This is a genomic window from Rhodanobacter sp. C01, from assembly GCF_002001045.1.
In the GTDB taxonomy this organism is placed as follows: Bacteria; Pseudomonadota; Gammaproteobacteria; order Xanthomonadales; family Rhodanobacteraceae; genus Rhodanobacter.
The window spans coordinates 115,344-172,423 of sequence record NZ_MUNR01000012.1 but is presented as its reverse complement, the minus strand read 5'-3'; the positions used below and the strand labels follow the sequence as shown (position 1 = coordinate 172,423).

Below are 57,080 nucleotides of genomic sequence, written 5' to 3'. Positions count from 1 at the left end.
GTCGCCGATCACGAACACGTCGGGATGCTGCGGCAGCGACAGGTCGGGTGAGACCAGCACGCGTCCGGCGCGATCACGCGGTGCACCCAGTTGCGCGCCCAGCGACGATGCGGCGACACCGGCAGCCCACAGCAGTGTGCGTGCCTCGATGTGCTGGTCGCCCATCTGCACGCCAGTGTCGCCGACCGCCGTGACCGCTGCGTTCAAATGCACATGCACGCCCATGCATTCGAGCTGGCGTTGCGCTTTCGCGGACAACGCCGGCGGCATCGAGGACAGCACGCGCGTGCCGGCTTCGACCAGATGGATCTGTGCCGCACGCGGATCGGCCACGCGAAACTCGCTGGGCAAGGTGTGGTGGGCGATCTCCGCCAGCGTGCCGGCCAGTTCGACGCCGGTGGGGCCGGCGCCGATCACCACGAAGCTGAGCCATGCCGCGCGCCGTGCGGGATCGGGCTCGCGTTCGGCGGACTCGAACGCGTCGAGGATGTGCCGGCGGATCGCCAGCGCATCGTCCATGGTCTTCATGCCGGGTGCGTGGCGCTCCCATTCGGCATGGCCGAAATAGGCGTGGCTCGAACCGGTTGCCACCAGCAGGTAGTCGTAATCCAGCGTACCGCCGGCCAGCGTCACCTGCCGCTGCTGCACATCGATGCTGCGCGCCTCGTCCATGCGTACGGTGACATTGCGCTGCTTGCGCAGGATGTGGCGCAGCGGCGCCGCGATATCCGGCCCCGACAATCCGGCGGTGGCCACCTGATACAGCAACGGCTGGAACAGATGATGGTTGGTGCGATCCACCAGGGTGATGCGCACCGGTGTCGTACTCAGCGCCCGCGTCGCCCACAGGCCGCCGAAGCCGCCACCGAGGATCACCACATGCGGTATCGCCTGCGTTGTACTCATTGTTGCCTCGTCCTCCATGCACCTGATGATGGGACGCATCGGGCGTCGATCCCGTGACGACTGTGCAAGCCACCTGCCTCGAACAACACGGCAAGCGTCAATGCCAACACTCAGCCCAGCGTCGCCGCGTAGTAATCACCATGCCGACTGACCTGCACCGGCATGCCGAAGGTGGCAGACAGTGCAGCATCGGTGAGGGTGTCGGCCTTGTTGCCCTGCTTCAGCATCTGGCCATCGCGCAGCAGTACCACATGGTCGATCTCCGGCAGGATTTCCTCGACGTGGTGGGTGACCAGCAACAGCGTGGTGCCGGTGCGCGCCAGTTCGCGCAGGCTTTCCAGGAAGTGACGGCGACTGGCCATGTCCAGCCCCGCGCATGGCTCGTCCAGCAATAGCGCGCGTGGACGATGCACCAATGCACGTGCGATCAGCACGCGCCGCGCCTCACCGGTGGAAAGGCTGGCCATGGGGCGGCCCACCAGATGCATCGCATCGACGTGGGCCAGCGCCTCGCGTGCACGTTCGCGCATGGCGTCCGTGACGTGGTGGTTTCGCGCCACGCCGCGGGCGGCAAAGAATCCCGACACCACGGCATCGAAGACTTCCACCGGCGTGTCGCTGGTGTAGTCCAGTTGCACGGCCGGCGACACGATGCCAAGCAGGCGGCGCAGCTCCGACACCGGCCAGCGCTCGCGACCGAAGATGTGCACCGCGCCGCTGCCGTCACTGCGAGCCAGCGGATAGAGCTGGCGCGCGATCAGTTTCACCAGGGTGGACTTGCCCGAACCGTTGGGCCCGAGGATGGCCGTGTGCTGGTGTGCTGCGATGCGCAGGCTCAGCCGGTCGAGCACCAGTCGATCGCCCTGCATGACGCTGGCCTGGTCGATCTCCAGCAAGGCCATGTCGGCGGCGGGGGAATGGGAGGTCATGTCGGTATGCATGACCTCAACCTTGCCTGCAGTCGCCGCGAACGGCAACACGACCACTCATCGCATCCACCGGTACTGCGCGAGCGACCGAGCAGCGCAAGCGTGACCTCCTGCCCTTGCTGTCCGCGGCATAGAGGCGAATAATCCGCATGTTGCGATGCACAACCCCGCGCATCGCTGCCTGAGGCGCCCGTATTCCGACTCGCCAGCCCGTGTCGGAGGCAAGCGTCTGCTCCAGGAAACTGCTCGTGAATTTGTCGAACATCGAGGAAAAGGCGGACGTCGCGGCCATCCCCCAGCCAGCCACGCTCCAACCGGCATTTCCCGACTACCGCGTGACCTCCCTGATCGTGGCCTGCGCCATCTTCATGGAGCAGCTCGACGCCACCGTGCTCGCCACCGCGCTGCCTGCCATGGCACGCGATTTCCATGTCACGGCGCCGGCGATGAGCATCGCGATGACCATCTATCTGCTGGCGCTGGCGATCCTGATCCCGGTCAGCGGCGCGGTGGCCGACCGCTACGGCAGCAAGCGGGTGTACGGCGTCGCGATCGGCGTGTTCGTGCTCGGTTCGATCCTGTGCTCGCTGACCCACAGCTTGCCGATGCTGGTGGCCGCGCGCCTGCTGCAGGGCGCGGGCGGCGCGATGATGGCGCCGATCGGGCGCTTGATCCTGCTGAGCACGGTGGAGCGACGCAACCTGGTTTCGGCCATGTCGTGGAGCCTGGTGCCGGCCTTTCTCGGCCCGATGATCGGGCCGCCGCTGGGCGGCCTCATCGTCACCTACCTGGACTGGCGCTGGATCTTCTACATCAACGTGCCGATCGGGCTGCTCGGCTTCTGGCTGGTGCGCCGGTTCATTCCGGAGATTCCGCGGGCGGCGCAACCGGTGCGCTTCGATCTGCACGGCTTTGCGCTGTGCGGAATCGGTCTGGGTTGCCTGCTGTTCGGCTTCGAGCAGATCGGACAGAACGCCGACCTGGGCCACGCCTTGACCTTGCTGGCCGTGGGCAGCGCTGCCTGCCTGGGCTACCTGTGCCACGCGAAGCATTGTGCGGCGCCACTGCTGGATCTGTCCCTGCTGAAGATCGACTCGTTCCGGCTGTCGGTGATCTCGGGCTCGCTGATGCGGGTGACCCAGGGCGCCCAGCCTTTTCTGCTGCCGCTGATGTTCCAGATCGGCTTTGGCCTGTCCGCGGTCCGCAGCGGCCAGTTGGTCCTCGCCACGTCGCTGGGCGCGGTGCTGACGCGCACCGTGACGCCACGCCTCCTCCGCCGGGTCGGCTTTCGCCGGGGGATGCTCTACAACGGCATCCTGGCCAGCCTGGGCTATGCGGTCTGCGCGCTGTTCCGGCCGGACTGGCCGTTTGCCGTGATGTTCGGGCTGCTGATGTGCTGCGGTGCCTTCATGTCGTTCCAGTTTGCGGCCTACAACACCGTGGCGTATGAGGCCGTGCCGGCAGCGCGCATGAGCTCCGCCAACGGCTTCTACACCACCTTGCAGCAACTGATGCTCTCGGTGGGCGTATGCAGCGGCGCGCTGATCCTCAAGCTCAGCATGGCCGCGGGCCAGCACAGCGAGCCGCAGTTGCACGATTTCTCGCTCGCCTTCCTGATCGTCACCGTGATCTCGCTGAGCTCGACGTACTGGCACTTCGGATTCGCGCACGACGCGGGGCACGAGTTGAGCGGACACCGGAAAAAATAGGCCGGGCCATCCATGTGCCGCCTTGCGGGTTCACCCGCGTGGCATGCCGACGACCCGCTTTATTCCCGCTGCACGGCCGGAACAGGCAAAATACGCGGCTGGCCACGTGCGACACCCTGCCACCGGCATCCCGCACTGCCCTACTCGACCACGGATAACGCTCTTGACCACCACGCCCTTGCCCGATGACACCGACACCACGCTGCTGGAGCGGCTGCGCGCTGCCGCGTCGCTGCTGGAATCGGTCGCCGCTGATCGGCAACTGCTGGATGCGTTGCCGGCGGAAGATCGCCAGCGCCTGCACCAGGCCGTGGCGCAGGTCTATCACCCCGATCCGGGCCAACGACGCATCAAGCTGAAGGCAGCCGAGAAGGCGCGGCATGCGTCGAAGATCCAGGCCGAGGATGCGGTACTCAACCAGACCGGTATCCGCGAGCTGCGCCGCCGACCGGTGTTCACCACGCCTAATGTGCATGCCCCGCTCGGCTTCGAGCCCCACGACATCCATCCGCAGGCCGATGCCGCGCAGCCACGCGAGTCGATCGAGCCGAAACACTGCTATGTGTGCAAGCAGAAGTATTCAGCGATCCACTTCTTCTACGACCAGTTGTGCCCGACCTGCGCGGCATTCAACTACGCCAAGCGCACCGAGCTGGTCGATCTGCATGGACGCGTCGCGCTGCTGACCGGCGGTCGCGTGAAGATCGGCTATCAGGCTGGCCTGAAGCTGCTGCGCGCCGGCGCGGAACTGATCGTCACCACGCGCTTCCCGCGCGACTCGGCGGCGCGCTATGCCGAAGAGCCTGACTTCGGCGAATGGGGCCATCGCCTGCAGGTGTACGGACTCGACCTGCGCCACACGCCGAGTGTGGAAGCGTTCTGCCAGGAGCTGGTCGCCACGCGGCCTCGACTGGATTTCATCATCAACAACGCCTGTCAGACCGTGCGTCGTCCGCCGGACTTCTACGCGCACATGATGGACGGCGAGACGGCCGCGCTGCACGACATGCCGGAGCACGTGCGCAAGCTGGTCGGTCATTACGAGGGCTTGCGCGGTTCGAACATCCTGCCCGAGGCCGGTGCTTCGACGAACCTGCTGGCCGGTCGCACGTCGGAACTGCCTGGCCTGACCCGCGCCGCCGAACTGTCGCAGGTGCCGTTGCTGCCGGAAGAACTGCTGGCACAAAGCCACCTGTTCCCCGAGGGCAAGCTCGACCAGGACCTGCAGCAGATTGACTTGCGCGAGCGCAATTCATGGCGGCTGCTGATGGCCGAGGTGCCGTCGGTGGAATTGCTGGAAGTGCAATTGGTCAACGCGATCGCACCCTTCATCATCAATGCGCGGCTGAAGCCGCTGATGCTGCGCACGCCCGAGCGCGACAAGCACATCGTCAACGTGTCGGCGATGGAAGGCCAGTTCTACCGCAACTTCAAGACCACGCGACATCCGCATACGAACATGGCGAAGGCTGCGTTGAACATGATGACGCGCACCTCAGCCACCGATTACCACAACGACGGCATCCACATGAACAGCGTCGACACCGGCTGGGTGACCGACGAGGATCCGGCGGAGCTCGCCGCGAAGAAAGTTCTGGAGGAACGTTTCCACCCACCGCTGGACATCGTCGACGGCGCCGCGCGCATCGTCGATCCGATCATCAGCGGCATCAACACCGGCGAGCATGTGTGGGGACAGTTCCTGAAGGACTACCGGCCCACCGATTGGTAAACCCGGGCGCCGCCACGGCCATCCACCGGCGGATCACTTCGCTTCGGTGCCTGGACGCGTGAAATCGCTATTGGGCTTCCATTGCGGGAACGGTGTGGTTCCGGTCGAGAGCTTGCTGCCGACCATGTAGAGCAACCGCAGGTCCTGCACCATGCCGCGCAGGTCCCAGTTCGGATCGAAGGCATCGCCGGGCTGGTGATACCGGTTCGCGATGTAGTCGGCATAGGCCTTGCGCCCGGCGCTCACGCCGCCATCGACCAGATCGAGCCCGGAGCGCGCATACAGCACCGGCACGCCGGCCCTGGCGAAATTGAACTGGCCCGAACGCGCGAAGAATCCTTGCGTCGGTGCCGGGCCCGGCGTCAAGGCGCGCCCTTGCGTTCTGGCTGCCTCGGCGAGGTAGCCGTCGAGCTGCGACTGGCCATAGCCGATGACCGCGATATCGCGGCTGGGTCCGATCACCGTCAACGCATCCATGTCGATATCGGCCATGGTCAGGTCGAGCGGCACCACGGGATGGTTGACGTAGTAGTGCGAGCCGAGCAGGCCTGACTCCTCCAGTGTCAGCGCCAGGAACAGGACCGAGCGCACCGGCTTGGGCTTGCGATGCGCAAACGCCTCCGCGATCTTGAGCAGACCGGCCACGCCCGAGGCGTTATCCACGGCGCCGTGATAGATCTTGTTGCCATTTCGGCCGAGATGGTCCCAGTGTGCGGAATAGATGATCGCCTCGTAGGGACGCAAGCTGCCCGGCAGTTCGCCGACCACGTTGTTCGACTGACCATGCGTGATCGTGCTGTCGATCGCGATGCTGGCCTTGGCGTCCAGCTCGACTGGCTTGAAGCCACGCGCGTCGGCACTTTTCTTCTGCGCATCGAAATCGACACCGGCATCGGCGAACAGCTTTCTGGCCGCCGCCGTGGTCAGCCAGCCGGCGATCGGCAATCGTGGCGCCGGATCCTCGCTGGTCGGCAGGCTGAACTCCGGGCCGCTCCAGCCAGTCTGCACCACGTTCCACGGATAACCCGCCGCCTCGGTGTCATGCACGATGAAAGCCGCAGCGGCACCACGGCGTGCAGCAGCCTCGAACTTGCGCGCCCAGTGGCCGTACCAGGTCAGCTCGCGCCCCTTGAACAGCATCGGATCCTGGCTACCCCAGCCCGGATCGTTGACCAGCATCACGACGGTCTTGCCCTTGAGATCCAGTCCTGCGTAATCGTCCCATTGCTGGTCAGGCACATCGACGCCGTAGCCGACGAAGACGATCGGCGAATCCTTGACTTCGGCATGCAGCTGGTTCGCCGGAGAGCCGACCACCATCTCGCTGCCGAAAGCCAGCCCGGATTTGCCCTTGCTGCCGTCAATGGCGAGCGTGGCCTGGTCGGCATGCTGCAGTGTGGCCTGCACGTACGGCACTGGCTGCAGCCAGCTGCCGTGGTTGCCCGGTTGCAGACCGATGCGCTGGAACTGCCGGATCAGGTAATCAATGGTGCGTTGTTCACCCGGGCTGCCGGGCGCACGGCCCTCGAACGCGTCGGAAGCGAGCACCTTCACGTGCGCGCTGACATCTGCTTCGGTGATGCCGGGTGAGAACGTCGCGTCGGACTGGCCAGGGTTTCTGCCGTCGGCCGAATGATGGTGGCAGGCAGCCAGAAGCAGGCTGATGACAGCGGTCAACCACAGGCGATACACAAACGCTTCCCCCGAAGACGAGGGAGCGAATGTACTCAGGTGTCTCTGCTGGCTGCAACAGGCGCGAATACCGCAAGATATTGCGTCAGATCAGGAACCTCGATGCCTTGCGGCAACGACAGTGCCCGACGACCCTGCGCATCCCTCGAACAGGAAAATCCTGCTCAACCGAAGGCCGCAAACAACGGCGCGATATCCGCGGTGCGGGAACGGTCACGACCGCGACGCCAGCCATCCAGGAACGTGCGCAGCTTGCCGCCGACGACGGCCACCACCGGATATGCAGACAACCGGATGGCCGGGAAAGTACCGGGCGACATGGCCAGACCGATCTGGTGCTCGGCGCGCATCCTTGCCGCCTTTGCCGCAAACCAGGCCTTGGGCCCCGCCAGCAACACGCCAGAATCGGATTCCGCCTGGCGCGAGCTCTCGATGCCGCGGCGCAGATGGGCCAGATGGATCTCGTTGAAGGCGTGGCCCAATTCGGCGACCTTGAAGGGCGACGTGACAAATTCGTCGAGCATGCTGCCGAGCATGGCCGCAACGCGCAGCGCAATCCGGCGATTGGCATGCACTACCTGTTGCGTTGCGCCGGCTGGCGTCCGGTAAGCGCCCTCGATGGCGTCGACCAGAGTATGGAATTCCGCCTGGTTGAGCGGACGCTGATCCAGCAAAGTCTTGCGCCGATCGATAAGCCACGCCTGATCGACCGCCGGCAGGGCATGCGATCGATGCGCTGCACGATGGCGCGCATCCTCGATCGACAGGCCGTCAGCCACCAATTGTGCTGCGAGGGCCTCCCGTGTCAGTGGCTCCGCTCGCGCAGAGCCGTCACCGTCATACCAGCGACGATGTTCCAGTGTGCTCGCGTGAAAGAGTGCTCGCGGCGGCCGCACCAAGGCACGTGCCTCGGCGGCGTAATCGAGTGCCGGCGCGATCGGACGCAGCCCGGCAGAATGGGCCGCCAGCACACGTCCGAACAGCACTTCGGCGCTGACCAGGTGCTGGTGATAGGCCGAGTACCGCTCGTTGTCGGCAGCTCCCGGGAAATAGACAAAACGCAACCGGAGGCCGCGTTGGGCGTTGCGTGGCTGTCCGAACCCCTGCTGCTGGACACCCCGGCGCCCGATCGGGGGCGCCCGGTGTGCGGTAGGCAAATCGGCCAGCATCGCGTCGATGGTGGTGCGAGGGAAAAACGGAGACTTGGCCGGCAAGGCCGCTTGCAAACTCACCTCGAATGCTACTGCTCGCACACTGCAACCTTCTTCGCTGATGCGGTTGCGACGCTGGTCTCCGCAAGCGCCACATTTCGCAGGAAACACTCTGGACAACCACCCATTCCGGCTGGTTTCGACGCTACCTTGGCATCCCCCGTGGCCTGAAAGTGTGAACCAGAAAGCAGTATCGAAACCTGGCCGTGGCGGAATGGCGATCTTGGCGAAGGAGGTGCTTGGCTCGATCCGGCAACAGTCCGTTCCGCCATGGCCCCTGTGTTCGCCCGTGCATCGGACCTATCTTGGTGGCTTCAGCCACCATTGCGGAAACCATCACCATGATCGAACGCAGACCCTTTGACAGCCTGGGTGGAGCCGACCACGGCTGGCTCAAGGCGAAACACCATTTTTCGTTTTCCAGCTACCACGACCAGAAACGCATGGGCTGGGGTGCGCTGCGGGTATGGAACGACGACACCATCGCCGCACAGAGCGGCTTTCCGCCGCATTCGCACGCGGACATGGAGATCATCACCTATGTCCGCGAGGGCGCGATCAGCCACCGCGACAGCCTCGGCAACGCCGGTCGCACCGCCGCCGGTGACGTGCAGGTGATGAGTGCGGGCAGTGGCATCACCCACAGCGAATTCAACCTGGAAACGGACACCACCCGCATCTTCCAGATCTGGATCATCCCTGACGAGCAGGGACGCCCACCGTCATGGGGCGAAAGGTCATTCCCGGTCGGCGACCGCTCCGGCCGCTTCGTGGCGCTGGCCAGCGGCTTCAGCGAGGACGCCGATGCCCTGCCCCTGCGCACCGATGCGCGCGTGCTCGGCGCCACGCTCAAGGCTGGCGAAACCACGGAGTACACGATGGCTCCCGGTCGCTACGCCTATCTGGTGCCGGCAAGGGGATCGGTCGAACTCAACGGCGTGAAACTGGATGCCCGCGATGGTGCAGCCATTCATGGTGAAACCGTGCTGCGGGTAACCGCGCTGGACGCCGCCGAACTGGTGCTGGTCGACACGGCGCCCTGATCAACTGACGGTCATGCGACCGCGGAGCCACACCATGTCCACCATGCAAGCGATCGAGATCACCAGGCCCGGCGACGTACATGTGCTGCAGCTGACTCAACGGCCGATTCCGCAGCCAGGCCCGGGCGAGGTGCTGATCAAGGTGGCCGCTGCCGGAGTCAACCGGCCTGACGTGTTCCAGCGCCAGGGCAACTACGCACCGCCGCCAGGCGCATCGGACCTGCCGGGACTGGAGGTGGCGGGTAGCCTGGTCGAGGGCGATCTGACTGGCGACAATCCGTTCGACCTCAAACTTGGTGATGCCGTGTGCGCCCTGCTCGCCGGCGGCGGGTATGCCGAATATGCGGTGGCACCGTTGGCACAATGTCTACCCATTCCGGGCGGATTGTCGCTGGTCGAGGCGGCCGCGCTGCCGGAAAACTACTTCACCGTGTGGAGCAACATGTTCGACCGCGGTCAGCTCGGTCGCGGCGAAGGCGGTGCGCACGAAACCCTGCTTGTACAAGGCGGTTCCAGCGGCATCGGCGTCACTGCGATCCAGCTGGCACGCGCGTTGGGCCATCGTGTGTTCGCCACCGCCGGCAGCACGGAGAAATGCGCGGCATGCGAGAAACTCGGCGCGGAGCTGGCCATCAATTACCGCGAGCAGGATTTCGTCGAGGTGGTGAGGCAGGCCACGGCCGGTCGCGGTGTGGACGTGATCCTCGACATGGTCGCCGGCGATTACATACCGCGCGAGATCGATGCTCTTGCCGATGGCGGCCGGCTGGTCTTCATCGCGACGCTCGGCGGAGGCAAGGCAACCATCGATGCGGCAACGATCATGCGACGGCGGCTCACCCTGACCGGATCAACCCTGCGCGTGCGTCCCATCGCGTTCAAGGCCGCTCTGGCCCGCAAGCTGCACGAAAAGGTCTGGCCACTGCTGGAAGCAGGCAAGCTGCGCCCGGTGATCCATCAGGTGTTTCCTGCCGCCGAAGCCGCCAGTGCACATGCCCTGATGGAAAGCAGTGCACACATCGGCAAGCTCGTGCTGCAATGGTGAACCGAAGCCGCATGTTTTCGGGATTCACGAATTCGAGCGCAAGAGTCGGAGTGTTTCCTGCACCAGCGATGCGTAACTTGGGCAGCACGAGATAAACCGCTGGAAGGAGCACTCATGAAAGCCTCCGTCAAAAATGCCGAACTGGCCACGGCCATCCACAACGATCCACGCTGGGCTGCCGTGCAGAGCCGCGATGCGCGTGCCGATGGCACATTCTTCTATTCGGTCAGGACGACCGGCGTGTATTGCCGTCCGTCCTGCGGGGCACGCCCGGCGCGGCCCGAGAACCTGGCATTCCATGCCACGGCGGCCGAGGCCGAGCGCGCCGGCTTCCGCCCATGCAAGCGCTGCAAACCCGACCAGCCCTCGCTGCCGGAGCAACATGCGGCCATCGTCACTGAAGCATGTCGCTGGATAGAGAATGCCGAGACGGAACCGACGCTGGAGCAATTGGCGAAGCAGGCCGGATTGAGCACGTTCCACTTCCACCGCGTGTTCAGGGCCGTGACCGGACTGACCCCGAAACAGTACGCCGTGGCACACCGCACCCAGCGCGTGCGCAGCGAACTTGACCGCAGCGATACGGTGACCTCGGCGATCTACGATGCCGGTTACAGCTCCAACAGCCGTTTCTACGAAACCGCCAACCAGATGCTTGGCATGACACCGTCCAGCTATCGCGCCGGCGGCATCGACAACGATATCCGCTTTGCCATTGGCGAGTGTTCGCTCGGCGCGATCCTGGTTGCGCAGAGCCAGCGCGGCGTCTGCGCGATCCTGCTGGGTGACGATCCGGAGGCGCTGGCCCGCGACCTGCAGGATCGCTTCCCGAAGGCGAACCTGATTGGTGGCGACCGTGCATTTGAACAGCTGGTGGCGCAGGTGGTCGGCTTCGTGGAAGCCCCCGCGATCGGTCTCGACCTGCCGCTGGACGTGCGTGGCACGGCGTTCCAGCAACGCGTGTGGCAGGCATTGCGTGATATCCCGGCAGGCAGCACCGCGAGCTACAGCGAGATTGCCCGGCGCATCGGCTCACCACGAGCCGTACGTGCCGTGGCCCAGGCCTGTGCGGCGAATGCACTGGCAGTGGCGATCCCGTGCCATCGCGTGGTGCGTAATGACGGTGGCCTGTCCGGCTACCGCTGGGGCGTTCAACGCAAGCGTACCCTGCTGGATCGCGAGGCCTCGCGGTGAATGTACAGCTACACCGCATGCATGCAGCCGCAACCGCTGGCGCCGATGCGCGGCTGCAGGTATTCGACTGGGTCCGCGTCACCGGTGAACTCGACGCGCAGGGCTGCACGATGCTCGAAGCGTTGCTGTCACCGCAGGAGTGCCAGACCCTCGCCAGCCTTTATGCCGATGAGTCGCCGTTCCGCAGCCGCATCGCCATGGAGCGGCATGGTTTCGGGCGCGGCGAGTACAAGTATTTCAGCTATCCGTTGCCGGCATTGATCGCCAGTCTGCGCGAGGCGTTCTATCGGCACCTCGCACCGATCGCAAATCGCTGGAATGCAGCGATGGGCATCGCCGTGCATTATCCGGCCACGCATGCAGAATTCATCGATCGCTGCCATGCAGCCGGCCAGTCACGCCCTACCCCGCTGCTGCTGCAATATGGTGCAGGCGACTACAACTGCCTGCACCAGGATCTGTACGGCGTACATGTATTTCCACTGCAGCTGGCGGTCCTGCTGTCCGAGCCGGGACGCGATTTCAGCGGTGGCGAGTTCGTGCTGACTGAACAGCGTCCGCGCATGCAGTCGCGTCCGGAAGTCGTGCCGCTACGCCAGGGCGATGCCGTGATCTTCGCCGTGCATCATCGTCCGGTGCAGGGCGTGCGCGGCAGCTATCGGGTGAACCTGCGCCACGGCGTGAGTCGTGTGCGCTCTGGCCATCGGCATACCCTCGGCATCATCTTCCACGACGCTGCATGAATACGGCGGACCTGTTCGGCAACGTGACCAGCCCAGTACGCTGGGACGAACCGCTGTGCGATGGCGCGGTGGTGTTGCGCGGCTTTGCACTGGCCGATGAGACTGCGCTGCTGCACGCGCTGGACGCGGTAGTCATGCAAACGCCGTTCCGCCATCTGATCACGCCTGGTGGCTTTCGCATGTCGGTGGGCATGACCAACGCCGGATCGCTCGGCTGGGTCAGCGACCGCCGTGGCTATCGCTACGATCCGGTCGATCCGCTCAGCGGCAAGCCCTGGCCCGGATTGCCGGAGGCATTCCTGCAGCTGGCCACTGCCGCGGCGGCGCACGCCGGGTTTGCCGGCTTTGTGCCGGATGCCTGCCTGATCAACCGCTACGAAGCTGGCACACGGCTGAGCCTGCATCAGGATCGCGACGAGCATGATCTCGGACAACCGATCGTGTCGGTTTCACTGGGCATGCCAGCGGTGTTCCTGTTCGGCGGCAGGCTGCGCAAGGATGCACAGGTCCGCGTGCCGCTGGCACATGGCGACGTGGTGGTCTGGGGTGGTCCGGCGCGATTGCGCTACCACGGCGTGATGCCGCTCAAGCCGGGATATCACGAAGCACTCGGCGGAGTCCGCATCAACCTGACGTTCCGCAAGGCGGGATAGGGCCGGGACAGGCCCGGCTCGACCAAGGCGCAAGTGCTTCCCCCTGCGCGACTTGCTAACCTCGCCGAATCGACTCATCGCGAGGCAGGCATGACCGTCCACGGCATCCACACCATCGACACCGGTTTCGTGCGGCCACGGTTTGATGCGGCGTACCTGATCGTCGAGAACGGCCGTGGCGCATTCATCGACTGCGGCACCAACCATTCCGTGCCACGCATGCTGGCTGCACTGGTGGATGCCGGGATCACCGCTGCCGATGTGGACTGGCTGATCCTTACCCATGTACATCTGGACCATGCCGGCGGCACGGGCGAGCTGATCGCACGGTTGCCGAATGCCCAACTGGTCGTGCATCCGCGCGGCGCGCGACACATGATCGATCCGTCGGTGCTGTGGGCCGGTGCCAGTGCGGTATATGGCGAGGCCGTGATGGAACGGGAATATGGACGGCTGCGACCGGTGCCCGCCGAGCGCGTGGTTGAAGCTCAGGATGGGTACATCGCAAGCCTGGCCGGGCGGCCCCTGCACTGCCTCGACACCCCCGGTCACGCCAAGCACCACATCGCCATCCACGACAAGCAAGCGGATGTGTGCTTCACAGGCGACGTCTTTGGCCTTTCCTATCGCGAATTCGATACCGCAAAGGGGCCGTTCATCCTGCCCACCACCTCGCCGGTGCAGTTCGATCCGGAAGAGCTGCATGCCTCCATCGATCGCCTGCTCGCCTTGCAACCCGTGGCGATGTACCCCACCCACTTCGGCCGTATCGAGGACGTCACCCGACTGGCCGCCGACCTGCACGTGCAGATCGACGCCATGGTGGCGCTTGCGCTGGAGGCGGACGCTGGCCCTGACAGGCACGCCAGACTGGTCGATGGCCTCACCGAGTTGTATGCCGCGCGTGCACATGCACACGGATGGAGCCAGGGGCATGCGGTGCTGGAGCAACTGCTGCACATGGACATCGAGCTGAATGCGCAGGGGCTGGAAGTCTGGCTGGATCGCGTCACTCGTTGAATCGCCGCGTCAGTCACGACAACACCAGCCATCGCAGCCATTACCTGATCATCGGGACACCGGCACCGGCTATTGACCACGATCCCGAAATGGATTCCTCTTGGGCACCGCCTCGACAAGTCAGTGACCTGCGCCATGCCAGACACCGCCGCACCATTCAACGAGCCTGCTGCCGCGCATCGCGCTGGCACGCGGATCGAGGCCGATCCGCCGGTACGCCGGATCGTCGTGGTCGGTGGTGGCACCGCCGGCTGGATGACGGCACTGACGCTGGCCAACACGGCCTATGGATCCAGGCTTGAAGTCACCGTGATCGAGTCGCCGCAAGTCGCCACGATCGGCGTCGGCGAGGGTTCGACACCGTTCCTGCGCCGCTTCTTCGAGGACCTCGGCATCGAGGAAGCCGAATGGATGCCCGCCTGCAACGCGACCTACAAAAACGGCATCACCTTCGACAAGTGGTCGACACGTCCGGGTTTCGAGAGCTACTTCCACGCATTTGCGTCGATGCTCGACAACCTGACCATGACGCAATTCATCAACAACGTGCATTCGCGCCTGAACCATGCCGACGTGTACGCACACCCAGACCGATTCTTCATCGCCAGCCGTCTGGCGCGCGACTGCCGGGCACCCAAACCGGCGCACAGCTTCCCGTTCGACATCTGGCATGGCTACCACTTCGATGCCACCCTGCTTGGCGCCTTTCTGCTCAGGAAAGCGCTGGAGCGCGGCGTGCGCCATGTCGCACGCCACGTGAACGAGGTGATCCTGAAGGACAATGGTGACATCGGTTCCCTGCGCCTCGAGGGCGACGAGATACTGGATGCCGACTTCTTCATCGACTGCACCGGCTTTGCCTCGCTGCTGATCGGCAAGGCACTGAAGACACCGTTCGTTCCCTACGCGGAGAACCTGTTCAACAACGCGGCGATTGCCCTGGCGACGCCCATTGACGGGCCGATCATGTCGCAGACCGTCTCCACCGCGCTCAAGAACGGCTGGGCCTGGAAGATTCCGCTGACCAACCGTTACGGCAATGGCTACGTCTACAGCACCGATTACTGCTCGCCCGAGCAGGCCGAGACGGAATTGCGTGCGCATCTCGGCGTGCTGGATGCGGACGTGCCGGCACGCCACCTGAAGATGCGTGTCGGCCGCGTCGCCGAAAGCTGGAACCGCAACTGCCTCGCGGTAGGCCTGGCGCAGGGGTTCATCGAGCCGCTGGAGGCCACGACCCTGCTGTTCGTCCAGAGGACCGCGTACATGTTCGTCGCGGCGCTGGAAAAGGGCGACCTCGGTGCCGAGGCGCGGGCAAACTTCAACCAGACGATCAACGTCCAGTTCGAGGGTACCCGCGACTACATCGTCACCCACTACAAGACCAACACGCGCACCGACACCGATTACTGGCGCGCAAACGCAGCCAACACCCACTTGTCGCGCCCGCTCCGGCATTTGCTGACCACCTGGCTAGCCAGCAAGCCGATCATTCCGGGACTGAAAAAAGGTGTCTTCGGCCAGGGCTATCCGACGATGTCCTGGTACAGCCTGCTCGCTGGCGTGGGACTGTTCCCGGATCCGCAGCACATGCGCCCGCCCACGTCCGAAGAGGCACAGCATGATCTCGCCCAGATCGACAACCTGCTCGAACGCAGCGCGATGAATTACCCCGACCAGCGCGAGCTGTTGCAGCGGATTCCGCTCAAGTCGAGGGAACCATCGCTGCAGGTCTATCTCTGGTAGGCAACCGTTTCGGCGGCGAACGCCGCGTGCTCAACCCAGCCATGTGCCGTTGGGTACCGGCCGCTTCAACGCGCTGAGCACCACGTCATTAGCTGAGCACCACGTCATTATCCGTGGAAAAACCGACAAGCGGGAACTGCGAGCGAAACGGGCAAGCTGCACCAGCGGATCGAAGCGATGGTGACGAAATGGGTAACGCAGCTGACTCACGCATCAAGCAACTTGGTATAGGCGTGCTGGGTTTTCCGATGGACATAGACCAGACGCTGGTAGAACGGATGCGACTGGAATCGTGTCACATTGGAACGCACCCAAATGGCGTCGAATCCCTGCTGGCGTGCCCAGTGTTCCGCATCGCTCACCAGCACGTGCCCGATACCGCTGCCCCTGGCTGCGGTATCTACCACCAGGCCGACGATCTCGATGCGTTCGCCGGATTCAAGCGTGAGCCGACGCTCGACGGCAATCCAGCCGAGCAACCTGCCGTCGTCAGCTTGCGCAACCATCACATGCTGTTGCGGTTGCGGCAGCAGTGCAGCGAGCCGGACGGTCATGGTCTGTGTCTCGGCCGGATAGCCAAGCTCGCCGGCCAGTCGTGCGATTTCCGCAGCATCCTCGGCACAGGCACGCCGCAAACAGGACGCATCCCGCATGTCAGGCCAACCGGGTACCGTTCGGCACCGCGCGCTCGATCGCCGTGAGCACCACGCCATCATCGGTCGGGAACCCGGTCAGCAGGAATTGCGAGCGGAACGGGCCGATCTGCTTCTCCGGAAAATTGATCACGCCAACGATCTGCCGGCCGAGCAATTGCTCAGCGCTGTACAGCGCCGCAATCTGTGCACTGGTCTTCTTCTCGCCGTAGGGACCGAAATCCACCCAGACCTTCCAGGCTGGCTTGCGCGCTTCCGGAAATGGTTCGACCCGGATCACCGTACCGGCGACGACCAGCACTTTCTCGAAATCCGCCCAGCTTATTTCATCCACTTGCTCACTCATCCTTCCACCCTCGTCTTCAACCAGTCGCGCCCCTGTTGCCACCAGTAACTCGCCTGCGCGCCAAGATAACCGAACGGCCGGTGCGTGCTGTCCAGACCATAGTCGGCGAACTGCTTCCAGCCATCGTCGCCCGCGGCAATCGCTGCCGCCAGCAGTTCACCGGCGGCACACGTCGGCGCCAGGCCATGTCCACCGAATGCCTGTCCCCACCATAGCCCGTCCCCGCTGCTGCCTATTTGCGGCATCTGGTGGCGCGCATAGCTCATCAGGCCCGACCACGCGTAGTCGACCTTCACTCCCTTCAGTTGCGGAAACACCCGCAGAAGGTCCCGCGTCAGCAACCGCTGCACCGCGTTTGGCGAACGATTGCGGATCGATATGCGTCCACCCCACAGCAAGCGCGTATCGGGCAATGCGCGGTAATAGTCAAAAGCGAAGCGACTGTCATAGATCGCCGCGCGGGTGTGCAGGCATTCATCCAGTCGGTGATCCAGCGGTTCGGTCACCATCACGTAAGTGGCGATCGGCAGGATCGCGCGATCGATCGATCGCCGCAGCCCCGCCAGATAGCCGCCACAGGCCAGCACGACCTGATCGGCCAGCAGTTCACCCTGGGCGGTGCGCAGGCGCCATTGCAGGCCTTCGCGGCTCAGGCTGCGCACGCCGCTGTTTTCATGGATGCGTAGACCGTGCGCGCCTGCGGCAGCCGCAAGCCCGATCGCGTAGTTCAGCGGATGCAGATGCAGCGCATCGCGTTCGTACAAACCATCGTGATAACGCTCACTGCGGACGAGCCCGCGCAACTCGTCCTGCGGCAGCCATTGCCATTGCACACCATACTGCTCGGCCAGCAGCTGCTGGCGTTGGCGCAGCACGCCCGGATCGCGGAACCAGTTGGCCCAGATCACGCCCTGATCGACCGCATCGCAGGCAATCGAGTAATCGATAATGCGCTGGCGAATGCGCTGCACTGCTTCGGTGGTGAGCTTGAACAGGGCCTGCGCACGCGCTGGCCCCAATTGCCCGAGCAGCGACTGCTCGCCAAGCGAGTAGCCGCCGAAAACGAAGCCTCCGTTGCGGCCCGAAGCACCGAAGCCGACCTGTTCACGCTCCAGCAACACGACATCGCGCACGCCGCGTTCGGCCAATCCCAGCGCCGTGTTCAATCCCGCATAACCGCCACCTACGATCGCGACGCGCGCATGAGTGCGGCCCTGCAATGGCGCAAAGGGCTCGTACGGCGTGGCCGTGGCGCGGTAATAGGAGCTGGCCGAAGAGGGTTTCATGCAGCCGTTGTGACTCCAGCCTGTAGCTGTTGCCGATCAAGCATGACCGGCTCCCGACCTCACCAACCTTTGCATCGATGCACACGCTGCATGACCGTGCGCATCATGGCGGATGGTGCAGTGATTCAGAGCTGATCGAGGAAAGCGCGTACCGTCGGTGCAAGCTTCGGGTCCTGCATCGCCATGTGCATGGTTGCACGCACCAGACCTGCCTTGTTGCCACAATCGAAACGGATCCCCTCGAAGCGGTAGGCGAGTACCTTGCCCTGCTCCTTCAGCAATGCATCGATGGCATCGGTGAGCTGGATTTCGCCACCTGCACCAGGCGTGGTCTGCTCCAGCAACTGGAAGATGCGGCCAGGCAGCACATAACGGCCGACCACCGCCAGGTTCGACGGCGCATCGGCAGGCTTGGGCTTCTCCACCATATGGCGGATCTGCGCACTGCGTTCGTCGATCTTCTGCGCATCGACGATGCCGTATTTGTCGGTTTCGCTGTGCGGCACTTCTTCGACCGCGATTACGCCAGCATGCTGCGATTCGGCGAGTTCGGCCATCTGCCGCAATGCACCCTTGCCCGTGCCGATCGCGCCGTTCCAGATCAGGTCGTCAGGAAGCACCACGCCGAAGGGTTCGTCGCCGACCACTGGCTTGGCGCACAACACGGCATGGCCAAGGCCGAGTGCCTCGGGCTGGGTCACGAAGATCGCCCGCACGTGCCGTGGCAAGGTGCCCTGCACGAGGGCAAGCAACTCGTCCTTGCCCTTTTCCTGCAGCTTCGCCTCCAGCTCGTAGGCCTTGTCGAAGTAATCGGCGATCGCGTGCTTGTAGCGATTGGTGACGAAGATAAGCGTGTCGGCGCCGGCATCCACCGCCTCGTCCACGGCGTACTGGATCAGCGGCTTGTCGAGTACCGGCAGCATCTCCTTGGCAACGACCTTGGTTGCCGGCAGAAAACGCGTGCCGAGTCCGGCCACGGGAAACACGACCTTGCGCAGAGGCTTGCTCACTTACTGCTCTCCAGTTTCGTTACGACGGATCGACACCACGTTGTCCGGCTGCGCGGACTCGCTCCAGCGGAACGAGGGCAGCAGGCTGGACACGCAGCGTCGAAGCTCTTCTTCATCGAATACGTCGACCGCCTCGGTTGCCTTGTGCAACAGCGCCTGCAACAACTCCCACGATACTTCACGGTACTGTGCCAGAAAGATCTTGGCATGCGCGGTCGCGGTGTAGTTCTCGAGCGGATGAAACAATTCCTCGAACAGTTTTTCACCGGCGCGCAGTCCGGTGTAGACAATCGGAATCTCGCTGCCCGGCTTCTTGCCGGCAAGACGGATCATCTGTTCGGCCAGATCGCGGATCCTCACCGGCTCGCCCATGTCGAGCGCAAAGATCTCGCCACCGTGGCCGATGCTTGCCGCCTGCAGGATCAACTGGCAGGCCTCGGGGATCGTCATGAAGTAGCGCGAGATTTCCGGATGGGTCACGGTCACCGGACCGCCTGCGTGGATCTGCTCACGGAACAGCGGCACCACCGACCCGGCCGAATCCAGCACATTGCCGAATCGCACTGTCATGAAACGGGTGTCGGCATGCGCGTTGAGGTTCTGGCAGTAGATTTCGGCGACGCGCTTGCAGGCACCCATCACGCTGGTCGGATTGACCGCCTTGTCGGTGGAGATCAGCACGAAACAGTCGACCCCGACCTCGCGCGCTGCGTCGGCCACCGTGCATGTGCCCAGTACGTTGTTGCGGAACGCCGCGCGCAGTTGTCCCTGCAACATCGGGACATGCTTGTAGGCCGCTGCATGAAACACCACCTGCGGCCTGGCTTCGGTGAACACCTTGTGCATCGCAGCCTGATCGCCACAGTTGGCAAGGATGCCCTCGAGAATCAACTCGGGGAAATCCGCGCGCAGTTCCTGGGTAATGCGATACAGGTTGTATTCGCTCTGCTCGACCACGATCAGCGAGTTTGCACCCAGCCGGGCCACCTGACGGCACAGTTCCGAACCGATCGAGCCGCCGCCGCCAGTGACCAGTACGCGGCGCATGGTCAGGGTCTCGCGGATGGCGGTCCAGTCCAGTTCCACCGTGTCGCGACCGAGCAGATCCTCAATCGCCACTTCCTTGATCTGGTTGAACTGGGCCCGACCAGCGACGACGTCTTCCAGTCGTGGAACCGTCCGGTACGGCAGATCGGTCGCATCGCACAGCGACACTATCCGGCGCATTTCAGTGGTCGTGGCACCCGGCAGGGCAATCAGCAACATGTCGACCGCAGCTTCACGTGCGATTTCGGGCAACTGCTCGAAACGACCCAGCACCGGATGACCGTTGATGCTGGCACCGCGCAGGCTGGCCTTGTCATCGACGAAGCCGACTACGGCATAGCGGTTGTCGCGACGCAGGTCGCGCGACAGCGCCTCACCTGCTCCATCCGCGCCCACGATCAGGACACGCTTCACGACCTGATTGTGCAACAGGTCGTTGCGACTGTCCTTCCAGTAGCGGTAGATCAGCCTGGGGCCGCCGAGCAGCACTGCCAGCAGCACCGGATAAAGCAGCATGACCGAGCGCGGCACGCCGTCGAGGCGGTTGTACAGGAACAGGGCCAGATAAATCGCCACTCCCCCCATCACCACGGCGCGCAGGATGTTCCAGAGATCCGGCAGGCTGGCAAAACGCCAGACGCTCTTGTATAGCCCGGTCCAGCGAAAAATCAGTCCTTGCACCATCAGCACGATCGGGAGTTCGAACAGCTGATAGCTGACGATCTCCTCGGGTTTCAACGCATAGCGCAACAGCTTGGCTATCCACCACGCCAGCGCCGCCATCGCCAGGTCGTGCAGCACGACCGCGATGCGCGGATGAATGAAACCGACAAGTTTACGCAACGACATGGCGGACCTTGAAGGGAGGGCGTCGCAGACAGCGACGTTTCAGTGAAAGCCACAGCACTGCCGCAGCAAGATAGGCCATCATGGTAATCGGCAGCGCCAGCTGCGGATGACTGCAGGCCAACCAGGTCAATGGCGTGGCGATCAACAGATTCCAGCTCAGGTATGTCACATCCGCACCGGCATGCGTCCCCCCTCGACGCACCAGCCACTGGTACAGATGTTCGCGATGCGCAGTGTACCAGCGGCGCCCGCGCCACATGCGCGTGAACAGGGTCATGCTGGCATCCGTCACGAAGGCCGACGACAACAGCAGCGCAGGCCACAGCAAGGCATGCTCGATCCGCCACAGCATGGCGCTGAACGCAAAGATCAGCAGGCCGACGCTGCCACTGCCGACATCACCCATGAAGATCCGCGCCGGTGGCCAGTTGTAGCACCAGAAACCCAGGGTCGCTGCCGCCAGGGACGCTGCCGCCAGGGCCAGCATCGGCTGTGCCGTGATCCACGCCAGCCACGTCAGACCACAGGCCACGAAAATGACCTGTTGCGCCAGCAGCCCATCGATGCCATCCATGAAATTGTGCAGGTTGATGCTCCAGACCCCACCCGCCAACAGCAATGGCAGCCACCAGAACGACAAGCCCGTGGCCAGCATGGTGGCGGAAAATCCGAATACCGCCAGTAGCTGCATCGCCAGTCGTGGCAGCACCGGCAGCGAGCGGTGATCGTCCCACCAGCCCGCGAGTGCCACGACGGTCAGCGCAGCAAGCAGCCCAACGATCACGCTGGCAGGCCACGTCGCCGGGAGGCTCCACCATATGCCAGGCAGACAGACCAGCATCGCCAGCACGATGCCGATGCCGCCACCGCGTGGCGTCGGCATCGTATGCGAGCGGCGTTGCCCCGGCTGATCGAGCATGCCACGTCGATGCGCATAACCGATCGCGCCGCGTACCAGCAACAGCGTGAACAGAAATGCGAAAAGCAACCATCCAATGGCCATCGCGATCCTCATGTCATTCGCTGGCGACGCCATGGATCGGCCGGATCGTGCTCCAGCTCTTGCAACTGGGACATTGCCAATGATGCGCCTTGGCACCGAAACCGCAGCGGCTGCAGCGGTACATGGCCTGACCCTCCAGCAGCTTGCGCGTCAGGTCGCGCAGGATCAGGAAATTCTCGCGTGCCTCGCCCTCGATCTTGTCCATGGTCGCGTCGATCAGCGCCATCAGACCACGCACGGACGGGCGCAGGCGCAGCTGCGAGGTGAGGAAGTCGATCGAGGCGCGTTCGCCGTCACGTTGCCGGTACAACTGGGTCAACGCCAGTACCGGCGAAACACCGTGATAGCGGCTCAGCATTTCGCGCAGGAAAACTTCGGCACGCTCCATCTGCTGCGAGCGCGCATAGCTGTTGAGCAGCGGCGGCAGGATTTCCGGGGTGAACGCGATATCGGCCTGGATCGCTGCCTCGTACGCAGTCACTGCCTCGACATGCTGGTCATCCTCGGCATGCAGTCGACCGGTCAACATGAAGGCACGCACGCAGTCCGCCTGGCACTTGAACGCCTGACGCAGGTAATCGCGTGCCTCGGCGCGCGCGCCATGCTGGCGCGAACGTTCGGCCAGCTCGCAATAGAACTGGGCAATCATCGGTGCCTCGTCCTCGCTGGTCATCACTTCCAGCCGGCGCGCATGCTCGATCGCCTTGTGCCAGTCGCGTTCGTGCTGGTAGATCGCGATCAGATGGCGCAGTGCCGATGGCGCATGTGCATCCATCGCCACGAGGTCGGAAAAGAGCGCTTCGGCACGATCGAGCAGGCCGGCACGCATGTAGTCCTCGCCCAGCTCCAGCAAGGCCACCGTCTTCATTGCATCGGACAGGCCAGGTCGCGACACCAGATGCTGATGCAGGCGGATCGCGCGGTCCACCTCACCGCGCCGGCGAAAAAGGTTGCCCAGCGCAAGGTGCGTTTCCACCGTGTCGCGGTTGTATTCGGCCAGCTTGAGAAACACCTCGATAGCCTTGTCCTGCTCCTCGTTGAGCAGGTAGTTCAGGCCGCGGAAATAATCCGAGGAAAGTTCGCTGACTTCGGCCCCGGAGCGGCGCGCACCCACCCGGCGCGATGACCACCAGCCAAGGGCAAACGCCGCTGGTACCAGGGGGACCAGCACAGACATGAGATTCATGGTTTCGACGACAGTTTCTTGTCGGCGTGCAGTTGCCGGCGGCGCAGGCGGCGCTGGCCCATGCTCACGCCCAGCCATGCGGTAAGGCCGCCAAGCAGCCAGCCGATTACCAGAGCGCCCAGCAAGGCAGCCCCTTTCGGCAAGTGAACCTGGGCAAACGCGAGGTCGTAACCGACCAGATCGGCGTTGAGCGCACCCAGCACCACGCCGGCCGCGATGAAAATCACAAGGATGAGTATGGCGAGCAGTCGCATGCCGAGACTTTACCCGATTGACCACGACTGGCACAGGCGACGCCGGCAATCAGTGCGACAGCGATTCATGGAAGCACTCTCCGAATCCCAGTTGCGTGGTCAAAAAAAGAGAAGGCAGGCCGACTCGCGTCGCCTGCCTTCGATAAACCTGCAACTGCCGGCTCAGCCGGCTTGCTGATCCAGATCAAGATTGACGCGTTCGCGCAATTCCTTGCCTGGCTTGAAATGCGGCACATGCTTGCCAGGCAACGCCACAGCATCACCTGTCTTCGGGTTGCGACCCATGCGCGGTGGGCGGAAATGCAGCGCGAAGCTGCCAAAACCACGCACTTCGATGCGCTCGCCCTGAGCCAGGGCCTGGCTCATCTGTTCGATGACGCTCTTGACGGCCATCTCGACATCGGCAAACGCAAGATGGGTCTGGCGCCTGGCCAGCGCCTCGATCAATTCGGATTTGGTCATGGGACCCCAATGTCCGTGACATGAAACAGCGGGGCGGCGATATGCCGCCCCGCATCAGTCTGCAACGTGTGATCAGTCAGCCTTGTCGAACTGCTCTTTGAGCAACGCGCCAAGCTTGGTCGTGCCGGTCGATGCCGACGCGTAGTCGACGGCAGCCACCTCAGGCACATCTTCCTCATCCTTAGCGCGGATCGAGAGTGCCAGCTGGCGACCCTTGCGATCCATGCCAGTGAACTTGGCTTCGACCTTGTCGCCCACCTTCAGATGCAGCGTGGCATCCTCGATGCGCTCCTTGGCGATGTCGTTGGCGCGCAGGTAACCCTCGACGCCCTCGCCCAGATCGATCACGGCGCCCTTCGCATCGACTTCCTTGACAGTGCCGTTGACGATGGTGCCGCGCGGATTCGCCGCCATGAACTGGCCGAACGGATCCTGCTCCATCTGCTTGATGCCGAGCGAGATGCGCTCGCGCTCCGGATCAACCGCCAGCACCACGGCCTCGATCTCGTCGCCCTTCTTGAAGTTGCGAACCAGATCTTCGCCGGACATCTGCCAGGAGATGTCGGACAGGTGCACCAGACCGTCGATGCCGCCGTCTAGGCCGATGAACACGCCGAAATCGGTGATCGACTTGATCTGACCGGAGACCTTGTCGCCCTTCTTGTGCATCGCTGCGAAGGCTTCCCACGGGTTCGAGCGGGTCTGCTTGATACCCAGCGAGATGCGGCGACGCTCCTCATCCACGTCCAGCACGGTGACTTCGGTCTCGTCGCCGACCTGAACCACCTTGGCCGGGTTGACGTTCTTGTTGGTCCAGTCCATCTCGGACACGTGCACCAGGCCTTCCACGCCCGGCTCGATCTCGACGAAGCAGCCGTAATCGGTGACGTTGGAGACCTTGCCGAACAGGCGGCTGCCGACCGGATAACGGCGGGCGATCGCGACCCACGGGTCGTCGCCCAGCTGCTTCAGGCCCAGCGAAACGCGGTTGCGCTCCTTGTCGTACTTCAGCACGCGCACGTCCAGCTCGTCGCCGACGTTGACGACTTCGGACGGATGGCGCACACGCTTCCACGCCATGTCGGTGATATGCAGCAGGCCGTCGATACCGCCCAGATCCACGAACGCGCCGTAGTCGGTCAGGTTCTTGACGGTGCCCTTGACCACCGCGCCTTCGGTCAGGCGCTCAAGCAGCTGCTCGCGCTCGGCGGAGAACTCGGTCTCGACGACGGCGCGGCGGCTGACCACCACGTTATTGCGCTTGCGGTCGAGCTTGATGATCTTGAACTCGAGTTCCTTGCCCTCGAGGAACACCGGGTCGCGCACCGGACGCACGTCGACCAGCGAGCCCGGCAGGAATGCGCGGACGTCCTTGATGTCGACCGTGAAGCCGCCCTTGACCTTGCCGGAGATGAGACCAACGATGGTTTCTTCCTTGTCGAACGCGTGCTCGAGGTCGTCCCACACCATCGAGCGCTTGGCTTTCTCGCGCGACAGCTTGGTTTCGCCGAAACCGTCTTCCAAAGCTTCGAGGGCAACCTTCACCTCGTCGCCTACCTGCACCTCCAGTACGCCCTCTTCGCTCTTGAACTGCTCGATCGGGACGATGCCTTCGCTCTTCAGGCCTGCATTGATCACGACGACGTCATTGCGGATTTCCACAACGATGCCGGTGACGATGGCGCCGGGCTTCAGCTTGGAGATGGCCTGCTGGCTCTGTTCAAACAGTTCGGCAAAACTTTCAGTCATGTTGATTCCATAGTGGGAAAAGACCGTTGTACGTTGCGCTTGCTGATGTGTTGCGCACGGACTTTCCGGTCCACCGGTTGGGGGTGTCTTCAGGTGGTTCCTCGGAACCGACCGTCGTCACCGTGGGTCAAAATCCCCTGCCGCGGCAGGAGCGCAGAAACCGCCGTGCAACCCAAACTTAAGGCTGCACGACGGCAAGTACTTTCGCGACGACCTCGTCGATGCCCATCCCGGTGGTATCCACCAGCACGGCATCTTCGGCAGGCTTGAGCGGCGCGACCGCACGCGATGCATCGCGGCTGTCACGCGCCTCAATTTCGCGCTGAAGGCCGGCTAGTGTAACGCTGAGTCCCTTTTCCTTCAACTGCTTATAGCGCCTTTTCGCGCGTTCGGCGGCGCTCGCGGTAAGGAAAACCTTGAACGCGGCATCCGGAAAGATCACCGTGCCCATGTCCCGCCCGTCGGCGACCAGTCCAGGCGACTTGCGGAAGCCCAGCTGCAGCGCCACCAAGGCTTCACGTACCGATGGCATCGAGGCAATCGCTGAGGCCGCCGCGCCGGCGGTTTCGGTGCGCAGTTCGTCGGTGGCATCGTGTCCGTTGACCATGACTCGCGTCGCACTGCCATCCGGGGCCGCGCGAAACTGGATTTTCGTGCCGTGGGCGCAACGGGTCACCGCCTCCACATCGGACAGGTCCAGCCCGGCCATGCCGGCGGCATAGCCCACCGCCCGGTACAGCGCGCCCGAATCCAGCAGCCGCCAGCCCAGATGCTCGGCCACCAGTGCGCTGATGGTGCCCTTGCCCGACCCGGATGGCCCGTCGATGGTGAGTACGGGAACGGGCACGGCATGGCTCATGGCAAGATCCTGGCTGAACGGAAGAATGCGGAAGTTTAACGCGTTGACCCTGCTCGGAACGCGTGCTATCTAGCCGTTCTTCTTACACTGCAAGTCAGCCCGATCCGCCCTATGACCGATCTTCGCCGCGATTTCGAACAAGCCGCCGAGGACATCCAGCGATTGGGTACGCGCCCCGACAACGACACTCTGCTGAAACTGTATGCCCTGTACAAGCAAGGCTCCGAGGGCGACCTGCGCCGGACCCAGCCGGGCTTCTTCGACTTTGTCGGCACCGCCAAGCACGAGGCGTGGGCGCAATTGAATGGCGTGCCCGAAGAGGAAGCCATGCGCCGCTACGTCGCATTGGTGCATCAGCTGCTGGCCTGAGCCGGTTTCTACCCACGGCATGACCGCCACAAGCACGCGGTGCTTGCTTTTGCGCCCCAAACACCGGCACATTCATACGATCGTTTGATCCGGTGCAGGTCGCATGAATTACCCGAAACTGTTCGCCCCGCTCGATCTGGGCCATGTCACTCTGCCCAACCGCATCCTGATGGGGTCGATGCACACCGGGCTGGAGGACAAGGCCAGCGACTACGACAAGCTGGCGGCCTATTTCGCTGAACGTGCGCGTGGCGGCGTCGGTTTGATGGTCACCGGCGGCATCGCGCCGAGCATCCGGGGCTGGCTGAAACCGTTCGGCGGCCGGCTCACGATGCCATGGCACAAGCCCCGGCATCGCAAGCTCACCGACGCTGTACATGCCGAAGGCGGCCGTATCTGCCTGCAGATCCTGCATGCCGGGCGTTACGGCTATCACCCGCTGTCGGTGGCACCGTCGAAGATCAAGTCGCCGATCACGCCGTTCACGCCACAGGCACTCTCTTCGCGCGGGGTGGAGCGCACCATCAGCGACTTCGTGCATTGCGCGAAGCTGGCTCAGGACGCCGGTTACGACGGTGTCGAGGTGATGGGTTCGGAAGGCTATCTGATCAACCAGTTCATCGCTGAACGCACCAACCAACGCAACGACGCCTGGGGCGGCGACACCACCCGCCGCATGCGCTTCGCGATCGAGATCGTGCGGCGCACGCGCGCAGCGGTCGGCCGCAACTTCATCATCATCTACCGGCTGTCGATGCTCGACCTGGTCGAGGGTGGCCAGGACTGGAACGAGATCGTCACGCTGGCCAAGGCAATCGAAGCGGCTGGCGCCTCGATCATCAACACCGGCATCGGCTGGCATGAGGCACGCGTACCAACCATCGTCACCAGCGTGCCGCGTGCGGGTTTTGCCTGGGTCACCAAAAAGCTCAAGGGCGAAGTGGCGATTCCACTGATCACTACCAACCGCATCAACATGCCGGAGGTGGCCGAACGCATCCTGGCCGATGGAGAGGCCGACATGGTCTCGATGGCGCGTCCGCTGCTGGCCGACCCGGCCTGGGCCAACAAGGCCAAAGCCGGGCGCAGCGAACGGATCAACACCTGCATCGCCTGCAATCAGGCCTGCCTCGACCATGTGTTCCAGAACAAACGGGCCAGTTGCCTGGTCAACCCGCGCGCCTGTCACGAGACCGAGCTGAAGATCGAACCAGCCAGTGTGCGCAAGCGCATCGCGGTCATTGGTGCCGGCCCGGCCGGCATGGCTTGCGCCAGCACACTTGGAGAGCGCGGCCATGCCGTAACGCTGATCGATAAAGCCAGCGAAATCGGCGGCCAGTTCAACTATGCCAAGCAGATTCCGGGCAAGGAAGAATTCCACGAGACGCTGCGTTACTTCCGCCATCAACTGGGCGACCGCGGCGTCGATGTGCAACTGGGTCAAACCGCAGACACCGACCTGCTGCGTGCCGGCGGTTATGACGAAGTGGTGATCGCCACCGGCATCACCCCGCGCGCCGTGAGCTTTCCCGGCAGCGACGATCCGCGCGTACTGAGCTATCTGGATGTACTGGCCCGGCATGCGCCGGTAGGCCTGCGGGTAGCCATCATCGGTGCCGGCGGCATCGGCTTCGACGTGGCCGAATTCCTGGCCGAGCATGCGCCCTCACCCACCACCGACGTAACGCGCTGGACCCGCGAATGGGGGGTGGACATGCAGCTCACACAGCGTGGAGGCCTGCAAAAGGCCCAGCCTGAAGCATCCGCCCGCCAGATCTGGCTGCTGCAACGCAGTGAGGGACGTCCCGGTGCGCGCCTGAACAAAACCACCGGCTGGGTGCACCGGGCCACTCTCAAGGCCAAGCAGGTAAGCATGCTGGGCAGCGTCAGCTACCAGCGTTTCGATGATCAGGGCCTGCACATCACGATCGATGGCGCCACGCAAATCCTCCCGGTCGACCACGTCGTGATCTGCGCCGGCCAGGAACCGAATCGGCGACTGGCCGACGAGCTGATTGCCGCAGGCATGAAGGTACATGTCATCGGCGGCGCCGACGTGGCCGCCGAACTCGACGCAAAACGCGCGATCGCCCAAGGCACCCGGCTGGCTACCCAGATCTGAATCCTGTGTTCGAGGTGCCCAGAAACACCGACGCCGCTGCCTTGAAGGTAGCGGCGTCGGTGTACCAAAGAAAAGCGCCCCGCAGGGAAGACGCATCGATATGGGCTCAGGGGGGGAGTTGAACCAGATATCGTATTTAGCGTCGCTGCGGGGCGAGGGCCGCCGCCACTAGGGGGAGGGGGAAGTGGCGGGACGGAAGTGATTTTATGATCGACACGATAAAGTATCAAATATATATTTAGTTAATCATTTATTCGATTTCGCTATATGTTTGATTTCCGCCAATTGCGTTACTTCATTGCCGTTGCCGAGGAACTGAGCTTCACCCGAGCGGCGCTGCGCCTGCATCTCTCCCAACCGCCGCTGTCCCAGCAGATTCAGGCACTTGAGCAGGACCTCGGTGTGCGTCTGCTCGAACGCAACAAGCGCAATGTGGCGCTGACCGAGCCCGGCCGCATCTTCCTGGAGGAAGCGCGGCATATCCTGGCCAGGGCCGACGAGGCTCGCGACCATGTCGCAGCGGCAGCAGCTGGCTTCAGCGGCCGGTTGCGGCTGGCTTACACCGTCTCGGTCTCGTTTCATCCAGCCCTGCCGCAGACCCTGCTCAGCTACCGCCAGATTGCACCGAAAGTACGCATGCAGCTCAGCGAGATGTACACCGAACCCCAGTTCGCTGCGTTGCTGGCGGGTCAGATCGATGTCGGCTTTGTCCGTGACGAGCCAATCCATGCTCAGGACGCACGCAATCTGCGCCTGAGCGTGATAGACCGCGAACCCCTGTTGCTTGCCCTGCCCTCAGGCCACCCACTATCGGGCCGCAGCAGCCTGCGTCTCTCCGAAGTGGCAGGCAGCGCGTTTGTCTCGCAACCACGCGAACTGGCTGCCACGCTCTATGATCGACTGGTGAAATTGGCGAATACAGCGGGTTTTCAGCCGTCGATCGTCCAGCACGCACAACAGATCAACGGCCTGCTGGCCCTGGTTGCGGCAGGTCTGGGGCTGGCGCTGGTGCCGGCCAGCATGCGCGCCGTGCATCTGGTCGGGGTCAGTTACGTGCCGCTGGAAGATGCCGATGCCTATCTGTTGCTTGCCGTGGCCAGTCGCAGCGACGATCGCTCACCGGTGCTGCAGCAGTTCCTGTCCACCGTGGCTGAATCGGCTGTGATACCGAGCTTGTAACACAATGGGCCAACCGATATACTAGCCAGCTTACATTTTCGTTTAGTGTCAGGAGCTGGCCGTGAAGGTGCTTAACTCTTTGAAGTCCGCCAAGGCGCGGCACCGCGATTGCAAGATTGTGCGTCGTCGCGGCAAGGTGTTCGTGATCTGCAAGAGCAATCCCCGTTTCAAGGCTCGTCAGCGCTGATCCCTGCGCAATGAGTCATGAAAAGGCCGCACATGTGCGGCCTTTTTTGTGCCCGGCATTCGGCCCGCATGGAGAAAGTACGTCAGATGTTTAGCGGCGCGATGGTACCGAGCGGCACGACAACCAGAACAGCAATCCGGATATGGACAGTGAAACCCAGTAATCGCTGGGTGCCGGCCCCCACCAGTGGATATGCCATGGAATGTAACGTGGCGCGAAATGTGCGACGCCATAGGCCGGGTTGAACACGAACCACAGAAAGTCCTCGGTGATCCAGAACAGCATGATGCAGGCGAACACACGCGCCTCGGCACGCCAGCTCCAGCGGCCGGTGAAGATCAGTGGGAAATGGAAGAACAGCCCCATGCATGGGAAAAGCCACGCGTGATAACCAGTCATTGGCCGCCCGCCCCAGAAAATATCCAGCAGCCAGTGATGCTCGATGCGCCAGGTCGGCAGGTTTGCTGCCCAACCGGCAGCCCCCTCGATCTGGATCTCCACGTTGGCAAAGAAAAAAGCCAGCAGGATGGTCCAGGCAAGCGTCAGCACCAGTACCAGGGGACGCATGGGGACCTGCGCTTCTCCTGCGCGCAGGTGTCTTTGATCCAGCTGACGCACGCTCAATGACCCACCAACGTAGCCACTGACTGCTGGCCTGCAAGCTGGGCCTGCACGATCTCCAGTACATGCCGCGCCGCCTGCGGCTGTCCCAGACGGCGTGCACATTCACGCATCCGCGCCAGCCGCTGTGGTTCGGCCAGCAATTGACGCACCCGGTACTCAAGCGAGATCAGGTCGATCGCCTTGAGCGCAGCCCCCTGCTCCAGCACATAGTCCGCATTGCGCTCTTCCTGGCCAGGGACGGGCGCATACACCACCATCGGCACGCCCATCGCAAGGCATTCGGATGTGGTCAATCCACCGGGCTTGGTGATCACCAAGTCGGAACAGGCCATCAGCCGTGCCACTTCGTTGGTGAAGCCAAACGAAAACAGCCGCCCCGGATGTTCCGCTGCATGAGTCTTCAGCTTGGCCAGCGCAGCCTCGTTGCGTCCGGCCAGCACGATCAGCTGGAAGTCGTATTCGAGCCGCATAAGCGCAGCCGCCACTTCGTCGAGCTTGCCGACGCCGGCGCCACCGCCCATCAGCATGATGGTCTGCTTGGTCGGATCGAGGCCGAAGCGCTCGGCGCAGGCCTGGCGATCCTGCGGCTGGGTGAACTCCGGCATCACCGGGATGCCGGTGGTATGGACGCGTCGTGCCTCGATGCTATTCGCCTTCATGCGGAAGGCAATTTCATCGCTGGCAGCGAAGAAGCCCGTCATGCGCGGAATCACCCACATGCCATGCAGGTCGAAATCGGTCACCTGGACCCATACCGGCACCGCAAACCGCTCGCGCCGGATCTCATGCATCAGCATTTCGGCGGGAAGGAAGTGGGTACAGACAATGGCGTCGGGCGCGAACGCATTGATCGCCTTGCGCAGATCCCCCGTACCCAGCCGCTCGATGGCCCGTCTCAGCTTCTGCATCGGGCCATCCGGATCGGCGTCCGAGCTACGCTGGTACAGCACGCCCCACAGTGTCGGGTAGCTGCTTATCAGCGTGATATAGAAATCGGTGTATAGCTTGCGGAATGCGGACGGCACGTAGTCCATCGCATCCAGATGCCTGGTTTCGACATGCGGCAAAGCTGCCTCGGCGGTGAGACGCAGCGCTTCGGCAGCACGCATGTGGCCGGCACCGGCCGAGACGCTGAGAAACAGAATTTTCTGCTGAGGCATGTTGCGGACCGTTGTCAGATGCCCGTCGACAGGAGCGGCTACGCCGCTGGCTGGTTACCAGGCTGGTCGCATCAGCGGCCAGCCGTTCCGCACGTACCTTCAACACACACCATTCAGGAATAGCGCACGCCAGTGATTTCGTAATGCTTGACACCATTTGGCGCGGTGAACTCGAAGCTGTCACCCACGCTCTTGCCAATCAGCGCACGTGCAATCGGCGATGACACGGCAATCAGTCGTTGCTTGATGTCCGCTTCGAGGTCGCCAACGATCTGGTAGGTCACGGCGGTGCCGCTGTCCTCGTCTTCCAGATCGACGATCGCACCAAACACCACGCGATTGCCAGGATTTAGCTGGGTGACATCGATCACTTCGGCCGTCGACAACAAGGCTTCCAGCTGACCTATGCGGCCTTCGGTAAAGCTCTGCAGCTCACGTGCAGCGTGATACTCGGCATTTTCCTTGAGATCGCCGTGCGCACGCGCTTCGGCGATAGCCGCAATGATGCGTGGCCGGTCGACCGACTTCAGCCGCTCCAACTCGCCACGCAGGCGTTCCGAACCAGCCTTGGTAATGGGTGCGCGACTCATGCGCTAAGCTCCTTGTGCAGTTCCTGCAGGCTATGCACTTCGCCATCACTGTGGAAATCCAGCGAATGGACAAGCGCACGCGCGCCTGCAACGGTAGTGGAATACGTGACGCGCTGCTGCAGGGCTTCGCGCCGGATCGAGAACGAGTCGGCGATCGCCTGCTTGCCCTCGGTGGTGTTGACGATATAGACGATCTCGCCGTTCTTGATAAGGTCGACCACGTGCGGGCGGCCTTCGAGCACCTTGTTGATGCGCTCGCAGACCACGCCATGTTCGGCCAGGTAACGCGCTGTGCCCTCGGTGGCGACCAGGCTGAAACCACGTGTGAGCACCTCCCTGGCTATCGGCAGCAGGCGATCCTTGTCGGCATCACGCACCGACACGAACACCTTGCCTTTCGGCGGCGTCTTGATGCCGGCGGCATCGTGACCGCGTGCGAACGCTGCGCCGAAGCTGCGGCCCACACCCATCACTTCGCCGGTTGAACGCATCTCGGGGCCAAGGATGGGATCGACGTTCTGGAATTTCAGGAACGGGAAGATCGCCTCCTTCACCGAATAGTACGCCGGGATCACTTCGCGTGTGGTGCCCTGTGCCACCAGCGAACGGCCAGCCATCGCGCGTGCGGCGATCTTCGCCAGCGGCACGCCGGTCGCCTTGGAAACGAATGGCACGGTGCGTGACGCACGCGGATTCACCTCGAGGATGAACACCGTGTCGCCCTGGATCGCGAACTGCGTGTTCATCAGGCCGATGACCTTCAGCTCCTTTGCCATCGCGGCAACCTGGCGACGCATCTCGTCCTGGACTTCCTGCGAAAGCGAATACGGCGGCAACGAGCACGACGAGTCGCCCGAATGCACGCCGGCTTCCTCGATATGCTCCATGATGCCGCCGATCAGCACGTTGCCCTCGGCATCGGCGATGATGTCCACGTCCACTTCGACCGCGTGGTCGAGGAAGCGATCCAGCAACACCGGCGAATCGTTCGACACCTGCACGGCTTCGCGGATGTAGCGCGACAGATCTGCGGCGTCGTAGACCACTTCCATCGCGCGACCACCGAGCACATAGCTCGGGCGCACCACCAGTGGGTAACCGATCTCGCCAGCCAGCGCCAAGGCCTCGTCGGCGTTGCGCGCGGTGCGGTTCGGGGGCTGGATCAGGCCGAGCTTGACGATCATCTGCTGGAAGCGCTCGCGATCCTCGGCCAGATCGATCGAATCCGGCGAAGTACCGATCACCGGCACGCCGTTGGCCTCCAGCGCACGCGCCAGCTTCAGCGGCGTCTGGCCGCCGTACTGCACGATCACGCCCTTCGGCCTCTCCAGATCGACGATCTCCAGCACGTCTTCCAGCGTCAGCGGCTCGAAGTACAGACGGTCGGAGGTGTCGTAATCGGTGGAAACGGTTTCCGGGTTGCAATTGACCATGATGGTCTCGAACCCGTCCTCGCGCAGCGCGAGTGCCGCGTGCACGCAGCAGTAGTCGAACTCGATGCCCTGGCCGATGCGGTTCGGGCCACCGCCGAGCACGATGATCTTGTCGCGATTGGTCGGATTCGCCTCGCACTCTTCCTCGTAGGTCGAGTACATGTAGGCCGTGGTGGTGGCGAACTCGGCTGCGCAGGAGTCCACACGCTTGTACACCGGACGCACACCCAGCGTGTGGCGCATCTGGCGCATCGTCGATTCGTCGGTTGCGGTCAGTTCGGCCAGGCGCGCATCGGCGAAACCCATGCGCTTCAGTTCGCGCATGCGCGGTGCATCGAGCGCGGTCAGCCCTTGCGCGGTCACTTCGCCTTCGGTCAGCACGATGTCTTCGAAGGCAGCAAGGAACCAGGGATCGACGCGGCTGAGGTTGTGCACCTCCCCCAGCGACAAGCCCGCGCGGAACGCGTCGGCCAGATGGAATACACGATCCGGCCGCGGCTCGCGCAGCTCGCGCTTGAGCGTGGCCACGCCCGCTTCGGTGGTGATGTCCAAGCCAGTCGGGTTGAGACCGGTCTTGCCGATTTCCAATCCACGCAGCGCCTTCTGCAACGATTCGTGAAACGTACGGCCCATCGCCATCACCTCGCCCACCGACTTCATCTGGGTGGTGAGGCGCGCGTCGGCAGCCGGGAATTTCTCGAACGCGAAACGCGGGATCTTGGTGACCACGTAATCGATCGACGGCTCGAACGAGGCCGGTGTCAGACCGCCGGTGATGTCGTTCTTCAGCTCGTCCAGCGTATAACCGACCGCCAGCTTGGCGGCGATCTTGGCGATCGGGAAACCGGTCGCCTTCGACGCCAGCGCCGACGAACGCGACACGCGTGGGTTCATCTCGATGACGACGACGCGGCCGTTCTCGGCATTGATGCCGAACTGCACATTGGAGCCACCGGTATCCACCCCGATCTTGCGCAGCACCGCGATCGATGCGTCGCGCAGGCGCTGGTACTCCTTGTCGGTCAGCGTCTGCGCCGGCGCCACGGTGATCGAGTCGCCGGTGTGCACGCCCATCGGATCGAGGTTCTCGATCGAGCAGACGATGATGCAGTTGTCCGCCTTGTCGCGGACCACTTCCATCTCGAACTCCTTCCAGCCAAGCACGGATTCCTCGACCAGCACCTCACCCACTGGCGAGAGTTCCAGGCCGCGCTTGACGATCTCTTCGAACTCCTCACGGTTGTAGGCGATGCCACCACCGGAACCGCCGAGCGTGAAGCTGGGGCGGATGACGGTCGGGAAACCCACCTTGGCCTGGGTCAGCAGCGCCTGCTCGAAGGTGCGTACGACTTCGGCTTTCGGACAATCCAGCCCGATCTCCGCCATCGCCACACGGAACAACTCGCGATCCTCGGCCATGCGGATCGCTTCACGCGAGGCACCGATCAACTCGACGCCGTATTTCTCCAGCACGCCGTGATCGGCCAGATCCAGCGCGCAGTTCAGGCCCGTCTGACCACCCATCGTCGGCAGCACCGCGTCCGGGCGCTCCTTGGCGATGATGCGCTCCACCGTCTGCCAGTTGATCGGCTCGATGTAGACCGCGTCCGCCGTTTCCGGGTCGGTCATGATCGTGGCGGGGTTGGAGTTCACCAGGATCACCCGGTAGCCCTCTTCCTTCAGCGCCTTGCAGGCCTGCGCGCCGGAGTAGTCGAACTCGCAGGCCTGGCCGATCACGATCGGGCCGGCGCCAATGATGAGGATGCTCTTGATATCTGTACGCTTGGCCATCTCAGCGGGCCTCCTGCATCAGCTTGGCAAACCGGTCGAACAGATAACCGATGTCGTGGGGGCCGGGGCTGGCTTCCGGGTGGCCCTGGAAACAGAACGCCGGGCGATCGGTCAACGCGAAGCCCTGCAGCGAGCCGTCGAACAGCGACTGGTGGGTGACCCGCACGTTCGCCGGCAGCGTGGCCGGATCGACCGCGAAGCCATGGTTCTGCGAGGTGATCAGCACGCGACCGTCGTCCAGATCCTTCACCGGGTGGTTCGCGCCGTGGTGGCCGAACTTCATCTTCAGCGTCTTCGCGCCTAGCGCCAGGCCCATGATCTGGTGGCCGAGGCAGATACCGAACAGCGGGATCTTCGCATCGAGGAACTGCCTGGTTGCCTCGATCGCGTAGTCGCAGGCCGCCGGATCGCCAGGGCCGTTGGAAAGGAACACGCCATCGGGCTTCATCGCCAACACCTCGGCGGCGGGCGTTTGCGCTGGTACCACGGTGATGTCGCAGCCTTGCTCAGCCAGCAGGCGCAGGATGTTGTGCTTGGCGCCGTAGTCGTAGGCCACGACCTTGAAGCGCAGCACAGGCTGGTTGAAGGCGGTGCGATCGAGATCGTAGATGCCCTCCTTCCAGCCATATGGCCTGGTGACACTGACCACTTTGGCCAGGTCCATGCCATTCAGGCCCGGGAACGCACGCGCCTTGGCCAGCGCGACATCGGCATCGATCTGCTCACCGGCGACGATACAGCCAGCCAGGGCGCCCTTGTCGCGCAGGATGCGAGTAAGCCGGCGCGTATCGATACCGGCGATCGCCACAATGCCGTGACGCTTGAGGTAATCGGGCAGGCTTTCGCTGCTGCGCCAATTGCTGGCCCGGCGTGGCACGTCGCGCACGATCAGGCCGGCAGCGTGCACGGCGGTGGACTCTGCATCCTCGGCATTGATGCCGGTATTGCCGATATGGGGATAAGTCAGGGTGACGATCTGGCGCGAATAGGAAGGATCCGTGAGGATCTCCTGATAGCCCGTCATCGCCGTGTTGAAGACAACTTCACCAACGGTTTCGCCAGTCGCGCCCACGGCATGACCATGAAACACGCTGCCGTCTTCGAGGGCCAGCAGGGCAGGAGTAGGCATAGGAGGTAACCGCCTTTTGGATGCAGCGAAGTCCGCAAGCCGCTCGATTGCTGGCTTGTGGCGCTTGGGAAAGAGAAGGATCAGGCGGGTGGAAATGATAGGCTGCGGCGCTGTTTCTGTCCACCTTACAGAACATGAATCGTGTGTTTTCCAGCCGCCGCCACCATTCTGCCGGCGCTACACTAGACAACATTTAAACGGAGTTGAATGCCCCATGAGTGCTGCCGTACTGCTCGATCCCGCCCGGCTCGATCGCCCGGATACCACGGTGCAGCAGCAACCCTTCCCGTTCATGGTGGCCCACGGCCAGTTACCGGATGAGGTTCGTGGCGATCTGGACCGCGATTTCCCGAAATACTCCAGCGCCGGTTTCTTTCCCTACGATCCGGGCGACTGCGGCCCGTCGGTCAACGCGCTGATCGCGGATATGACCGCACCGGCATTTGCCCGTGCCATCGGCCAGCGACTGGGCATCGACAATCTCGGCCAGTACCCGACCCTGGTGACCCTGTGCCGCCTGCTCAACAAGCGTCACGGCACCATCCACACCGACAGCAAGTCCAAGGTGGCCACGGCGCTGATTTATCTGAACACGCAGTGGCCGGATACCAGCGATGGCTGCCTGCGCTTCCTGCACAAGATCGACGACATAGACAGTATCGTCGCGCCGGAACTGGCGCCGTTGTACGGTGAGTTCGCCGTGTTCAAGCGCTGCGAGAACTCTTTCCATGGCCATCTGCCCTACGAGGGCGAACGTCGCGTGATCCAGGTCGCGTGGCTCACCAGCGAAGAGGAGAAGCTGCGCAAGACGAAGCGCGGCAAATTCTCGCGGGTCTTCAAGAAGCTGTTCGGCAAACTTGATACCCGACTGGGCGCCGGGCGCGATCGCAACGCGTCGCACCGCGACTGAACCAGCACAGTTTCAACTGCCAGCAAAATGCCAGGCCACATAGGTGGCAAACACGCCGTACAGCAGGCCCACCGGCAGCAGCCAGCAAGCATCGACCCGACCCCGGTGGAACAGCCACCACAGATACACGATGGCGATGGCCGTCACCACGCCAGCCGCGATCAACGGCGCATCGAACAGCCACGGCGTGGCGAACAAAGCCAGTGAACTGGGGATCGTCGCCTGAATCATCATGGCACCGGAAATGTTGGCCAGTGCGAGACGCTCCTTGCCTTGACGCACCCAGATCAGCGCGTTGATGGTTTCGGGCAATTCGGTCGCCACCGGACTCAGCACCAGCGCCACCAGATGCGGTGGCAGTGCGAATGCGATCCCGATCGCCTCGAGCTGGCTCACGAACAACCGTGACGCGGCCGCAATCACCACCAACGCCGCAATCGCCTGGGTCATCACCCAGCGCAGGGCCGGATCGGCCTGCCGTGGGCGCAGCTTCAGGGGTTCGAGAATTTCCTCTTCCGGCACGCTGTCGCTGTTGCGCATCTCGCGCCATACATACATTGCATAAGCCGCCAGGAACAGCACGCCCAGCCACGGCTTGATCGCGAACGCGACCAGTCCCAGGCCGACCTTGACCACAAAGATGGCCAGGAACCACGACTGGTCGTGGGCCAGCCGACGATGGTCAACACGAATGACGCGGTCCGGACGCTTGAGTCGCCGGGAGTTGAACCAGAGCGCGATACCCACCACCGCATAGGCAATCGTCGCCAGCACCAGTGGACCGCCGAGCGCCGCACCGACGCCGATATCGCGGGCTGCAGGCGTCTTGCCGAACATCACCGCCACAAAGGTCACGGCGCTTTCCGGCAAAGCCGTACCGAATGCGGCGAGTACCGTGCCGGTCGCGGTCGCGCCAAGATCGAGCTTGCGCCCGAACCATTCGACACCGTTGACGAAGTACTCGCAGGCGAGATAGATCACGCCGGCGGAGCCGAGGAACAGACAGAGGGTAAGCAACATGGAATGCACGCAAGCCGGGCGAGCGGATGACCGATGGCTCAACGACACCGCTCGCCCGGCCGGGTAAGCATGTCGATGGCCAAAGGTCTCGCCGGGCAAACCCTGCCTGACGGCAGTGGTTGCTGTTTGCACCATGGCGCCGAAAACAGCGGCAACCAAGTCTGTTGATGCAAACGCCTCAGGGGGAACGAGGCTGGCTACTCCCCAATGACAACGGCATGGATGCTAGCGGCAGCCGGCAAGCGACACAAGCGGATCGCAGCATGTCAGTATCCGTTCAATGTGGTTCGGAGATCACGTCATCCAGTTGCCAATGACCTGCGACGCGACCGCTTAGCCAATGTGCAGCCTGCAGCGCACCACGCGCAAAGATCGTGCGATCGGTAGCACGATGGCCCAACTCCAGCCGCTCGCCCTGCCCGACCAGCATGGCTGTGTGCTCGCCGACGATGTCGCCACCGCGCACCACGGCAAAGCCGATACTGCCTTTGGCCCGCTCGCCCGTCTGGCCTTCGCGGCTGTATACCGCAGCGGCATCCAGTGTTGTGTGACGTGCCGCTGCAGCGGCATGACCGAGCGCCAATGCCGTGCCGGAAGGCGCGTCCTGCTTGCGGCCGTGATGTGCTTCCACGATCTCAAGATCCCAGCTCGGCAGGGCTGCGGCAGCTTCGCGCAGCAGCCTGGTCAGCACAGCCACACCCAGGCTGAAATTCGCTGCACGCAGAATCGCGATAAGTTTGCCGGCATCAGCCACCCGCGCCTCCACCGCCGCATCGAGACCGGTGGTGCCGCTCACCAACGGCGTGCCATGCGCCAGACAATAATCGAGCACGGCAGCCATGGCGGCTGGCCCGCTGAAGTCGATGACTACATCGAGCGCCGGTGCGCGACTCCAGTCATGCGTAAAACGCAGTGCGTCTGCACGACCGGCAAATACCGGCAGACCATCGTGTGGTGAATCAGGCGACACTACTGCATGCACCAGCTCGAAACGCGCATCGTTGACCAGCAGGCCCAGCATGGCACTGCCCATGCGTCCGGACGCGCCATTGATGGCGAGACGAAGGGGGCGAGTCATCAGCACACTCCAGTGAATCGGTCAGTACATGCTAGCGCGTGCACGACACGCTTCACGCGGTGACTTTCGACCAGAACTGCTTCACGCCATCGACCCATCCCTTGGCGCGAGGTGTGTGCTTGCCGGCGTCGTTGCTGTCGAAGGTAGCTTCGAGCGATTCGAGCAGCTCGCGCTGCTGTTTGGTCAGGCGTACCGGCGTTTCCACCACAACACGGCAGATCAGATCACCGTGGCGGTTGCTGCGCACGGATTTCACGCCACGCCCGCGCATGCGGAACTGTGCGCCAGTCTGCGTCTCGGGTGGAATGCTGATCGGCACCTCACCTTCCAGCGTCGGCACCGGCAACTCAGCGCCCAACGCGGCCTGCGAGAAACGGATTGGCAGTTCGCAGTACAGATCATTGCCTTCGCGCTGGAAGATCGGGTGCTCGCGGACATGTACTTCCACGTACAGGTCGCCAGCTGGCGTACCGGACGGCCCAGCTTCGCCCTGCCCGGTCAGGCGAATGCGATCGCCGTTGTCGACACCAGCCGGAATCTGCACGGATAACGTACGGGTTTCCTCGATGCGTCCCTCGCCATGGCACTTCTTGCACGGTTTCTCGATCGCCTGGCCGGTGCCACTGCAATGCGGGCAGGCCTGCTGGATCGAGAAGATGCCGTTCTGCATGCGCACCTGGCCGTGGCCGTGACAGGTCTTGCACTTGCTGGTCTTGCCGTCTTCCGAGCCGCTGCCGTTGCAGTGGTGGCAATTGACCTGGCTCGGTACCTCGATCTGCCGGCTTACACCGAACACGGCCTCTTCCAGGTCCAGTTCCATGATGTAGCGCAGGTCGGCACCACGCCGCGGGCGCCCACGACCGCCGCCACTTCTACCAAAGATGTCGCCGAAGATGTCGCCGAAGATGTCGCCTACGTCGCCAAAACCGGCGCCGCCACGACCACCCATGCCATGCTCGAATGCGGCGTGGCCATGCTGGTCGTACATCGCGCGCTTCTGCGCGTCGGACAGCACCTCGTAGGCCTCCTTGGCCTCCTTGAACTTCTCCTGCGCGTGCGGGTCGTCCGGGCAGCGGTCCGGATGGTACTTCATCGCCAGCCGACGGAAGGATTTCTTCAGCTCGACCTCGGTGACGGTACGTTCGACACCCAGTACTTCGTAATAGTCACGCTTGCTCATTCACCCATCCACACTGCTTGTCGCTCCCCTGCATGGAACCAGTCGTTCCATATCCCGCATTCTCTCAACAAACAGCCCACGCCTGGAATTCCGGACGCGGGCTGCCGAATCGACCTTACCAACTGACGCTGTCGATTACTTCTTGTCGTCCTTCACTTCGGTGAACTCCGCGTCGACCACATCGTCCGGCTGGGCCGAGCCGTGCGGTCCCGGCTGCGGACCGGCATCAGCCTGGCCGCCGCCCTGTGCCGCCGCCTGAAGTGCCTGCGCAGCCTGCTCAAGCCTCTCGACCTTGGCTTCGATCGCGGCCTTGTCGTCGCCGTCCTTGACCTTTTCCAGATCGGACAGCGCACCCTCGATCACCGAGAGCTGATCGGCCGGCACCTTGCCGCCGTGTTCCTTCAGCGCGCTGCGGGTGGCATGCACCAGCTGGTCGGCCTTGTTGCGCGTGGCGACCAGTTCGTGGAACTTCTTGTCCTCTTCCTTGTTCGCCTCGGCGTCGGCAACCATCCGCGCGATCTCGTCCTCGGACAGGCCCGAGCCGGCCTTGATCTCGATCTTCTGTTCCTTGCCGGTCTTCTTGTCCTTGGCCGACACGTGCAAGATGCCGTTCGCGTCGATGTCGAAGGTCACTTCGATCTGCGGCTGGCCGCGCGGTGCGGCGTCGATGCCGGACAGGTCGAACTTGCCCAGCGACTTGTTCGCGCTGGCGCGCTCGCGCTCGCCCTGCAGCACGTGCACGGTGACCGCGGTCTGGTTGTCATCGGCGGTGGAGAAGGTCTGCGCGGCCTTGGTCGGCACCGTGGTGTTCTTCTCGATCAGCTTGGTCATCACGCCGCCCATCGTCTCGATGCCTAGCGACAGCGGGGTGACGTCAAGCAACAGCACGTCCTTGACGGTACCGCCCAGCACGCCGCCCTGGATCGCCGCGCCCACGGCGACGGCCTCGTCCGGGTTGACGTCCTTGCGTGGCTCCTTGCCGAAGAAGTCCTTCACCGACTCCTGCACCTTGGGCATGCGGGTCTGGCCACCGACGAGGATCACCTCGTTGATGTCGGACACGCGCAGCCCGGCGTCATTCAGCGCGGTGCGGCACGGATCGATGGTGCGCTTGACCAGGTCCTCCACCAGCGACTCGAGCTTGGCACGGGTCAGCTTGATGTTCAGATGCTTCGGACCAGAGGCGTCCGCGGTCACATACGGCAGGTTCACGTCGGTCTGATGGCTGGAGGACAGCTCGATCTTGGCGCGCTCGGCGGCATCCTTCAGGCGTTGCAGCGCGAGCGGATCCTTGCGCAGGTCGATGCCCTGCTCCTTGTTGAATTCGTCGACGAGGTAGTCGATGACGCGCATGTCGAAGTCTTCGCCACCAAGGAAGGTGTCGCCGTTCGTCGCCAGCACTTCAAACTGCTTCTCGCCGTCCACTTCGGCGATCTCGATGATCGACACATCGAACGTGCCGCCACCGAGGTCGTATACCGCGATCTTGCGGTCGCCACCCTTCTTGTCCAGGCCATACGCCAGCGCAGCCGCGGTCGGCTCGTTGATGATGCGCTTGACGTCGAGGCCAGCGATCTTGCCGGCATCCTTGGTCGCCTGACGCTGGCTGTCGTTGAAGTACGCCGGTACGGTGATCACCGCCTCGGTGATCGTCTCGCCGAGATAATCCTCGGCGGTCTTCTTCATCTTCATCAGCACCTTGGCGGCGATCTCCTGCGGAGCCATCTTCTTGCCGTCGGAGGTCTCGACCCAGGCGTCGCCGTTGTCGTGCGCGACAATCTTGTAGGGGACGATATGCAGGTCTTTCTGCACTTCGGCGTCAGTGAACTTGCGGCCGATCAGGCGCTTCACCGCGTAGAAGGTGTTCTTGGGGTTGGTCACGCTCTGGCGCTTGGCCGAGGCACCCACCAGGACTTCACCGTCCTTGTTGAAGGCCACGATGGACGGCGTGGTGCGATCGCCTTCCGAATTCTCAATGACCTTGGCCGTGCTGCCGTCCATCACGGCGACGCAGGAATTGGTGGTGCCCAGGTCGATACCGATGATCTTGCCCATGTGTATGCTCCGAATCTTTTTGCGGCCCCCGCGGCCGCGACTGGTTTTCAGATGGGGGTCTGGTCCGGCGATTCAATGCCGGCCAAGCCCCGGATGCGATTTCGTGTCGTCTGCCGGCGCGCCATTCAGGCTGGCGCCAGCAAGAAGAACTTCAGTCCTTGGCCACCGCGACCAGGGCCGGGCGCAACAGGCGATCGTTCAGCACGTAGCCCTTCTGCAGCACGCTGACCACCGTGCCTGGCGCCTTGCCCGGCGCCTCGACCATGCTCACCGCATGATGACGGTCCGGATCGAGCGGCTGGCCAAGTGGGTCGACCTGCGACATGCCGTTGTTCTCGGCTACTTTCAGCAGCGACTTCAAGGTGAGACTGATGCCCTCGCGCATCGAGGCGACATCGGCGCGCTCCACGGCCAGACCGCTTTCCAGACCGTCGTAGACCGGCAGCAGCTCGTTCAACAGCTTCTCGTTGGCAAAGCGGCGCGCCTGCTCCAGATCACGATGCAGGCGACGGCGCTGGTTTTCGATCTCGGCCTTCTCGCGCAGCACGGTCTCGCGCAGTTCGGCATTGCTCGCCTCCAGCTCGCCCACCCGCGCCTGCAGTGCCTCGAGTTCAGCGCTCGAAGTTGCATCCGGCGTGGCCTGGACCGGCGCCGCACCCGGCGACTGTGGATCGTTGTTCTGCATGCGTCACTCCAAACGAAGATTCATGGCCAGCACATGGTGCCAGCCGTCAATAATTGCGGGGTATCCCGCCTCCCGGGGCGGTTATAAGGCCGTTGCGGCGCGATTCAAGGCGTCGCTGAGCAATCCGGCCGTGGCCTGCACCACCGGGATCACCCGTTCATAAGCCATCCGGGTCGGTCCGATCACGCCGACCGCACCCAGCACCCGCCCCTGCGCGCCATAGCTGGCGGTGACCACGCTGCAGCCATCCAGCGCGGTAAAGCCCGATTCCTCGCCGATGAACAGCCGCACGCCGGGCGCGCGGGCGCACACTTCCATCAACTGCAGCATTTCATTCTTCTTCTGGAACGCCTCGAACAGCTCGCGCAGCCGCTCCAGGTCGGCCAGCTCGGAGTACGCCATCAGGTTGGTCTGGCCGCTGACCAGCACATCATCGGCCTCGCTGTGCGGAGCGAACGAGGCGGCCGCCAGTTCCATCGAACTGGCCAGCAGGCTGTTCAGCTCGCTGCCGGCCTCGCGCAGCTCGCGCAACAGGTGGGCGCGGATATCGTCCACGCGCAGGCCCGCAAAATGATGGTTGAGGTAATTCGCCGCCTGCTCCAGCTCGCGGCTGTCCAGCGGCTTGGCCAGTTGCACGATGCGGTTCTGCACCTGGTTGTCGCTGAACACCAGGATGACCAGCACGCGCGCGTCCGGCAGCGGCACAAAGTCGATGTGGCGCAGCGGAAAGTCCACCTGCCGCGGCACCGTGACCACGCCGGCGAAATGGGTCATTGCCGACAACAAGGTCGATACATTGCCCAGCAGATCACGGGTCGTGGTCTGCCCCGGCGGCAGCTCCCGTTGCAACCGTGCCATGTCCTCGCGTGGCAGCGGCTGCAGTTCTATCAAGCTGTCCACGAACAGACGCAACCCGCGCGGCGTCGGCACGCGTCCGGCCGAGGTATGCGGCGAGGCCACCAGGCCAGCATCCTCGAGGTCGGCCATGATGTTGCGAATCGTCGCCGGACTGACGTCCAGCCCGGACGAGCGCGACAGCGTGCGCGAGCCCACCGGCTCGCCATCGACCAGATATTGGGCGATCAGCGTGCGCAGCAGGCGTCGGGCGCGGGCATCGAGGTCGTGGGAAAAAGGCATGCGCTGTGGCAATCCGTGAGACTACAAAGAAATAAGGTCTGCGCGCCTCGCATGCAAGCCTTGGCATGATTCTGCCACGTGGCATGCCGTTACAATCGCCCGACTCCACATTGTCCTCATCCATGCTTACTTCGCTCTACGTCCGTCATTTCGCCGTTGTCGAAGAAGCCGAGATCGCGTTCGGCCCGGGACTTACCGTGGTCAGCGGCGAGACCGGCGCCGGCAAGTCGCTGCTGGTCGACGCGCTGATGCTGCTGGCCGGCGCCCGCGCCGACAGCGGCATGGTGCGCGCCGGCAGCGATCGCGCCGAACTGGCCGCCGAGTTCGACCTGGCCGAACTGCCCGAGGCCCGCGCATGGTTGCAGCGCGAGGAGCTGGACGAGGACGGCTCCTGCCAGCTGCGCCGGGTGATCCGTGCCGAAGGCAGCTCGCGTGCCTGGATCAACGGTCGTCCGGCGAACGCCAGCCAGCTTGGCGAACTGGCCACCCTGCTGGTGGAAATCCACGGCCAGCACGAGCATCAGGCGCTGCTGTCGCGCGCCCACCAGCTCAACCTGCTCGATGCCTACGCCGGCAACGAAACGCTGGCTGCGCAGGTGCGCGAGCTGGCCACACAATGGCGCGAGCTCGGCACCCGCATCCGCAAGCTGAGTGGCGGCGACGATCGCGAACGGCGGCTCGAACTGCTGCGCCATGAAGCGGCCGAGCTGGAAAAATGGGCACTGCCCACTGCCGAACTGACCGAGCTGGAGGCCAACCACAAGCGCCTCGCCAATGCCGGCCGGCTCGCCGAAGGCGTCTCCGGCGTGGTCGAACTGCTCGATGGCGACAGCGAATTCGCCCTGCGTCGTGCGCTTGCCCGCGCCCATGCCGAACTGGACAAGCTCGCCGCGCTCGACGACAAGCTCAACCCGCTGCTCGAACTGCTGGACAACGCCACCATCCAGCTCGGCGAGGCCGCCGATGGCCTCGGCCATTACGCGCAGGATGTCGATCTCGACCCGGAACGCTATAACGAAGTCGATACCCACCTCACTCGCCTGCATGAGCTATCACGCCGCCATCGCCTGCCGGTCGCCGAACTGCACGAGAAGCTGGGCTCATTGCAAGCGGAACTGGCCGAACTGGAAGGCGCCGGCGATGCACTGGAACAGCTGGCCGTCCAACGCGAGAAACTGCAGCGCGACTACACCCAAGCCGCCCACACCCTGAGCCACGCCCGCGGCACCGCCGCCGAGCGGCTTGGCACGGAAGTCAGCTCGCTGATGAGCGAGCTGGGCATGGCCGGCGGCGTACTGAAGATCGAGCTGGAGCCTGCCGAAGGCGACGAACCAGATGCGCAGGGTCTCGAACGTTGCGAACTGCTGGTCAGCGCCAACCCGGGCCAGCCGCCGCGACCGTTGCGCAAGGTCGCCTCCGGCGGCGAGCTGGCGCGCATCAGCCTCGCCATCGAAGTCGCCACGCTTGGCAAGGACACCGTCGGCAGCATGATCTTCGACGAGGTCGATACCGGCATCGGTGGCGCGGTGGCCGAGGTGGTCGGGCAGAAGCTGCGCGCCCTAGGCGGTCAGCGCCAGGTGCTATGCGTCACCCATCTGCCGCAGGTGGCTGCGCAAGGGCATGCCCATCTGCGCGTGGCCAAGCACAGCGATGGTGACTCCACCCGTACACAGATCGAGAAGCTGGATAGCAACGGTCGGCGCGACGAACTGGCACGGATGCTTGGCGGCGTCGAGATCACCCGCGAAACCCGTGCACACGCCAAGCAGATGCTGGAGCGGGCTCAGACCGCTTGAGGCGCGATACGGTGCGATGTCGCCCGTTCAACTGTCGGGCGAAAGCAGCCCACGTTCGCTGGCCATGCGGTACAGATCCAGCTCTGAACCAGCACCCAGTTTGCCCATCAGGCTGGCGCGATGGATGTACACCGTCTTCTGGCCAATACCCAGTTCTGCCGCCACCTGTTTCGGCGCACGGCCACCAGCCAGCAGCAGAAATACCTCGCGTTCGCGCGTCGTCAACCGGTTGATCGGATCCAGCGCGGCATTTGGCCGGTCGGCCCGACGCTGACGCACGTCCGAGCTCAGGAAACACTCGCCCTGCATCACCGCACGCAAGCCGGCCACCAGCTCTTCCGGTGCCACACCCTTGGTGACATAACCGCTGGCACCACGGCGCAAGGCCTCGGATACATAAGGCTCACCGTCGTGCATGCTCAGCACCACGATGCGTGTCTCGCCGGACACACTGAGCAGATGTTCTATCAGCGGCAGGCCACTGCCATCGGGCAACGACAGATCCAGTGCCACCAGATGCGGTTGCCACTGGCCAACAGCCTCCACTGCATCGTCGGCGTTGCGGCACTCGGCGACCACGTCAAGATCCGGCTCCATATCGATGAGCCGCTTGAAGCCTTCACGAACGATGGCGTGGTCATCGACCAGGACGATGCTGTACATCCCGCTACTGTACACAGGGACAGACAGTCGCGACAGGTTACATCGCAGTACCCGCACGGAGCCCATGTACCATCTTGCCCATGCGCCTGAAACCATTCCGCCTACCCGACTCCGGCCCGCTGCTCGGCGCCGGATACCTGTTGCTGTGGCTGTTGCTGTGGCCGACCGTGCAACCCTACTGGATGTTGCCGTATGGCCTGCGCTTCGGCGCGCTGCTGCTTACGCCGGTGCGCTACTGGGGCTGGCTGCTTGGTGCCGAACTGGTGGCAACCACCGGTATCAGCATGGCTCACGGTATGCCCACCGGCTGGAGCGGCTTCGCCATCGATGAACTGCCCGAGCCGCTGGTGATGGCTTTGGGTCTGTGGCTGCTGCGGCGATTCAACCTGCATGCCAGCCTGAACAGCCCGCAGGAAGTGACCCAGTTGATGCTTTCCGTGGTGCTGATCGTGACTGCCACCACGGCGGTCGATGCGGCCCTGCTCGGACTGCTCAGCACACCTGGCTCGCCGGATCTCATGTTGAGCGTGCTCGGCGAGGCGTTGCTCAGCCACTACCTTGGCATCCTGCTGATCGTGCCGTTGATGATCATGTTGCTGCGTCCTCGCCCTGCCGATCGCGCACAAGCCAGCCTGCTGCGGGATGGCCTGCTGGTGATGCTGCCCTCCATGGTGATCCTGCTGCTGCTGTCCGAGCAGGCGGCACCGCAACCGCAGTTCGCCCGTGTGCTGTCGCTGGCACCTGTGCTGTTCTTCGCGTTCCGTCATGGCTGGCGTGGCGCCAGCCTGGCAATGATCATCTCCAGTCTGGGCATGACCCTTGTCGAGCAGTATCTGGGGCATGCACCGGCATCTGCTGCCGCCTACCTGTTCCTCGCCGTGGCTGGCACGGGTGCGCTCATGCTGGGCTCGGCCACCGACGCCCTGCGCCGCAGCAGCGAGCGGGTGGCCGAACAGAACATCTATCTGGGCGCGGTAAACCGGCGGCTGGATCAACTCGCCCATCAATTGCGCAGTGCCGCTCGCGGCAACCTGCAGGCAGACGAAAACCAGCGTCGTCATCTGGCCGCCGAACTGCATGACGAACTTGGGCAGAACATCACGGCGATCCAGACCCACGTGAAGCTGGCCCAGACACGCCTGCACCAGGCAGGCATGGAAGACATCAGCACTTCAATCAATGCCATTCTGGCCCATATGCGGCGCGCGCTGCATCGCTTGCTGGACGATCTGCGTCCGGCGGTTCTCGACGAATTCGGGCTACTGCGCGCACTCGATGAAGGTCCAATCCGGGATCTGCTGAACAGTGCCGGCATGAGCTATCACACCGAGCTGCACGGTGACCCGCGCCTGCTCGACGACGATACCCGTACCGCGATCTACCGGCTTGTCCAGGAAAGCGCGACCAACGCGGTCAAGCATGCCCAGGCCAGCGAATTCCGTCTGCGCCTGCGCATCGGGGAACGTCAGGGCATCGCGCTGGCATTGCTGGACCTGCGCGACAACGGTACCGGCCTGCCCAGTCGATTGCCTCGTGGTGGCCGTGGCCTGCAGGGCATGCGCGACCGGGTCACCTCTCTGGGCGGCCAATTTCGCCTGCGCGCGGATCACGCGGGGGTCCACCTGCGCATTTTGTTGCGCAGCAACAATCAACCGATCGACCTGGGGCGGCAGAACTAGGAAATTTTCTGATATCCCTGTCGTGAAGACTTCGTTAGTCTCGTTCCATCGATGTGGGGGAGCCACCATCGCAAGATGGTGGATCCAGAGTCGTCGTGGGGACGGTGGCTCTGGAACAACGGCAGGATGCCGTTTCGCCGTTACCTGGCGATAACTGCGGCAATCGCGAATTCTTTCGTCGTTGCCAGGTCGAGTCAGGTAGGGCTGCAGCCGCAGGTGGACAGGAGTCCTTCTTGCGGCTTTTTTATGCGCGCCATTTATTCATGCGCCCGGATCGGCACCAGCATCGGGCTGATGCCATGGGTCAGCTCAGGACTTTCGTGGCCGCTGCTTCGGCCGCACATACAGCACCAGGCTGTGATCCTCGATCACATAGCCATGCCGCGAGGCAATCTCGTGCTGCAGCTTCTCGATCTCCTCGCTGACGAACTCAATCACCTTTCCGCTGTCCACATCAATCATGTGATCATGATGTTTGCCGCGATCTAGCTCGTAGACAGCCTGGCCGCCCTCGAAGTTGTGCTTGACGACAATGCCGGCCGCCTCGAACTGGGTCAGCACGCGGTATACCGTCGCCAGGCCGATATCCTCCTGGTGGGCAAGCAGATTCTTGTAGACATCTTCGGCGGTGAGGTGCTGTACCCCCTCCTCGTCGAAGATCTGCAGGATGCGCATGCGCGGATGGGTCACTTTCAGACCGACCCGACGCAGCTCTTTGGTTTCCTGTTCCATAGTCCACTCCGACGCACACGGTGCAACGCGACCGGTAGTGTATCATCCGACACCTTTACGATCCGGACGCAACACGCATGCAAAAGCTGATCACCCTGCTGGTTTTCGCCGTGCTGGCGCTTTCCATCGCTGGCTGCCACATCGTCTATACACCCGATGTGCAGCAAGGCAACCTGCTCGACAAGAAAACCGTGGATCAGCTGAAGCCCGGCATGACCAAGCGTCAGGTGCTGGTGCTGATGGGTACACCGTCGGTCAGCACGCCGTTTGACCAGAGCCGTTGGGACTATGTTTCCACCCAGCAGCATCGCGGTGGCCCGATCAAGATCCGCACGTTCACCCTGACCTTCAACAACGACACCCTGGTACGCACCGAAGGCGATTTCTTTGCCGAGGATGCCCAGCAATTGGTGAAGGACGCCAAGAAGTACCACGCCAGCTACCCGGTCAACGAAACCGAGGGCGACAAGAGCAAGAATCCGGACGACAACAAGAATAATGGCGGCTTCGGCAGCGGCAGCAGCGGTGACAATAGCGGTAGCGACAACGGCCATTGATCAATCCACGGCACGATCGGATCGGCGCATGCGTCGTATTCGATCGTGCTCAGCGAGCCCGCCGCCTGCGTGCCTCCATGGGATCAAGCAGCAAGGGCCGGTAGATCTCGATCCGGTCACCATCATGCACAGGCTGATCCGGCGAGACTTTTCGCGCAAAGATACCCAATCGGTGTGGGTCCACACGGTCTGGAAGCACATCGGCAATCCCCGAAGCTTCAATCGCCTGCATCACCGTACTGCCGGCGACCAACTCGACGTGGTGCAGGATCTGTTGATCGGCGCCCGCATGGACCACCATCACCGTGATCGTGTGCTCAGCCATACACGCGCCCGGCCTCAGCACAAAAATCGTCCACCATGCGTCCGGCCAGTCCTTGAAAGCCGAGTCTCAGGGCGCTGCCACCCAGCCTGCCGGCATAGTCGAAATCCAGCGCAAAGGCGACCTTGCAGCCCATCTCTCCCAGTGCGATGAACTCCCACACGCCTTCAAGACTGCGGAAAGGGCCATCCACGAGGCTCATCTGCAGACGCTTGGGTCGGTCGACTGTATTGCGCGTGGTAAAACTCTGGCGCAGGCCGGCAAACTTGAGATCCAGCCGTGCCACCAGCACATCCTCCTGACGCTCGAGAATCTCGGCACCGGCACACCAGGGGAAACGCTTTGGGTATGCTTCGACCTCGTTGACCAGGTCGAACATCTGCGCCGGCGAATACTTCACCAAGGCGCTGCGGCGGATTTCGATCACGGCAGCCTCTTCACATCACGCTTGATCCGGCCCGATATGAGGCCAGACCGGCAGCAGGGCAACAAGGCCCGAGTTTAACGGACATGGCCAAGGCAAAGGACAAAGACAACAAGGGCGGCGGCACCATCGCGCTCAACAAGCGCGCACGTTTCGAGTACCACATCGACCAGCGTTTCGAGGCGGGCGTCGCTTTGCAGGGCTGGGAGCTGAAAGCACTGCGTGCCGGCCGGATCAACTTCGGCGATGGTTACGCGATCGTCCTGCACAACGAGATCTTCCTGGTGGGTGCCTCCATCCCGCCACTGATCAGCGCATCCACTCATGTCATCGCCGAGGACCGGCGCACCCGCAAGCTGCTGCTGCATCGCAAGGAGATCGATCAACTGGTCGGCGCGGTCGAACGCAAAGGCTACACCCTGGTACCCACCGCGATGTACTGGAAAGGCAACAAGGTCAAAGTCGAGATTGGCCTGGCCCGCGGCAAGCAGGAGCACGACAAGCGCGACACTGAGAAGCAGCGCGACTGGCAGATCGAAAAGCAACGCACCATGCGTTCGCACAATCGCGGCGCCTGAGTCCACTCCCATATCGCGCAACAAAAAAGCCCTTGAAATCATCAAGGGCTTTTTTGTTTATTGGTGGAGGTGGCGGGAGTCGAACCCGCGTCCGAAAGCGTTCAATGCCCGGATCTACATGCTTAGCTCACCGTTCGATCTCGTTCCGCGACAAGCACGGTGGGCAAAGCGCACCGCGAAACCAGCCTGATTGATTTGACCTAATACCGCCAGGCGGCAGTCTTTGGCGATCCCGTGATAATGACCCTACACCGACGAGCACGAGCACAAGTGGGTTCGGGGCTTACGCCTTAAGCGGCGAGAGCGTAGTTGTCGTCGTTGGCAACTATGAGTTTGCTGCTGGATTAACGAGGAAAGCTGCCCCCTCGGCATGCACCAAGTCATCTCACTACCCCCGTCGAAGCCAGGACACCCCCGGGGAAAACGATATGACCTGACGAGTATATGGGGCTTATGGCCACGGCATCAATGACATTCGCTATAGCGCGACAGCGAGACCATCACCATGAACGAATGAGCACGCGCGCAACGATGGTAAGTGTGTGCTGCGCAAACATTGACCGCACGAAAGCTGAATGTTGTTCACACGTGAACCCAACGTCTATACTTGGTGAGTTGTATCACCTTGTACCCGTCGCACTCGTGGGAATGATCTCGATGACTCGACTGCAATTGCTTGGCGTGGCCGTGGCCACAGCCCTCTTCGCCACCACCAGCGCGCATGCTGAAGGTGACAAGGCTGCCGGACGCAAACTGATCTACACCTGCGCAGGCTGCCATGGCGTACCTGGTTACACCAACGCCTACCCGCAGTATCCGGTGCCGAAGATCGCCGGCCAGAACGAGCAGTACATCATCAACGCGCTGCATGGTTACCAGAGTGGCGATCGCACGCATCCAACCATGGGTGCACAGGCGCAGAGTCTGTCCGATACGGACATTCAGAATATCGCTGCCTACCTTTCCAGCCTCGCCAAGTAGTTGCCAAGGAACTTCCGCATGAAGCGTGCGCTTACCCTGATTTCATTCGGCGCCATCCTGGTGCTTGCCTCCACCCAGTTGCTGGCCACTGGCAATGCCGAGAACGGCAAGCAGAAGGCTGCCACCTGCTTCGCCTGCCACGGTGTCGACGGCAACGCAGTCGATCCGCAGTACCCGCGCCTGGCTGGCCAATACAACGCCTATCTGCAGCAGGCATTGCACGAGTACAAGGACGGCCAGCGCAACAACCCGATCATGAAAGGTATGGACGCCACCCTGTCCGACCAGGACATCGAGGATATTGCCGCGTACTTCTCCGGCCTGCCGACCAAGCTCGACACTCTTCAGGGTCACATCAGCGGCGACAAGTAAGTTCGCTTGATTCACCGCTTAAAAAAGCAAAGGCCCGCACTTGGCGGGCCTTTGCTTTTGGATGACCGTAGCACCGACTCAGGCAATCGCGGACTTGCCTTCGGCCTTGTTGTAATAAGGTTTCTGACCAGCGGCATGATCGGTCGCATCGCGCACCGCGGTGATTTCAGGCACCCGCTCGCGCAAGGTCTTTTCCACGCCCTGTTTCAGCGTCACGTCGACCATGCCACAGCCGTGGCAACCGCCACCGAACTGCAGCAGCACCGCGCCTTCAGCGTCGATCTCCAGCAAGGTGACCCTGCCGCCATGTGAGGCCAGGCGGGGATTGATTTCCGATTCGAGCACATAACGCACGCGTTCGATCAGGCCAGCCTCCACACCTGGTACGTCGCCCTTGATCCGCGGCGCGCGGATATTGAGCTGACCACCGGTGGCATTCGGTTCGTAATCGATCGTGGCATTGTCCAGCCAACTGGCGCTGTCACCGTCGATGTGGAACAGAAAACCGGTGCACTCGATCGTCCATTCGCCGCCAGCGAGATCGGCTGCCTCACAGAACTCCAACTCACAGTTGGCTGCCGCGGTACCGGCAGCGGTCACCCGCAGGCGGATACCCAGATCATCGATACCCTGTTGTGAAAGAAGCCGCAGGAAGTGCTGCTGCGCGCGTTCGGAAATATCGATCATGCCTGCTCCAGAGTCGCCAGACGGGTGCTGGCAAACCTCGCCAGCGAAACAGCACCATTTTAGTCCTGTTTCAGGTTTGATGCGCACTTTGACTTTTGCGTGCGCAACTTCGACGCTTCGCATCCTCAGACTTTCAGCCCTCATGGAGATTCACATGAACGCCAACGACCTGACCGCCAAGCACTGTCAACCACGCAAGGGCAAGGAAAATGTGCTCGATGCCGCACAGATCAATGACTTGCTGCAACAGGTGCCGGGCTGGCAGCTGCATGCCGATGGCCACGCCATCGTCAAGGATTTCAGGTTCGCCGACTTTCGCCATACGCTGGGTTTCATCAACGCGGTCGGCTTCATGGCCAACCACGAGGATCATCACCCGGATATCGAAGCCGGCTACGGCCATTGCCAGCTACTGTGGTCGACTCATGACGTCGGCGGTCTGTCGCTGAACGATTTCATCTGTGCCGCCAAAGTCGAAGCTCTGCTGGCGCGCTGATCAGAAATCCGTGCGCGACTTGTCCCGCGAGTAGACCAGCCGCTTGCCCTTGACTGAGAGCACATCGAGAAAGTCTTTCAGATCATCCGGCAGCGGCGTGGAGAAGCTGTAGGCGCGTCCGTCCAGCTCGAAACTCATGTGCGAGGCGTGCAGGAACATCCGGTTCAGACCCATCTCGCGGAAACGCTTGTTCATCTCCTTGTCGCCGTACTTCGGATCGCCGGCCAGTGGATGGCCGATGTGCGCCGCATGCACGCGGATCTGGTGGGTACGCCCCGTACCCAAGGTGGCCTGCATCAGGCGGGCGCCGGGGTACTGCTCCATTTCGCGGAAAAACGTCAGCGACGGCTTGCCATTGTCCGCCACCCGCACCATGCGCTCACCGCCCTGCAACACCGATTTCAGCAGCGGCGCATTGACGTCGAACTTGGCCTTGGACGGATGACCTAGCATCAGGCACAGATACTGTTTGGTGACCTCGCCGGCACGGATCGCCGCCTGCAGGCCGGTCAGACCGGCCCGCGTCTTGGCAAACACCAGCACGCCACTGGTATCGCGATCAAGGCGATGCACCAGTTCGAGGTGTTCCTGCGGCCGCGCCGCGCGCAGCAGCTCGATCGCGCCGTGACTGACCCCGCTGCCACCGTGACTGGCCACGCCGGAGGGCTTGTCGATGACCAGGAAGTGCTTGTCTTCGAAAATGATGGCGTCAGCCACCGAAGCAACCAAACCAGTGGCCGGAGCATTGCCTTCGGGCCGTTCAGCTACCCGGACCGGCGGAATACGCAACATATCACCAGCCGTGAGACGGGTATCCGGCTTCGCCCGCTTGCCGTTGACCCGCACCTGACCGGTGCGCAACAGCCGGTAAATCATGCTCTTCGGCACCCCTTTGAGCATGGTGACCAAGGCGTTGTCGATGCGCTGGCCATCCCGCTCGGGGCCGATCTCGACTTGACGTACACCGTGAGGTGCGTCGGGGGAAGTTACCGTCTGCATTGAAAAAAACCTGCTGAAATAGGATACTCGGCGGGCGCTACATTCTGCCCATCGATGTCTGGATCGGGTCGAGTGCCCGCCCGTAACGTCGGCGAGGATTGCGCCGGTTGCCTTGGCGGCCGGTCGCGGCTCCCTTTCATCGTAACGGTTCGGGCTGCCGTTTGTCCGATGCCATTGAGGTATCGGGGCGGCAGACGCAGCTGATCGAATCATCCCGACACCGGTAACGGTGCCGTTTTTTTGCCGCTTTTACCGCAGCGACGCGGTCCCCGGCAGGCCGCCATTGTGGCGCCACCGTGGCACGCGACGCGCGACAAGCCGAGGATTACTAGCATGAAGCGTATGTTGATCAACGCGACTCAGCGTGAAGAGTTGCGCGTGGCCATTGTCGATGGCCAGAACCTGTACGACCTGGACATCGAAATCCCTTCGCGGGAACAGAAAAAGTCCAATATTTACAAGGGTCGAATCACTCGTGTTGAGGCTTCACTTGAAGCCTGCTTCGTCGAGTACGGAGCCGAACGCCATGGCTTCCTGCCGCTTAAGGAAATCTCCCGCGAGTATTTCCTGCCGGGTGCGGATCACCACAAGGCCGGTATCCGCGACCTGCTCAAGGAAGGTCAGGAAGTCGTCGTTCAGGTAGAGAAGGAAGAGCGCGGCAACAAGGGCGCCGCCCTGACCACCTTCATCAGCCTGGCCGGCCGCTACATGGTGCTGATGCCGAACAACCCGAAGGCCGGTGGTGTCTCGCGCCGGATCGAGGGTGAAGACCGGCAGGCGCTGAAGGAAGCGCTTGAACATGTCACCGTGCCCGACGATGTCGGCCTGATCGTGCGCACCGCCGGCCTTGGCCGCGACGCCGAAGAACTGCAGTGGGATCTCGATTACCTGCTGCAGCTGTGGAAATCGATCTCCGAGGCAGCCAGCAAGCAGAAGGCGCCGTTCCTGATCTACCAGGAATCGAAGCTGTTCATCCGCGCCCTGCGCGATTACCTGCGCAGCGACATTGGCGAGATCCTGATCGACGAGGAATCGCTGTACAACGACGCCCGTGATTTCATGCAGCAGGTGATGCCAAACGCGCTGCGCAAACTCAAGCTGTACAAGGACGACACTCCGCTGTTCACGCGTTACCAGATCGAGACGCAGATCGAGAGCGCGTTCGACCGCCAGGTGCGCCTGCCCTCCGGTGGCTCGATCGTGATCGACCAGACCGAAGCGCTGACCGCGATCGACATCAACTCCTCCAAGGCCACCAAGGGCAGCGACATCGAGGAGACCGCGTTCAACACGAATTGCGAGGCCGCGGTGGAAATCGCCCGCCAGGCACGCATCCGTGACGCCGGCGGCCTGATCGTGATCGATTTCATCGACATGGACAGCCCGAAGCACCAGCGCGAAGTGGAAGATCGCCTGAAGGAAGCGCTGAAGCTCGATCGCGCCCGCGTACAGATCGGCCGCATCTCGCGCTTCGGCCTGCTCGAGATGTCGCGCCAGCGTCTGCGCCCGAGTCTCGGCGAAGCTACCCAGATCGTCTGCCCGCGCTGCGAGGGCCATGGCCACATCCGCGGCGTGGAATCGCTGTCGCTGTCGACCCTGCGCCTGATCGAAGAACACGCGATGAAGGACAACACCGGCCAGGTGCTGGTGCAGGCGCCCTCGAGCGTCGTCAATTTCCTGCTCAACGAAAAGCGTGCCAGCGTGGTCGAGATCGAACTGCGCAACAAGGTGCATGTGATGATCGTGGCCGACGAGAAGCTGGAAACACCGCACATCGAGATCCAGCGCATCCGCGAAGCCGACATGGGCGAGCACAGC

54 protein-coding genes, 1 other RNA gene and 1 riboswitch (2 of these 56 cut by a window edge) are annotated in these 57,080 nt (G+C 63.1%); of the genes, 22 read left to right on the top strand and 33 right to left on the bottom strand.

The window, feature by feature from the left end; genetic code table 11:
* Positions 1-906: the 5' portion of an NAD(P)/FAD-dependent oxidoreductase gene (locus B0E50_RS12395; protein ID WP_077441512.1), read on the bottom strand. It extends 360 nt beyond the left edge of the window; only the first 906 of its 1,266 coding nucleotides appear in the window; its start codon is at positions 904-906; its stop codon lies off the left edge, out of view.
* Between the two features lie 110 nt (positions 907-1,016).
* Positions 1,017-1,835 carry an ATP-binding cassette domain-containing protein gene (locus tag B0E50_RS12390; RefSeq protein ID WP_139350862.1) on the bottom strand — a complete coding sequence of 273 codons (819 nt, stop codon included), beginning with the start codon at positions 1,833-1,835 and terminating at the stop codon, positions 1,017-1,019.
* Positions 1,836-2,125: 290 nt separating this feature from the next.
* Here B0E50_RS12390 and B0E50_RS12385 point away from each other — a divergent pair, with 290 nt between their 5' ends.
* Positions 2,126-3,544: an MDR family MFS transporter gene (locus B0E50_RS12385; protein WP_254427293.1), complete on the top strand. Its 1,419-nt coding sequence runs from the start codon at positions 2,126-2,128 to the stop codon at positions 3,542-3,544.
* Positions 3,545-3,707: 163 nt separating this feature from the next.
* On the top strand, positions 3,708-5,276 hold the full coding sequence (locus tag B0E50_RS12380; RefSeq protein ID WP_139350861.1) for an SDR family oxidoreductase: 1,569 nt from the start codon (positions 3,708-3,710) through the stop codon (positions 5,274-5,276).
* Positions 5,277-5,309: 33 nt separating this feature from the next.
* On the opposite strand, the gene B0E50_RS12375 is transcribed toward B0E50_RS12380, so the two are convergent.
* Entirely contained in the window at positions 5,310-6,968 is a 1,659-nt protein-coding gene (locus B0E50_RS12375) for a M28 family peptidase (protein ID WP_077441511.1), read from the bottom strand.
* Between the two features lie 164 nt (positions 6,969-7,132).
* Positions 7,133-8,200: a hypothetical protein gene (locus B0E50_RS12370; protein WP_254427270.1), complete on the bottom strand. Its 1,068-nt coding sequence runs from the start codon at positions 8,198-8,200 to the stop codon at positions 7,133-7,135.
* Positions 8,201-8,520: 320 nt separating this feature from the next.
* Between B0E50_RS12370 and B0E50_RS12365 the strand changes: the two genes are divergently transcribed.
* From B0E50_RS12365 to B0E50_RS12335, 7 genes are all read left to right on the top strand, one after another.
* Complete coding sequence (locus B0E50_RS12365) at positions 8,521-9,222, top strand: pirin family protein (RefSeq protein WP_077441980.1); 702 nt, start codon at positions 8,521-8,523, stop codon at positions 9,220-9,222.
* 43 nt (positions 9,223-9,265) lie between these two features.
* Positions 9,266-10,267, top strand: a complete 1,002-nt coding sequence (locus B0E50_RS12360) for an NAD(P)H-quinone oxidoreductase (RefSeq protein ID WP_077441979.1) — start codon at positions 9,266-9,268, stop codon at positions 10,265-10,267.
* A gap of 114 nt (positions 10,268-10,381) precedes the next feature.
* Complete coding sequence (gene ada / locus B0E50_RS12355; RefSeq protein ID WP_077441510.1) at positions 10,382-11,461, top strand: bifunctional DNA-binding transcriptional regulator/O6-methylguanine-DNA methyltransferase Ada; 1,080 nt, start codon at positions 10,382-10,384, stop codon at positions 11,459-11,461.
* A 17-nt stretch (positions 11,462-11,478) separates the two neighbouring features.
* Positions 11,479-12,204, top strand: coding sequence for a 2OG-Fe(II) oxygenase (locus tag B0E50_RS12350; RefSeq protein WP_077441509.1), 726 nt, complete (start codon positions 11,479-11,481; stop codon positions 12,202-12,204).
* The gene (gene alkB / locus B0E50_RS12345) at positions 12,201-12,857 is read left to right on the top strand and encodes a DNA oxidative demethylase AlkB (RefSeq protein ID WP_077441508.1); all 657 of its coding nucleotides are present in this window, start codon (positions 12,201-12,203) and stop codon (positions 12,855-12,857) included. Before B0E50_RS12350 ends, alkB begins: the two co-directional genes overlap by 4 nt.
* A 90-nt stretch (positions 12,858-12,947) precedes the next feature.
* Entirely contained in the window at positions 12,948-13,877 is a 930-nt protein-coding gene (locus B0E50_RS12340) for an MBL fold metallo-hydrolase (RefSeq protein WP_077441507.1), read from the top strand.
* 135 nt (positions 13,878-14,012) lie between these two features.
* Positions 14,013-15,623, top strand: coding sequence for a tryptophan halogenase family protein (locus B0E50_RS12335; RefSeq protein WP_077441978.1), 1,611 nt, complete (start codon positions 14,013-14,015; stop codon positions 15,621-15,623).
* 206 nt (positions 15,624-15,829) lie between these two features.
* Here the strand turns inward: B0E50_RS12335 and B0E50_RS12330 are convergent, their stop codons facing one another.
* The 11 genes from B0E50_RS12330 to cmk all read right to left on the bottom strand — a co-directional run bounded on the left by B0E50_RS12330 (position 15,830) and on the right by cmk (position 26,327).
* Positions 15,830-16,276, bottom strand: coding sequence for a GNAT family N-acetyltransferase (locus B0E50_RS12330; RefSeq protein WP_168170871.1), 447 nt, complete (start codon positions 16,274-16,276; stop codon positions 15,830-15,832).
* Between the two features lies 1 nt (position 16,277).
* The gene (locus B0E50_RS12325) at positions 16,278-16,622 is read right to left on the bottom strand and encodes a tRNA-binding protein (RefSeq protein WP_077441505.1); all 345 of its coding nucleotides are present in this window, start codon (positions 16,620-16,622) and stop codon (positions 16,278-16,280) included.
* Positions 16,619-17,908 (bottom strand): FAD-binding oxidoreductase, encoded by a 1,290-nt coding sequence (locus B0E50_RS12320; protein WP_077441504.1) that lies wholly within the window; start codon positions 17,906-17,908, stop codon positions 16,619-16,621. Before B0E50_RS12320 ends, B0E50_RS12325 begins: the two co-directional genes overlap by 4 nt.
* A gap of 125 nt (positions 17,909-18,033) precedes the next feature.
* Positions 18,034-18,918 carry a UTP--glucose-1-phosphate uridylyltransferase GalU gene (galU, locus tag B0E50_RS12315; RefSeq protein WP_077441503.1) on the bottom strand — a complete coding sequence of 295 codons (885 nt, stop codon included), beginning with the start codon at positions 18,916-18,918 and terminating at the stop codon, positions 18,034-18,036.
* Complete coding sequence (locus B0E50_RS12310) at positions 18,919-20,814, bottom strand: nucleoside-diphosphate sugar epimerase/dehydratase (protein ID WP_077441502.1); 1,896 nt, start codon at positions 20,812-20,814, stop codon at positions 18,919-18,921.
* Positions 20,801-21,817 carry a glycosyltransferase family 4 protein gene (locus B0E50_RS12305; RefSeq protein ID WP_139350860.1) on the bottom strand — a complete coding sequence of 339 codons (1,017 nt, stop codon included), beginning with the start codon at positions 21,815-21,817 and terminating at the stop codon, positions 20,801-20,803. The genes B0E50_RS12310 and B0E50_RS12305 overlap by 14 nt, the downstream gene beginning before the upstream one ends.
* A 13-nt stretch (positions 21,818-21,830) precedes the next feature.
* Positions 21,831-23,003, bottom strand: coding sequence for a lipopolysaccharide assembly protein LapB (gene lapB / locus B0E50_RS12300; protein ID WP_077441501.1), 1,173 nt, complete (start codon positions 23,001-23,003; stop codon positions 21,831-21,833).
* Positions 23,000-23,257 (bottom strand): lipopolysaccharide assembly protein LapA domain-containing protein, encoded by a 258-nt coding sequence (locus B0E50_RS12295; protein WP_077441500.1) that lies wholly within the window; start codon positions 23,255-23,257, stop codon positions 23,000-23,002. The genes lapB and B0E50_RS12295 overlap by 4 nt, the downstream gene beginning before the upstream one ends.
* Positions 23,258-23,419: 162 nt before the next feature.
* Entirely contained in the window at positions 23,420-23,719 is a 300-nt protein-coding gene (locus tag B0E50_RS12290; protein ID WP_077441499.1) for an integration host factor subunit beta, read from the bottom strand.
* A gap of 72 nt (positions 23,720-23,791) precedes the next feature.
* Complete coding sequence (rpsA, locus tag B0E50_RS12285) at positions 23,792-25,468, bottom strand: 30S ribosomal protein S1 (RefSeq protein ID WP_077441498.1); 1,677 nt, start codon at positions 25,466-25,468, stop codon at positions 23,792-23,794.
* Positions 25,469-25,646: 178 nt separating this feature from the next.
* On the bottom strand, positions 25,647-26,327 hold the full coding sequence (cmk, locus tag B0E50_RS12280) for a (d)CMP kinase (RefSeq protein WP_077441497.1): 681 nt from the start codon (positions 26,325-26,327) through the stop codon (positions 25,647-25,649).
* Between the two features lie 111 nt (positions 26,328-26,438).
* Between cmk and B0E50_RS12275 the strand changes: the two genes are divergently transcribed.
* The 4 genes from B0E50_RS12275 (at position 26,439) to ykgO (ending at position 30,184) form a co-directional block, all read left to right on the top strand.
* Positions 26,439-26,696 (top strand): acyl-CoA-binding protein, encoded by a 258-nt coding sequence (locus B0E50_RS12275; protein WP_077441496.1) that lies wholly within the window; start codon positions 26,439-26,441, stop codon positions 26,694-26,696.
* A 103-nt stretch (positions 26,697-26,799) separates the two neighbouring features.
* Positions 26,800-28,818, top strand: a complete 2,019-nt coding sequence (locus B0E50_RS12270; protein ID WP_077441495.1) for an NADPH-dependent 2,4-dienoyl-CoA reductase — start codon at positions 26,800-26,802, stop codon at positions 28,816-28,818.
* Positions 28,819-29,085: 267 nt separating this feature from the next.
* Positions 29,086-29,997, top strand: coding sequence for a LysR substrate-binding domain-containing protein (locus tag B0E50_RS12265; RefSeq protein WP_077441494.1), 912 nt, complete (start codon positions 29,086-29,088; stop codon positions 29,995-29,997).
* Positions 29,998-30,058: 61 nt separating this feature from the next.
* Positions 30,059-30,184 carry a type B 50S ribosomal protein L36 gene (gene ykgO / locus B0E50_RS12260; protein WP_007080705.1) on the top strand — a complete coding sequence of 42 codons (126 nt, stop codon included), beginning with the start codon at positions 30,059-30,061 and terminating at the stop codon, positions 30,182-30,184.
* Between the two features lie 90 nt (positions 30,185-30,274).
* On the opposite strand, the gene B0E50_RS12255 is transcribed toward ykgO, so the two are convergent.
* The 5 genes from B0E50_RS12255 to carA all read right to left on the bottom strand — a co-directional run bounded on the left by B0E50_RS12255 (position 30,275) and on the right by carA (position 36,911).
* Complete coding sequence (locus B0E50_RS12255) at positions 30,275-30,751, bottom strand: hypothetical protein (protein ID WP_077441493.1); 477 nt, start codon at positions 30,749-30,751, stop codon at positions 30,275-30,277.
* Positions 30,752-30,804: 53 nt separating this feature from the next.
* A complete protein-coding gene (locus B0E50_RS12250; RefSeq protein ID WP_077441492.1) occupies positions 30,805-31,968 on the bottom strand; it encodes a glycosyltransferase in 1,164 nt (387 codons plus the stop codon).
* A gap of 113 nt (positions 31,969-32,081) precedes the next feature.
* Positions 32,082-32,558 (bottom strand): transcription elongation factor GreA, encoded by a 477-nt coding sequence (greA, locus tag B0E50_RS12245; RefSeq protein ID WP_077441491.1) that lies wholly within the window; start codon positions 32,556-32,558, stop codon positions 32,082-32,084.
* Complete coding sequence (carB, locus tag B0E50_RS12240; protein ID WP_077441490.1) at positions 32,555-35,782, bottom strand: carbamoyl-phosphate synthase large subunit; 3,228 nt, start codon at positions 35,780-35,782, stop codon at positions 32,555-32,557. The genes greA and carB overlap by 4 nt, the downstream gene beginning before the upstream one ends.
* Position 35,783: 1 nt before the next feature.
* Positions 35,784-36,911 (bottom strand): glutamine-hydrolyzing carbamoyl-phosphate synthase small subunit, encoded by a 1,128-nt coding sequence (gene carA / locus B0E50_RS12235; protein ID WP_077441489.1) that lies wholly within the window; start codon positions 36,909-36,911, stop codon positions 35,784-35,786.
* A gap of 214 nt (positions 36,912-37,125) precedes the next feature.
* On the opposite strand from carA, the gene B0E50_RS12230 reads away from it, so the two are divergent.
* On the top strand, positions 37,126-37,821 hold the full coding sequence (locus B0E50_RS12230; protein WP_077441488.1) for a 2OG-Fe(II) oxygenase: 696 nt from the start codon (positions 37,126-37,128) through the stop codon (positions 37,819-37,821).
* A gap of 12 nt (positions 37,822-37,833) precedes the next feature.
* On the opposite strand, the gene B0E50_RS12225 is transcribed toward B0E50_RS12230, so the two are convergent.
* The 6 genes from B0E50_RS12225 to hrcA all read right to left on the bottom strand — a co-directional run bounded on the left by B0E50_RS12225 (position 37,834) and on the right by hrcA (position 44,976).
* On the bottom strand, positions 37,834-38,841 hold the full coding sequence (locus B0E50_RS12225; protein ID WP_077441487.1) for a sodium:calcium antiporter: 1,008 nt from the start codon (positions 38,839-38,841) through the stop codon (positions 37,834-37,836).
* 9 nt (positions 38,842-38,850) lie between these two features.
* Positions 38,851-39,059: riboswitch (yybP-ykoY riboswitch) on the bottom strand.
* A 59-nt stretch (positions 39,060-39,118) separates the two neighbouring features.
* Complete coding sequence (gene dapB / locus B0E50_RS12220; RefSeq protein WP_077441486.1) at positions 39,119-39,919, bottom strand: 4-hydroxy-tetrahydrodipicolinate reductase; 801 nt, start codon at positions 39,917-39,919, stop codon at positions 39,119-39,121.
* Positions 39,920-39,971: 52 nt separating this feature from the next.
* Positions 39,972-41,099 carry a molecular chaperone DnaJ gene (gene dnaJ, locus B0E50_RS12215; RefSeq protein WP_077441485.1) on the bottom strand — a complete coding sequence of 376 codons (1,128 nt, stop codon included), beginning with the start codon at positions 41,097-41,099 and terminating at the stop codon, positions 39,972-39,974.
* Positions 41,100-41,234: 135 nt separating this feature from the next.
* Positions 41,235-43,154: a molecular chaperone DnaK gene (gene dnaK / locus B0E50_RS12210; protein ID WP_077441484.1), complete on the bottom strand. Its 1,920-nt coding sequence runs from the start codon at positions 43,152-43,154 to the stop codon at positions 41,235-41,237.
* A gap of 151 nt (positions 43,155-43,305) precedes the next feature.
* Complete coding sequence (gene grpE, locus B0E50_RS12205; RefSeq protein WP_077441483.1) at positions 43,306-43,839, bottom strand: nucleotide exchange factor GrpE; 534 nt, start codon at positions 43,837-43,839, stop codon at positions 43,306-43,308.
* Positions 43,840-43,920: 81 nt separating this feature from the next.
* Positions 43,921-44,976, bottom strand: coding sequence for a heat-inducible transcriptional repressor HrcA (hrcA, locus tag B0E50_RS12200; RefSeq protein ID WP_077441482.1), 1,056 nt, complete (start codon positions 44,974-44,976; stop codon positions 43,921-43,923).
* 122 nt (positions 44,977-45,098) lie between these two features.
* Here hrcA and recN point away from each other — a divergent pair, with 122 nt between their 5' ends.
* Positions 45,099-46,772, top strand: a complete 1,674-nt coding sequence (gene recN, locus B0E50_RS12195) for a DNA repair protein RecN (RefSeq protein WP_077441481.1) — start codon at positions 45,099-45,101, stop codon at positions 46,770-46,772.
* Positions 46,773-46,799: 27 nt separating this feature from the next.
* Here the strand turns inward: recN and B0E50_RS12190 are convergent, their stop codons facing one another.
* The gene (locus B0E50_RS12190) at positions 46,800-47,435 is read right to left on the bottom strand and encodes a response regulator transcription factor (protein WP_077441480.1); all 636 of its coding nucleotides are present in this window, start codon (positions 47,433-47,435) and stop codon (positions 46,800-46,802) included.
* Between the two features lie 80 nt (positions 47,436-47,515).
* On the opposite strand from B0E50_RS12190, the gene B0E50_RS12185 reads away from it, so the two are divergent.
* Positions 47,516-49,114 (top strand): MASE1 domain-containing protein, encoded by a 1,599-nt coding sequence (locus B0E50_RS12185; RefSeq protein WP_077441479.1) that lies wholly within the window; start codon positions 47,516-47,518, stop codon positions 49,112-49,114.
* A gap of 309 nt (positions 49,115-49,423) precedes the next feature.
* Here B0E50_RS12185 and fur read toward each other — a convergent pair whose 3' ends face one another.
* Positions 49,424-49,846, bottom strand: a complete 423-nt coding sequence (gene fur, locus B0E50_RS12180) for a ferric iron uptake transcriptional regulator (protein WP_077441478.1) — start codon at positions 49,844-49,846, stop codon at positions 49,424-49,426.
* A 77-nt stretch (positions 49,847-49,923) separates the two neighbouring features.
* Between fur and bamE the strand changes: the two genes are divergently transcribed.
* Positions 49,924-50,403 (top strand): outer membrane protein assembly factor BamE, encoded by a 480-nt coding sequence (gene bamE / locus B0E50_RS12175; RefSeq protein ID WP_077441477.1) that lies wholly within the window; start codon positions 49,924-49,926, stop codon positions 50,401-50,403.
* Positions 50,404-50,452: 49 nt separating this feature from the next.
* Here the strand turns inward: bamE and B0E50_RS12170 are convergent, their stop codons facing one another.
* Both B0E50_RS12170 and B0E50_RS12165 read right to left on the bottom strand, forming a co-directional pair.
* Positions 50,453-50,728 (bottom strand): RnfH family protein, encoded by a 276-nt coding sequence (locus B0E50_RS12170; RefSeq protein ID WP_077441476.1) that lies wholly within the window; start codon positions 50,726-50,728, stop codon positions 50,453-50,455.
* On the bottom strand, positions 50,721-51,152 hold the full coding sequence (locus B0E50_RS12165) for a type II toxin-antitoxin system RatA family toxin (RefSeq protein ID WP_077441475.1): 432 nt from the start codon (positions 51,150-51,152) through the stop codon (positions 50,721-50,723). Before B0E50_RS12165 ends, B0E50_RS12170 begins: the two co-directional genes overlap by 8 nt.
* An 83-nt stretch (positions 51,153-51,235) precedes the next feature.
* Between B0E50_RS12165 and smpB the strand changes: the two genes are divergently transcribed.
* Entirely contained in the window at positions 51,236-51,727 is a 492-nt protein-coding gene (gene smpB / locus B0E50_RS12160; protein ID WP_077441474.1) for an SsrA-binding protein SmpB, read from the top strand.
* Between the two features lie 61 nt (positions 51,728-51,788).
* On the opposite strand, the gene ssrA is transcribed toward smpB, so the two are convergent.
* Positions 51,789-52,143, bottom strand: a transfer-messenger RNA (tmRNA) gene (gene ssrA, locus B0E50_RS12155).
* Positions 52,144-52,384: 241 nt separating this feature from the next.
* Between ssrA and B0E50_RS12150 the strand changes: the two genes are divergently transcribed.
* Positions 52,385-52,708: a cytochrome c gene (locus tag B0E50_RS12150; protein ID WP_077441976.1), complete on the top strand. Its 324-nt coding sequence runs from the start codon at positions 52,385-52,387 to the stop codon at positions 52,706-52,708.
* An 18-nt stretch (positions 52,709-52,726) separates the two neighbouring features.
* On the top strand, positions 52,727-53,080 hold the full coding sequence (locus tag B0E50_RS12145; RefSeq protein ID WP_077441473.1) for a cytochrome c: 354 nt from the start codon (positions 52,727-52,729) through the stop codon (positions 53,078-53,080).
* Positions 53,081-53,158: 78 nt separating this feature from the next.
* Here the strand turns inward: B0E50_RS12145 and B0E50_RS12140 are convergent, their stop codons facing one another.
* Entirely contained in the window at positions 53,159-53,767 is a 609-nt protein-coding gene (locus B0E50_RS12140) for an NfuA family Fe-S biogenesis protein (protein WP_077441472.1), read from the bottom strand.
* 154 nt (positions 53,768-53,921) lie between these two features.
* Here B0E50_RS12140 and B0E50_RS12135 point away from each other — a divergent pair, with 154 nt between their 5' ends.
* A complete protein-coding gene (locus B0E50_RS12135) occupies positions 53,922-54,263 on the top strand; it encodes a 4a-hydroxytetrahydrobiopterin dehydratase (protein WP_077441471.1) in 342 nt (113 codons plus the stop codon).
* On the opposite strand, the gene B0E50_RS12130 is transcribed toward B0E50_RS12135, so the two are convergent.
* On the bottom strand, positions 54,264-55,262 hold the full coding sequence (locus B0E50_RS12130; protein ID WP_077441470.1) for an RluA family pseudouridine synthase: 999 nt from the start codon (positions 55,260-55,262) through the stop codon (positions 54,264-54,266).
* Positions 55,263-55,595: 333 nt separating this feature from the next.
* Between B0E50_RS12130 and B0E50_RS12125 the strand changes: the two genes are divergently transcribed.
* A protein-coding gene (locus B0E50_RS12125) for an Rne/Rng family ribonuclease (RefSeq protein WP_077441469.1) crosses the window boundary here: on the top strand, positions 55,596-57,080 show its start. 1,560 nt of this gene lie beyond the right edge of the window; the window shows 1,485 of its 3,045 coding nt (coding positions 1-1,485); its start codon is at positions 55,596-55,598; its stop codon lies beyond the right edge, outside the window.

Excerpts from the sequence above, each read along its gene's own strand:
- B0E50_RS12390 (WP_139350862.1), bottom strand. The coding sequence starts at position 1,835 with ATGACCTCCCATTCCCCCGCCGCCGACATGGCCTTGCTGGAGATCGAC.
- B0E50_RS12365 (WP_077441980.1), top strand. The coding sequence starts at position 8,521 with ATGATCGAACGCAGACCCTTTGACAGCCTGGGTGGAGCCGACCACGGC.
- B0E50_RS12360 (WP_077441979.1), top strand. The coding sequence starts at position 9,266 with ATGCAAGCGATCGAGATCACCAGGCCCGGCGACGTACATGTGCTGCAG.
- ada (WP_077441510.1), top strand. The coding sequence starts at position 10,382 with ATGAAAGCCTCCGTCAAAAATGCCGAACTGGCCACGGCCATCCACAAC.
- B0E50_RS12350 (WP_077441509.1), top strand. The coding sequence starts at position 11,479 with ATGCATGCAGCCGCAACCGCTGGCGCCGATGCGCGGCTGCAGGTATTC.
- alkB (WP_077441508.1), top strand. The coding sequence starts at position 12,201 with ATGAATACGGCGGACCTGTTCGGCAACGTGACCAGCCCAGTACGCTGG.
- B0E50_RS12340 (WP_077441507.1), top strand. The coding sequence starts at position 12,948 with ATGACCGTCCACGGCATCCACACCATCGACACCGGTTTCGTGCGGCCA.
- B0E50_RS12335 (WP_077441978.1), top strand. The coding sequence starts at position 14,013 with ATGCCAGACACCGCCGCACCATTCAACGAGCCTGCTGCCGCGCATCGC.
- B0E50_RS12330 (WP_168170871.1), bottom strand. The coding sequence starts at position 16,276 with ATGCGGGATGCGTCCTGTTTGCGGCGTGCCTGTGCCGAGGATGCTGCG.
- B0E50_RS12325 (WP_077441505.1), bottom strand. The coding sequence starts at position 16,622 with ATGAGTGAGCAAGTGGATGAAATAAGCTGGGCGGATTTCGAGAAAGTG.
- B0E50_RS12320 (WP_077441504.1), bottom strand. The coding sequence starts at position 17,908 with ATGAAACCCTCTTCGGCCAGCTCCTATTACCGCGCCACGGCCACGCCG.
- B0E50_RS12310 (WP_077441502.1), bottom strand. The coding sequence starts at position 20,814 with ATGTCGTTGCGTAAACTTGTCGGTTTCATTCATCCGCGCATCGCGGTC.
- B0E50_RS12305 (WP_139350860.1), bottom strand. The coding sequence starts at position 21,817 with ATGGCCATTGGATGGTTGCTTTTCGCATTTCTGTTCACGCTGTTGCTG.
- lapB (WP_077441501.1), bottom strand. The coding sequence starts at position 23,003 with ATGAATCTCATGTCTGTGCTGGTCCCCCTGGTACCAGCGGCGTTTGCC.
- B0E50_RS12295 (WP_077441500.1), bottom strand. The coding sequence starts at position 23,257 with ATGCGACTGCTCGCCATACTCATCCTTGTGATTTTCATCGCGGCCGGC.
- B0E50_RS12290 (WP_077441499.1), bottom strand. The coding sequence starts at position 23,719 with ATGACCAAATCCGAATTGATCGAGGCGCTGGCCAGGCGCCAGACCCAT.
- rpsA (WP_077441498.1), bottom strand. The coding sequence starts at position 25,468 with ATGACTGAAAGTTTTGCCGAACTGTTTGAACAGAGCCAGCAGGCCATC.
- cmk (WP_077441497.1), bottom strand. The coding sequence starts at position 26,327 with ATGAGCCATGCCGTGCCCGTTCCCGTACTCACCATCGACGGGCCATCC.
- B0E50_RS12275 (WP_077441496.1), top strand. The coding sequence starts at position 26,439 with ATGACCGATCTTCGCCGCGATTTCGAACAAGCCGCCGAGGACATCCAG.
- B0E50_RS12270 (WP_077441495.1), top strand. The coding sequence starts at position 26,800 with ATGAATTACCCGAAACTGTTCGCCCCGCTCGATCTGGGCCATGTCACT.
- B0E50_RS12265 (WP_077441494.1), top strand. The coding sequence starts at position 29,086 with ATGTTTGATTTCCGCCAATTGCGTTACTTCATTGCCGTTGCCGAGGAA.
- B0E50_RS12255 (WP_077441493.1), bottom strand. The coding sequence starts at position 30,751 with ATGCGTCCCCTGGTACTGGTGCTGACGCTTGCCTGGACCATCCTGCTG.
- B0E50_RS12250 (WP_077441492.1), bottom strand. The coding sequence starts at position 31,968 with ATGCCTCAGCAGAAAATTCTGTTTCTCAGCGTCTCGGCCGGTGCCGGC.
- greA (WP_077441491.1), bottom strand. The coding sequence starts at position 32,558 with ATGAGTCGCGCACCCATTACCAAGGCTGGTTCGGAACGCCTGCGTGGC.
- carB (WP_077441490.1), bottom strand. The coding sequence starts at position 35,782 with ATGGCCAAGCGTACAGATATCAAGAGCATCCTCATCATTGGCGCCGGC.
- carA (WP_077441489.1), bottom strand. The coding sequence starts at position 36,911 with ATGCCTACTCCTGCCCTGCTGGCCCTCGAAGACGGCAGCGTGTTTCAT.
- B0E50_RS12230 (WP_077441488.1), top strand. The coding sequence starts at position 37,126 with ATGAGTGCTGCCGTACTGCTCGATCCCGCCCGGCTCGATCGCCCGGAT.
- B0E50_RS12225 (WP_077441487.1), bottom strand. The coding sequence starts at position 38,841 with ATGTTGCTTACCCTCTGTCTGTTCCTCGGCTCCGCCGGCGTGATCTAT.
- dapB (WP_077441486.1), bottom strand. The coding sequence starts at position 39,919 with ATGACTCGCCCCCTTCGTCTCGCCATCAATGGCGCGTCCGGACGCATG.
- dnaJ (WP_077441485.1), bottom strand. The coding sequence starts at position 41,099 with ATGAGCAAGCGTGACTATTACGAAGTACTGGGTGTCGAACGTACCGTC.
- dnaK (WP_077441484.1), bottom strand. The coding sequence starts at position 43,154 with ATGGGCAAGATCATCGGTATCGACCTGGGCACCACCAATTCCTGCGTC.
- grpE (WP_077441483.1), bottom strand. The coding sequence starts at position 43,839 with ATGCAGAACAACGATCCACAGTCGCCGGGTGCGGCGCCGGTCCAGGCC.
- hrcA (WP_077441482.1), bottom strand. The coding sequence starts at position 44,976 with ATGCCTTTTTCCCACGACCTCGATGCCCGCGCCCGACGCCTGCTGCGC.
- recN (WP_077441481.1), top strand. The coding sequence starts at position 45,099 with ATGCTTACTTCGCTCTACGTCCGTCATTTCGCCGTTGTCGAAGAAGCC.
- B0E50_RS12190 (WP_077441480.1), bottom strand. The coding sequence starts at position 47,435 with ATGTACAGCATCGTCCTGGTCGATGACCACGCCATCGTTCGTGAAGGC.
- B0E50_RS12185 (WP_077441479.1), top strand. The coding sequence starts at position 47,516 with ATGCGCCTGAAACCATTCCGCCTACCCGACTCCGGCCCGCTGCTCGGC.
- fur (WP_077441478.1), bottom strand. The coding sequence starts at position 49,846 with ATGGAACAGGAAACCAAAGAGCTGCGTCGGGTCGGTCTGAAAGTGACC.
- bamE (WP_077441477.1), top strand. The coding sequence starts at position 49,924 with ATGCAAAAGCTGATCACCCTGCTGGTTTTCGCCGTGCTGGCGCTTTCC.
- B0E50_RS12170 (WP_077441476.1), bottom strand. The coding sequence starts at position 50,728 with ATGGCTGAGCACACGATCACGGTGATGGTGGTCCATGCGGGCGCCGAT.
- smpB (WP_077441474.1), top strand. The coding sequence starts at position 51,236 with ATGGCCAAGGCAAAGGACAAAGACAACAAGGGCGGCGGCACCATCGCG.
- B0E50_RS12150 (WP_077441976.1), top strand. The coding sequence starts at position 52,385 with ATGACTCGACTGCAATTGCTTGGCGTGGCCGTGGCCACAGCCCTCTTC.
- B0E50_RS12145 (WP_077441473.1), top strand. The coding sequence starts at position 52,727 with ATGAAGCGTGCGCTTACCCTGATTTCATTCGGCGCCATCCTGGTGCTT.
- B0E50_RS12140 (WP_077441472.1), bottom strand. The coding sequence starts at position 53,767 with ATGATCGATATTTCCGAACGCGCGCAGCAGCACTTCCTGCGGCTTCTT.
- B0E50_RS12135 (WP_077441471.1), top strand. The coding sequence starts at position 53,922 with ATGAACGCCAACGACCTGACCGCCAAGCACTGTCAACCACGCAAGGGC.
- B0E50_RS12130 (WP_077441470.1), bottom strand. The coding sequence starts at position 55,262 with ATGCAGACGGTAACTTCCCCCGACGCACCTCACGGTGTACGTCAAGTC.